This is a genomic window from Chryseobacterium sp. MDT2-18, assembly GCF_030815285.1.
Classification (GTDB): Bacteria; Bacteroidota; Bacteroidia; order Flavobacteriales; family Weeksellaceae; genus Kaistella; species Kaistella salivictor.
In genome coordinates, this window is sequence record NZ_JAUSWQ010000006.1 from 57,672 (window position 1) to 115,342 (window position 57,671).

The 57,671-nt window shown below is 37.4% G+C and carries 45 protein-coding genes and 2 pseudogenes (2 of these 47 cut by a window edge); 32 read left to right on the forward strand and 15 right to left on the reverse strand.

Annotated elements, in window-relative coordinates:
- Window positions 1-820 carry the 5' end (the start) of a SusC/RagA family TonB-linked outer membrane protein gene (locus QF004_RS07930; RefSeq protein WP_307424768.1) on the reverse strand. Its footprint begins 2,192 nt before the window's first position, so the window shows 820 of its 3,012 coding nt (coding positions 1-820); its start codon is at window positions 818-820; its stop codon lies beyond the left edge, outside the window.
- A gap of 1,613 nt (window positions 821-2,433) precedes the next feature.
- Here QF004_RS07930 and QF004_RS07935 point away from each other — a divergent pair.
- From QF004_RS07935 to QF004_RS07960, 6 genes are all read left to right on the forward strand, one after another.
- Entirely contained in the window at window positions 2,434-2,955 is a 522-nt protein-coding gene (locus QF004_RS07935; RefSeq protein ID WP_307424772.1) for a helix-turn-helix domain-containing protein, read from the forward strand.
- A gap of 238 nt (window positions 2,956-3,193) precedes the next feature.
- Window positions 3,194-4,348: an alpha/beta hydrolase-fold protein gene (locus tag QF004_RS07940; protein ID WP_307424775.1), complete on the forward strand. Its 1,155-nt coding sequence runs from the start codon at window positions 3,194-3,196 to the stop codon at window positions 4,346-4,348.
- Window positions 4,349-4,645: 297 nt separating this feature from the next.
- Window positions 4,646-5,317, forward strand: coding sequence for a DUF4145 domain-containing protein (locus QF004_RS07945; RefSeq protein WP_307424778.1), 672 nt, complete (start codon window positions 4,646-4,648; stop codon window positions 5,315-5,317).
- A 215-nt stretch (window positions 5,318-5,532) separates the two neighbouring features.
- Entirely contained in the window at window positions 5,533-6,054 is a 522-nt protein-coding gene (locus tag QF004_RS07950) for an ATP-binding protein (RefSeq protein ID WP_307424781.1), read from the forward strand.
- A 688-nt stretch (window positions 6,055-6,742) separates the two neighbouring features.
- A complete protein-coding gene (locus QF004_RS07955; protein WP_307424784.1) occupies window positions 6,743-8,212 on the forward strand; it encodes a hypothetical protein in 1,470 nt (489 codons plus the stop codon).
- Complete coding sequence (locus tag QF004_RS07960) at window positions 8,175-8,585, forward strand: ASCH domain-containing protein (RefSeq protein ID WP_307424788.1); 411 nt, start codon at window positions 8,175-8,177, stop codon at window positions 8,583-8,585. The genes QF004_RS07955 and QF004_RS07960 overlap by 38 nt, the downstream gene beginning before the upstream one ends.
- Before the next feature lie 129 nt (window positions 8,586-8,714).
- Here the strand turns inward: QF004_RS07960 and QF004_RS07965 are convergent, their stop codons facing one another.
- The 6 genes from QF004_RS07965 to QF004_RS07990 all read right to left on the reverse strand — a co-directional run bounded on the left by QF004_RS07965 (window position 8,715) and on the right by QF004_RS07990 (window position 14,794).
- A complete protein-coding gene (locus QF004_RS07965; protein ID WP_307424790.1) occupies window positions 8,715-9,824 on the reverse strand; it encodes a serine/threonine-protein kinase in 1,110 nt (369 codons plus the stop codon).
- A 3-nt stretch (window positions 9,825-9,827) separates the two neighbouring features.
- Window positions 9,828-10,244: a DUF3010 family protein gene (locus QF004_RS07970; RefSeq protein WP_307424793.1), complete on the reverse strand. Its 417-nt coding sequence runs from the start codon at window positions 10,242-10,244 to the stop codon at window positions 9,828-9,830.
- A gap of 22 nt (window positions 10,245-10,266) precedes the next feature.
- Window positions 10,267-10,821, reverse strand: coding sequence for an SLATT domain-containing protein (locus QF004_RS07975; RefSeq protein WP_307424796.1), 555 nt, complete (start codon window positions 10,819-10,821; stop codon window positions 10,267-10,269).
- Window positions 10,822-10,838: 17 nt separating this feature from the next.
- Window positions 10,839-12,143, reverse strand: a complete 1,305-nt coding sequence (locus QF004_RS07980) for a hypothetical protein (protein WP_307424797.1) — start codon at window positions 12,141-12,143, stop codon at window positions 10,839-10,841.
- Window positions 12,144-12,349: 206 nt separating this feature from the next.
- Window positions 12,350-14,014, reverse strand: coding sequence for a DUF4041 domain-containing protein (locus QF004_RS07985; protein ID WP_307424800.1), 1,665 nt, complete (start codon window positions 14,012-14,014; stop codon window positions 12,350-12,352).
- 180 nt (window positions 14,015-14,194) lie between these two features.
- Window positions 14,195-14,794, reverse strand: a complete 600-nt coding sequence (locus tag QF004_RS07990; RefSeq protein ID WP_307424804.1) for a master DNA invertase Mpi family serine-type recombinase — start codon at window positions 14,792-14,794, stop codon at window positions 14,195-14,197.
- Window positions 14,795-14,875: 81 nt separating this feature from the next.
- Between QF004_RS07990 and QF004_RS07995 the strand changes: the two genes are divergently transcribed.
- The gene (locus QF004_RS07995; RefSeq protein ID WP_307425100.1) at window positions 14,876-15,400 is read left to right on the forward strand and encodes a TaqI-like C-terminal specificity domain-containing protein; all 525 of its coding nucleotides are present in this window, start codon (window positions 14,876-14,878) and stop codon (window positions 15,398-15,400) included.
- A 7-nt stretch (window positions 15,401-15,407) separates the two neighbouring features.
- Here QF004_RS07995 and QF004_RS08000 read toward each other — a convergent pair whose 3' ends face one another.
- From QF004_RS08000 to QF004_RS08025, 6 genes are all read right to left on the reverse strand, one after another.
- Window positions 15,408-19,244 (reverse strand): Eco57I restriction-modification methylase domain-containing protein, encoded by a 3,837-nt coding sequence (locus QF004_RS08000; RefSeq protein WP_307424806.1) that lies wholly within the window; start codon window positions 19,242-19,244, stop codon window positions 15,408-15,410.
- A gap of 637 nt (window positions 19,245-19,881) precedes the next feature.
- On the reverse strand, window positions 19,882-20,559 hold the full coding sequence (locus QF004_RS08005) for a hypothetical protein (protein WP_307424809.1): 678 nt from the start codon (window positions 20,557-20,559) through the stop codon (window positions 19,882-19,884).
- A 380-nt stretch (window positions 20,560-20,939) separates the two neighbouring features.
- On the reverse strand, window positions 20,940-22,511 hold the full coding sequence (locus QF004_RS08010) for a phage tail sheath C-terminal domain-containing protein (RefSeq protein ID WP_307424812.1): 1,572 nt from the start codon (window positions 22,509-22,511) through the stop codon (window positions 20,940-20,942).
- A gap of 1,247 nt (window positions 22,512-23,758) precedes the next feature.
- Window positions 23,759-24,649 (reverse strand): EamA family transporter, encoded by an 891-nt coding sequence (locus QF004_RS08015; RefSeq protein ID WP_307424815.1) that lies wholly within the window; start codon window positions 24,647-24,649, stop codon window positions 23,759-23,761.
- 169 nt (window positions 24,650-24,818) lie between these two features.
- Window positions 24,819-25,823 carry a nucleotidyl transferase AbiEii/AbiGii toxin family protein gene (locus tag QF004_RS08020; RefSeq protein WP_307424818.1) on the reverse strand — a complete coding sequence of 335 codons (1,005 nt, stop codon included), beginning with the start codon at window positions 25,821-25,823 and terminating at the stop codon, window positions 24,819-24,821.
- Entirely contained in the window at window positions 25,816-26,421 is a 606-nt protein-coding gene (locus QF004_RS08025) for a DUF6088 family protein (RefSeq protein ID WP_133440147.1), read from the reverse strand. The genes QF004_RS08020 and QF004_RS08025 overlap by 8 nt, the downstream gene beginning before the upstream one ends.
- A 610-nt stretch (window positions 26,422-27,031) precedes the next feature.
- On the opposite strand from QF004_RS08025, the gene QF004_RS08030 reads away from it, so the two are divergent.
- From QF004_RS08030 to QF004_RS08040, 3 genes are all read left to right on the forward strand, one after another.
- On the forward strand, window positions 27,032-27,511 hold the full coding sequence (locus QF004_RS08030; RefSeq protein WP_307424822.1) for a hypothetical protein: 480 nt from the start codon (window positions 27,032-27,034) through the stop codon (window positions 27,509-27,511).
- 786 nt (window positions 27,512-28,297) lie between these two features.
- Complete coding sequence (locus QF004_RS08035; protein WP_307424825.1) at window positions 28,298-28,756, forward strand: nuclear transport factor 2 family protein; 459 nt, start codon at window positions 28,298-28,300, stop codon at window positions 28,754-28,756.
- A gap of 402 nt (window positions 28,757-29,158) precedes the next feature.
- The gene (locus QF004_RS08040) at window positions 29,159-29,674 is read left to right on the forward strand and encodes a hypothetical protein (protein WP_307424828.1); all 516 of its coding nucleotides are present in this window, start codon (window positions 29,159-29,161) and stop codon (window positions 29,672-29,674) included.
- Window positions 29,675-30,035: 361 nt separating this feature from the next.
- Here the strand turns inward: QF004_RS08040 and QF004_RS08045 are convergent, their stop codons facing one another.
- Entirely contained in the window at window positions 30,036-30,824 is a 789-nt protein-coding gene (locus QF004_RS08045; RefSeq protein WP_307424831.1) for a hypothetical protein, read from the reverse strand.
- Window positions 30,825-31,262: 438 nt separating this feature from the next.
- On the opposite strand from QF004_RS08045, the gene QF004_RS08050 reads away from it, so the two are divergent.
- The 22 genes and pseudogenes from QF004_RS08050 to QF004_RS08155 all read left to right on the forward strand — a co-directional run bounded on the left by QF004_RS08050 (window position 31,263) and on the right by QF004_RS08155 (window position 56,083).
- Entirely contained in the window at window positions 31,263-31,475 is a 213-nt protein-coding gene (locus QF004_RS08050; RefSeq protein ID WP_133440142.1) for a hypothetical protein, read from the forward strand.
- Window positions 31,476-31,559: 84 nt separating this feature from the next.
- A complete protein-coding gene (locus tag QF004_RS08055; RefSeq protein WP_307424834.1) occupies window positions 31,560-33,221 on the forward strand; it encodes an ATP-binding protein in 1,662 nt (553 codons plus the stop codon).
- An 11-nt stretch (window positions 33,222-33,232) separates the two neighbouring features.
- Entirely contained in the window at window positions 33,233-33,898 is a 666-nt protein-coding gene (locus QF004_RS08060; protein ID WP_307424837.1) for a response regulator, read from the forward strand.
- A gap of 1,258 nt (window positions 33,899-35,156) precedes the next feature.
- A complete protein-coding gene (locus tag QF004_RS08065) occupies window positions 35,157-35,324 on the forward strand; it encodes a hypothetical protein (protein WP_307424841.1) in 168 nt (55 codons plus the stop codon).
- A 360-nt stretch (window positions 35,325-35,684) separates the two neighbouring features.
- Window positions 35,685-36,071, forward strand: coding sequence for a hypothetical protein (locus QF004_RS08070; protein WP_307424844.1), 387 nt, complete (start codon window positions 35,685-35,687; stop codon window positions 36,069-36,071).
- A gap of 23 nt (window positions 36,072-36,094) precedes the next feature.
- Window positions 36,095-36,718 carry a DUF3347 domain-containing protein gene (locus tag QF004_RS08075; RefSeq protein WP_307424846.1) on the forward strand — a complete coding sequence of 208 codons (624 nt, stop codon included), beginning with the start codon at window positions 36,095-36,097 and terminating at the stop codon, window positions 36,716-36,718.
- A gap of 14 nt (window positions 36,719-36,732) precedes the next feature.
- Window positions 36,733-38,016, forward strand: a complete 1,284-nt coding sequence (locus QF004_RS08080; RefSeq protein ID WP_307424848.1) for an efflux RND transporter permease subunit — start codon at window positions 36,733-36,735, stop codon at window positions 38,014-38,016.
- A gap of 2 nt (window positions 38,017-38,018) precedes the next feature.
- Window positions 38,019-39,977 carry an efflux RND transporter permease subunit gene (locus tag QF004_RS08085; protein ID WP_307424851.1) on the forward strand — a complete coding sequence of 653 codons (1,959 nt, stop codon included), beginning with the start codon at window positions 38,019-38,021 and terminating at the stop codon, window positions 39,975-39,977.
- A gap of 18 nt (window positions 39,978-39,995) precedes the next feature.
- Window positions 39,996-41,243, forward strand: a complete 1,248-nt coding sequence (locus QF004_RS08090) for a TolC family protein (RefSeq protein ID WP_307424855.1) — start codon at window positions 39,996-39,998, stop codon at window positions 41,241-41,243.
- Complete coding sequence (locus QF004_RS08095; protein WP_307424859.1) at window positions 41,240-42,490, forward strand: efflux RND transporter periplasmic adaptor subunit; 1,251 nt, start codon at window positions 41,240-41,242, stop codon at window positions 42,488-42,490. Before QF004_RS08090 ends, QF004_RS08095 begins: the two co-directional genes overlap by 4 nt.
- 11 nt (window positions 42,491-42,501) lie before the next feature.
- Window positions 42,502-43,707, forward strand: coding sequence for an efflux RND transporter periplasmic adaptor subunit (locus tag QF004_RS08100; protein WP_307424862.1), 1,206 nt, complete (start codon window positions 42,502-42,504; stop codon window positions 43,705-43,707).
- A 1-nt stretch (window position 43,708) separates the two neighbouring features.
- The gene (locus QF004_RS08105; RefSeq protein ID WP_307424865.1) at window positions 43,709-44,179 is read left to right on the forward strand and encodes a heme-binding domain-containing protein; all 471 of its coding nucleotides are present in this window, start codon (window positions 43,709-43,711) and stop codon (window positions 44,177-44,179) included.
- A 37-nt stretch (window positions 44,180-44,216) separates the two neighbouring features.
- Window positions 44,217-44,845 (forward strand): annotated as a pseudogene (gene merTP / locus QF004_RS08110) (mercuric transport protein MerTP).
- 16 nt (window positions 44,846-44,861) lie between these two features.
- Entirely contained in the window at window positions 44,862-45,071 is a 210-nt protein-coding gene (locus tag QF004_RS08115) for a GDCCVxC domain-containing (seleno)protein (protein ID WP_307424868.1), read from the forward strand.
- Window positions 45,072-45,170: 99 nt separating this feature from the next.
- Window positions 45,171-47,297: a heavy metal translocating P-type ATPase gene (locus tag QF004_RS08120; protein WP_307424871.1), complete on the forward strand. Its 2,127-nt coding sequence runs from the start codon at window positions 45,171-45,173 to the stop codon at window positions 47,295-47,297.
- 43 nt (window positions 47,298-47,340) lie between these two features.
- A pseudogene (locus QF004_RS13965) lies at window positions 47,341-47,448 on the forward strand (heavy metal-binding domain-containing protein); the annotation flags it as partial.
- A 219-nt stretch (window positions 47,449-47,667) separates the two neighbouring features.
- A complete protein-coding gene (locus tag QF004_RS08130; RefSeq protein ID WP_373456886.1) occupies window positions 47,668-50,253 on the forward strand; it encodes a multicopper oxidase domain-containing protein in 2,586 nt (861 codons plus the stop codon).
- Between the two features lie 143 nt (window positions 50,254-50,396).
- Complete coding sequence (locus QF004_RS08135) at window positions 50,397-50,705, forward strand: hypothetical protein (RefSeq protein ID WP_307424874.1); 309 nt, start codon at window positions 50,397-50,399, stop codon at window positions 50,703-50,705.
- 556 nt (window positions 50,706-51,261) lie between these two features.
- Complete coding sequence (locus QF004_RS08140) at window positions 51,262-51,828, forward strand: ferritin-like domain-containing protein (protein WP_307424877.1); 567 nt, start codon at window positions 51,262-51,264, stop codon at window positions 51,826-51,828.
- A 27-nt stretch (window positions 51,829-51,855) separates the two neighbouring features.
- On the forward strand, window positions 51,856-53,994 hold the full coding sequence (locus QF004_RS08145; RefSeq protein ID WP_307424880.1) for a catalase: 2,139 nt from the start codon (window positions 51,856-51,858) through the stop codon (window positions 53,992-53,994).
- A 537-nt stretch (window positions 53,995-54,531) separates the two neighbouring features.
- On the forward strand, window positions 54,532-54,855 hold the full coding sequence (locus QF004_RS08150; RefSeq protein ID WP_133440136.1) for a hypothetical protein: 324 nt from the start codon (window positions 54,532-54,534) through the stop codon (window positions 54,853-54,855).
- 748 nt (window positions 54,856-55,603) lie between these two features.
- Complete coding sequence (locus QF004_RS08155; protein ID WP_133440135.1) at window positions 55,604-56,083, forward strand: hypothetical protein; 480 nt, start codon at window positions 55,604-55,606, stop codon at window positions 56,081-56,083.
- 427 nt (window positions 56,084-56,510) lie between these two features.
- Here QF004_RS08155 and QF004_RS08160 read toward each other — a convergent pair whose 3' ends face one another.
- Window positions 56,511-57,671: the 3' portion of a serine hydrolase gene (locus QF004_RS08160; RefSeq protein WP_133440134.1), read on the reverse strand. The gene runs 390 nt beyond the window's last position; 1,161 of the gene's 1,551 nt are visible here — the last part of the coding sequence; the start codon falls outside the window, past its right edge; the stop codon is at window positions 56,511-56,513.

Consider the following 57,671-nt stretch of genomic DNA (forward strand, 5'->3'; position numbering starts at 1 on the left):
AACCTAAGCTCGTCTGGAGACTGAGCGCAGAACGATTTTTATTTCCTTTTTTAGTAGTAATAAGCAGTACACCGTTTGCTCCTCTGCTTCCATAGATAGCAGTAGCATCCGCATCTTTTAAAACCTCAATACTTTCGATATCGTTAGGATTAATGCTGTTAAGTGGGTTGCTGTTGTTCAGAGGAAGGATAAGAGTTGAAAAAGGAGAATTGGGGGTTGGAAGCATCGGTACACCGTCCAATACATACAAGGGTTGATTACCATCGATGGCATTATTGAGCAAAGTACGCAGACTGTTTTTTCCCCGAATCTGCACCTCATATCCGCCGCCCGCAGTTCCGCCTCCCTGAATAATATTCACCCCCGCCATTCTCCCCTGCACTGCAGACAGCACATTGTTCACCGGCTGATTCTCAATATCCTTCGCGGTCACTTTCGAAATACTCCCCGTACTCTCTTTTGCTTTCACATTATAGTATCCCGCATTCAGCACCACTTCTTCAATTGACTTTACTTTCTCGGTGAGGGAAATAATAAAAGAAGTTTTTCCATCGGTGCTTATTTTTCTTTCTCCGTACTCCGGATGTCGGAAAATAAGGATGGGATTTTCTCCTGTGATCTGGAGCGAGAAAGCTCCGGTTTCTGTGGTGGTTGTCATTTGGCTGCTGCCTTCCTGCGTGACCACTACACCGCTGATGGGTTTTTCTCCGTTGTTCACCGTGCCCGTGACGGTACGGGTTTGTGCCTGGACCTGCGAGTGAATCGCAGAAAACGCCAGACAACCGGAAACAAGTCCTATGGTTGATAGGATTTTTTTCATAGTTTTGTTTTTTAATTGTTAGTTCATTTTTGTACTGATAATTGTTATTGCTCTTTCCTGTGGGGTCTGCAAACTTTAGGGAAAGGGCGTTTTTTTTCTGTTAGATGATAGAGAAAAGAGAAAAGATGATAGACCGGATGCTGCATCGTTTAAAAAGCGGATGGCGCATTCAAAAGTTTAATTTATTCTTTTTCTTACTTCTGATTTCCGGTACTCAACTCGTGAAATACTCAAATACTTTTCATGAACTCCTCATGAACTATCCATGAAGTATCTATGAAGCATCTACGGAGCATCCTATTTTCAATCAAGAACTACATTTTACTTGGCTCTTTTTACTTTTTACTTGGCTCTTTAGACCTGCTTTAGGGGAAAGCAAAACACAAATGATGAAGAAAAGAAATACTTCCCCGCTAAAGACAAATCCTTTATTGTTGGATGATGAGTGCTGGGTGCTGGATGATTGTGCAGGGTATTAATCCACAGTTTTTGTTCCAAATCTCCATTCTCACCGAAGCACCAAATCAGCACATTGCCAAATCAGCACATCAGCACATTACCAAATCAGCACATTATCCTTCGGAATGGCTTAGGGGAGGCTTCGACAGGCTCAGCCACCATACGTTTAGAAACTTATGAAGAAAGTTCACTCTCCCGCTAAAGACCAATCCTTTAAAAGAGCTTTGATATGAATGTGAGTGTAGCTCTAAGTATCGTTGAAATAATAAAAATAAATCTTCATGATGAATACATTAAAAGTTTTTTATATAACGTAGTCTTTAAAACAAGACCATTTCCCGAGTAAGCATAATGCCGCAATGGTTGTGCAACCCATTGTAAGTTTCATTCCTAATAGCGAAGACTCTCCTACTCCAGTCATTCCTAGCATCGCGAACAATCTGTCATCCTGAGCCTGTCGAAGGATCTCGAGGCAAAAGCAAAACATCCTACACCCTGCACCCTGCATCAAAAAAACCGACACTACCCTACCAAAACCATCAATTTCTAATTGCATTAACTTCTCCTACATTGCATTTGTTTAATTGAAAGAAAGAACCTATTTTTAACGTGCGAGTTTTTAATAGTTTTTCATCCTACCGCAACCCTCTTTTGGAGTTTTGGTGCGCTTGATGGGCAATTGGATTTTATAGATTTTGTGGCAGCACATGATCTTACCCTTTTATATTGGTGGGTATAGCGTTGGTGATCTTTTATAAAATCTGGGTGAAGCGATGAGATACTTTTTAGTCTCTTGTGGTTTTACGGGGGTAGAAATTTCGTTCTCATAATAATTTTTTGATATTAAAATTATGAGTTCAGAGAAAGGTGCTATAAAATAAATAGCGGAGGATAACCCCTTACCTTCCACTGCCAAACGGGCACGACCAAGCGCCACAGACACAGCTTCCAGCAAGGGACTATCCCCCGCATTTTGCAAATGTACAAAATCAACGGGGAATTAAATTCCCTTGGGTTCCGTGTCTTAAAATTGGTCGTTTAGTTTGGCGGAACTCATTAGTTACTCATAGAGTATCTATAACTAACTGAAACAAAGATACAAATTAAATCGTAATAAGCAAATTTTACTTAAAAGATTTTAATACTTAAAGATTTTGATTACAGAAAACAATAGAATTAGAGCAATAATAAAGAAATATCGTGAACAATATAAGTTTACGCAAAAGGAAATTGCACAACTCTCTGGGTTAACCCAAAGTGCTTATAGCGCAATAGAAATAGCAAAAGGAAACATAGATTTTGATAGGGCAAATTGCATTGCTCAAGCATATGGAATCAAACTTTGGGATTTCATCAATCCTAATAAAACAATGCCAGAAATCAAAGATCTACCCAACGCCACTAGAATAATAGCATTGTTAAATAAAGATAAAATTATTTCAAATGCAAAAACCGATCTTAATCTACCGGAAAGAATTATGACAATTCTAAATTCTAATAAACTTTCTGAGCAATTTACTTCTTCTGACATTTGGAAAATGCTGCCAATAGAAGTTAGGGATTCTATAAAAACAACAAGAGTTACGGACACTATCTCTAGAGATGCATTTAAGGATATCATCGCCTTTACGGGACAAAAGCGAGGTAGGGAGAAAATTTACCAAAAGATTAAATAAATATTTTTATCAGATAAAAAATATTTATGTAATCAGCATTTTTTTGCTTATGGAAAACCATAATTGGAACTGAAAAGTTGTTTGTAATTTTAGACTCCAAAAAAAGCAACTACTTTTGCTATATTTGGTTTAATGATAATGTATTACTATAGTCATACAATTACATGTAGATTAGGGTGACTTTATGATTTTGTCATACATATAAAAAGTTGTGTGTGATTATAAACAAAATACGACAATGAAACTGAAATTTTTTAAGACAATAATTATTGCGTTTTTTTTTAATCAGATGAATGCTCAATCAATAGCAAGAGTCGAGAATATAAAAATTCATTCTAAAACTTTAAATCAAGAAAGAGAAATTTTGATTTATACTCCAGTTGACTATGATTGGAGAGTTAATGAATGTTTTAATGTAATATATGTTTTTGATAGTCAGAATCGTGAATTTTTTGACTATACAAATTCAATAGTCTCCTTTCTACCCAATAATGGAAAGTCATTCATAGTTGTTGGTATTACATCTCCTTTTATAGAAGAAATTGATTATGGCAGAAATAATGACTTTTTACCTGTACTAGCGACTGACGAATCCATTAAGCGATATGGAAAATATTCAGGAAATGCTGGTAATTTTGTTAATTATGTTGAATCCGAAGTTATTCCATACATAAACTCAAATTATAGAACTTTAAACCAAAACATTGCAGTTGGACATTCTTTAGGTGCTTCTTTCATTTTATATTCATTAATTAAGAAACCCAATTTATTTCAAAATTACATTGCGATATCGCCAAATCTTGCGTATGATGACGATAAATTAAGCAAAGAACTTATATATTTGGACTACACAAAAATCAACAACCAAACTTTCATTTATATAAGTAATGCAGATGAAGGCATTGAATATTGGAAAGAGTGGAAACCGGCCAGAGATAGGGTTTATTCATTTTTTAAAGATTCTCTAAAGAACAAAAACATAACAGTTGAAATTGCAGAATTTCCCAATAACAATCATTTGAATACATTTCCACCGAGTTTAAATAATGCGTTGCAGTTTTACTTTAAAAATATTCAGAAAAATCAAGACAGCGAATTGAGCAAAGAAAAGTTTGAAGTCACAATAAGAGTAAAAGTTTCCGAAAAAGGTGATATTGTTTATATAACAGGAAATCAACCCAACTTAGGAGACTGGAATCCTAACAAAAATGAAATGAAAAAAATCTCTGAATTAGAAAGAGAAATAGTTTTAAAAATTCAAAGTCCAGCTCAATTTAAATTCACGAAAGGAAGTTGGGAAACAGAGTTACAAGTCGTTGGAACATACAATAATGTGATAATTAAACCCGAAATGAAGAAAGAGTTTGAATTTGAAATAGCGGTAGATAAATAACCACACACAATAACTAATCTTTCGTTTTGTCTGCAAGACAAGAAATGAAAGCCTGTGGAGCTATCGTTTTTAGAATGGAGATTGATAAAGCTGTTTTTTAGAAGGAGTACATTTTATGAGTTGGATAGTCATTAAAAAATCGAAAAAAAATCTTTAGATTATGGACCATTACCTTGATATTTCTTATCATTAAAGATACTGATATTACTTATTTTATAAAATATTTTAACTATTTTTGAAAGTAATAAACGACGGGTCTTTTAAAGACTGACGGTAGTTGCAATATTTCCAAACCATATGACAGATTACGACAGAGCATTTAAAATTCTTGCTGAAAGACAAAAAATTTACGCATCTCTTTTTGAATATCCCAACGAATGCCCTTATTGTCACAAAACAATAATTCCCGAATTTTTACATGATTATTTGGACACAGAGAATGTTGATATTTATGCATCTCTATTATGCCCAAATTCAGATTGTAATATGCCTTTTATTGCAAAATATGAAGGACAAAGTTCTACTGTTTTTCAATATAAAAAACTCATAAAAATAACTCAAAAAAAAGAAAATTTCAGTAGTGAAATAGATAAGGTATCCCCAAAATTTATTGAAATTTACAACGAAGCTTATTTTGCTGAGCAACATGAATTATATGAAATATGTGGAGTTGCATATCGCAAAGCATTAGAGTTTTTGCTTAAAGATTATCTAATATTAAAAAATCCAGAAAAAAGAGAAAATATAATAAATAGTACAATCGCAAACTGCATTAATACTTACATTGATGATACAAGGTTAAAATCGACTGCAAATCGTGCAATTTGGTTAGGTAATGACCATACACATTACGAAAAAAAATGGGAAACCAAAGACTTATCCGATTTAAAAACATTAATAAGATTGACTGTAAATTGGATTGAAACCGAAATATTAACTTCACAGTATACAGAGGATATGAAAAAATAATACTTCTTCTAATAACTAAGCTTTCGTTTTCTCTGTAAGACAAAAAATGAAAGGATGGTGAACGGAGCTATCGGCAGTAAACCGCCACTGTGCTATATATCGGTATTGAAGTTTTTCTATTAAATTAGTTTTTTTGTAAGTAGAAAGTTTTCGTATTTTTATTCCGCTAGCGGAAATAACTAACCATTAGCGGAAATGCTATAAAAACAGACGACTTGAAAAACATCATATTTATAGGAGGAATTCACGGCAGTGGAAAAGGAAGAATCTGCGAAGATTTAAAAAATGAAATTGATTTGATTCATTTAACTGCTAGTGAAGTGTTGAATTGGAAAGAATTAAGTTCTCAAGAGGAAAAACAGGTAAATGACATTAACCAGACTCAAGACCGTCTTATTTCTAATTTAAATAAAATAGTTAAAGAAGATAAAACATATTTATTAGATGGACATTATTGCTTATTAAATAAAGATGGGTATCCAGAAAAGATTCCCATTCAAACATTTAAGGATATCAATCCAATGAAATTAATTCTTGTAACAGCAGATCCAAAAATAATTAAAGAAAGACTTGAAAATAGAGATGCTAAATCCTATAATATTAGATTAATTGGGGATTTTCAAAATCTAGAAATTAATTATGCCAAAGAATTAAGCCATATTTTGCAATCACCAATTCACATAATAGATAGTGAGCAATTTAATATAGAAACTCTTCTAAACTTTTTGAACAATTAGGGAATTTGATTAAAAAAAATGATAAAAGTATTTTAATTGCGAACTCCATTAGTTTATTCAAAATGTATTTCTTAAGAAGCATTACATTTAAGGATTTCAAAAACTTATTATGATTGATGAAATAGCTAAATTGAAAGTCTTGACGGCAGTCAGTATTTTATTTCTTTTGCGTTTCCAATAATTAAGATTGAAATTTTTCCGTTCTCCGAAGTCTCCTGCCTGGGACTTATTTGACTAAAATAAAGAAATAACGGTTCGATTCCGGCACTAAGTATTTTAAATCTATGTCAGTTTTTGAAGAATGGCTAGGAAAAAATCAATGCCTCAACAAAACTTCAACGCAACGTAGGTATTTATATTAACTTTTAACCTAACGCATAAAACCATTCGTTCCGTTACTCTCCGAAGTCTTCTGCCGCTGGATTTTTTTTAGAAAACTCTGATCGGAGTTGAAGTTTTTAGTTTTCTAAAAGAAGGAAAAGACCCTTATAGTTGGTTTCAGGGGGAAACCATAAGAAAATTAAAAAGTTCTTTGTATTTTAGACGAGAGAAAAATGGTTACAACCTATTTGCGAAATTGAATTATGGTTCAATTTACCCGCACTTTTCCAATATTATTTATTAGCTGACATGTAAAAAAACACCGCTATAATTGAGAATTCTAATTGACACGAACATATTGATTAATTTGGAAGCTAATAAAGTAATCAATAAAAAATTTGCCCACTTTTATAGATTGGCAATCTCTAATAATTGTAAAATTATTTATCATCCCTTAGCAATTCCTTCTGATCTTATTAATGATAAGAATGAAGAACGAAAAAAAATCACTCAATCAAAATTACAGAAATATGAGAAATTAGAAAATTATGCTTCAACTCCAGAATCATTTCATCAAACAATCGGCGCAAAAAAAGAAAATGATAAAATTGATAATTCTCAGTTGTTTCAACTTCATAAAAAATATGTAGATTTTTTTATAACGGAAGATAATGGTATACATCAAAAAGCAAAAGGAATTAATTTACAAAATAAAGTTCTAAAGGTTTCAGAAATATTACTTCGCTTAGAAGAATTATTTACAATAAAAATTCCGACTCATCCTATTTTAAAAGAACATAGTATTAGAGAAATAGAACATAAGTTTGATGATGTATTTTTTGATAGTTTACGTGAAGATTATGGGAAAGAATTTTTTAATTCTTGGCTTACTAAATGTGCAGAAAAGAATAGAAAATGTTATACATTACAAGTTGAAAATGAACTTAGAGCAATTTTAATATACAATATTGAAAACCCAAAAGATCATCAATTAAAAGGCGTTTATAATGATGTGGTAAAAATTTGCACGCTTAAAGTTGCAGACACAGTATTTGGAATCAAACTTGGTGAGTTATTTATCAACAAAATGTTTGAATATTGTATTGAGCAAAGAATAAATCATCTTTATTTAACCGTCTATGAAAAGCAAATTCACTTAATAGATTTGCTGATTAAATTTGGATTTTATAAAGAAGTCTTTATTAATAAACAAGGTCTTGAAGAAATACAAATGATTAAATCATTAGACAAAACAAAAATTACTTCAAACGAAAACTCTACCACAATTCATCCTTTTTATTTTGATGAAAAAGCAATTTCCAAATTTGTAATTCCAATTAGACCTGAATATTATTCAAATCTTTTTAAAGATGGAAAATTAAGACAGCCAACGCTTTTTGACGATAGCTTTGAAAGTGTTAATGAAATACAGGGAAATACAATTATTAAAGCATATATCTCCAGTTCTCGAATGGTAAATTTAAAAAAAGGAGATATTTTATTTTTTTATGCATCACAAAAAGATAAAGTTATTGAGCCTATTGGTATTTTGGAAGATATTAAAATTATTGATAATTTTGAAGACCTTTGGAAACTGGTTAACAAAAAAACTGTCTTCTCTCAGTCTGAACTTGAAAACATGATAAATGAGAAGAAAAAGCTGAATGTGATTACATTTAGACTTGTAAATTATTTAAAAAAGAAAGTAACTTTACGCAAAATTAATCAATTAAATAGTTTCAAAAATAAAATTCAAACAATCACAAGAATTAAAGAAACTGATTATCAACAATTAAAAAATGAAGAATACTTTGATAGACGCTATATTATCGATTAAACCAATTTATGCAGAAGCTATTATTAACGGAACTAAAACTGTTGAATTTAGAAAAAAAGTATTTAAAAAAGATGTTGAGCGAATCTTTATTTATTCGTCTTCACCAACAAAGATGATAATAGGTTATTTTACATTTAAAAATATTGTAGAAGACACCCCGAAAAATTTATGGAAGCAATTTCATAAAATTGGTGGAATCAATGAACAAGATTTTTTTAAATACTACAAGGAAGCTGAAAAAGGATTTTGCATGATTATAGATAAAGTTGTAAAACTTGAAAATGAAATTGACCCAATTGATTTCATTGAAAATTTTAAAGCTCCACAATCTTATATATATCTTGAAAATAAAAAAATACGTCAGCTAACATAGAACTATGGTAAATAGGAAGAAGATTATTTTATAAGTAAATTCTGATGGAGTGTTGGTGTTTTCGGAAAACGCAAAGTATTTATAACATTTTCTTTATGCAATGATATTGCAATTAAATTTTATAAGTAATCACATTCTTTTTGCAATTTTATATGCTGCATCTATACAGCCTTTATGAGAATTGTCTTTGCGCCATTCTTTTTTTTTATTTGCTCTTTTTTCCATAATCACTTCTTTTTTAGAACTCTTAGAAATTCGAAACTCCTTACCTGATTGATGCGAAATATATAAAAAATCCTCTGTGACGTTATAATCAGGTTGTGATCGTAGTAATTTATGAATGTCTTTTAAAAATAAAGATGGATTTGAATATCTTTTTTCATAATGAAAATTTGTAGCTTTATTAATAACTCTTTTAAAATTTAGATCTAAATGTTCAGGTAATGTGGAAGAATCTATAAGTTTTCCGCTTCTAATTTTATTAGCAATTATTTCATCAAGCTTTTCTTGTTTTTTTGAAGGATTAAATATTTGATCTAGCTCCTTTTTTTCTTTCTTATTACACCACATAATTGGATTTTCCAAATGAAAAGATCCCCTTAACAATTGAAATAATATTATACCAACTTGATAAATATCTGATTCATAATAATATTCATTTTTGATAACCGATTCTGGAGGTAAATAAAAGAAAGTCGATTTTGATGCTGTTACGGGATCATTAGCATTTTTAATTTTTTTTACTGCTCCTAAATCTGCTATTATAGGTGTTAAGTTATCAGAACTAATTAATATGTTTCCAGGTTTCAAATCTCTATGTACAAGGTGATGTTTCGAATGGAATTCTGTCAATCCCATTAAAATTCCTTCAATAATTTTCAATGCCCTTCTGGTAGAAACTCCTTTTGAATCTATAACGCTTTGTAAATCACCACCCATTATTTTAGGGCTTAAAAAATAGGCAAAAAACGGCGGGAAAAATTTTAAATCATAAATTTTCAAAATATTTGGATGATCAATTTGATTGAGTATTACAGCTTCCTCCTTATCATCATAATTATCATTTGAAAAATAAAATTTTAAAACCACTTCATCGTTTAATTTTATTCTTTTACCAAAATATACATTTCCATTATTTCCTCGATTTACAAACTCATATATTAAAATATCTCTATTTTCTCTAACAAATTTTTTTACCGAATCTGAAGCAATATCGTCATTAATGCCTTCATCTATCATAACCTAATTTTTAATTAAATAATACGCTAAATCGAACGAGTCGTTTTGCAGAATTTTTTCTGCTGTAATTTCTTTCTCATTTTTCTTGAGGTAGGCATCGATAGTTTTTTTTGAAACTAATTCTATTTCCGTTTTCTCATAAAGTTGGATTATACCTTCGAGCTTAAAAGATACTGGAGATGGTGACATTAAACCTTTACCTTTCGCATTTCTCGCAACTATGCCAATTTTATTGGCATCAACTGAATCAAAAAAGGAATTTACTTGATTTTTAAACTGTTTTATTTGCTCTTGTTGATTATGGTCATCGACTTTAAATTTTGAAGATTCCTTTGTCTGAGTGATAATCCCGCTTTCATCTTTACGAAGTACAACTAAGATTATTTCATTACTTTTAATTTGAATACCTATTGTTTTCATGTTGCTTTTTATTTTTTAATATTTAAATTCTTCTTAAACTTTCAGGTAGAAACTTGTCAATCTCTTGATCCGTAAATGTAAACTCTTCATTCTCTTGTAATGCTTTCGAGGCAATTTTATAAGCTTTGTTTATTGTCTTTGGAGCTCCTCTATATGTATTTACTAATTGCTCATTTAATTCGTTTCTTGTTTCCTGCAGAGTAATAATGTCAATATTTCCGATTTTGATATCTACTAATAGTGACAATAGTTTTTCTCTTATTTCAAGAATATCTAGAGCTGCTTGTTTATGCCTTTCTGCTAAAGCTAATAAATTATAATCTTTTGAATATAATGTCAATCCAAGTAAGGCTGTAGAAAATAGTGCTGCCAAAAATTGGAATACTTTTCCATCTCCAAAAATCACTGCCAAAATACTTGTTGTTGTTAATATTGATAAAATTATTTCAGTTATTTTTAAACAATCATTCCTGTTTTTTAGAACATCTGCACACTTTTCGTGCGTTTTATGAGTATAGACCACTCTTCCGTAAATTTCTCGTATTTGAGATTCGAGTAAAACTTTTTCTTCAGTCATAATATTTTTATTGATAATTAACCTGAAATTGGAACATCAATTGAATCTTTTGCAACTACAACATTGTCTTTAATGATATAGCATTCAACAAAATGTCCACCTTTAAAACTTGAACTTTCAATTCTTTGTTGATGACCACTATCCGTAGTTATTTGGCCTCTTATACAATTCTTCTTAATTGCTTCATTTCCTCTATTGGTAACCTTCCACTTCACAATAAAAGGATGTGGGATGTTAATTTCGGAAATAAAAAATGTTAACGATTTACCTGGTAATAAATGAAAGCGTTTTGCTAAAAACTCCCGCAATAAGCCATCTCTATAACCATTTTGCTTGACCTCACAGTCGATTTCAAGACCATATTGTATCACAACAGGATATGAATCTTCTATAAACTCTTCGGTATTTTCATAATTTAAATTAATGGCTTTTGCCTCATTTTCTTCATTTTGATACTTAGGAAAATCGTTTCCGTATATATCTCGCCATTTATTATGTTTAGTTTGTTCTGATGAAGCTTCAATAGCTTCACAAGCTAAGTCATACGCTTTTTTTGATTTTCGTCTAAAGGATTTTTTAACTTTTACACGTTGCTTACTTCCTAAAGCGCCATATTCTTTTTGGTCTTTTGGTTGATCGTAAAGGTATTTAAAAAAATTCCTGCTCATTTCATCAAAGTATAGATAGCTTTTACTATCAAAATATTCTGAGGAATTTAAAAAATTATAAGCCAACGTGTCAATAAGCAAGCCTCCCATACAAACACCGTGTTTGTTTTTCCAAGATCTTGCCATTTTGCATAATCTCCTTAGATTTTTATTCTTATTTGGTTCAGCCTCCACCATTGCATCCATTTCTTTTCTTGGTTTTGTGGTTTTCCAAGATCCATCGCCATACGTGTCTGGATATCTATAATCTTGATCTTCGATTTCGAAAGTAGGCTGTACGTCGATGTGGGTTCCATCTGAAAATTTTACAGTTACTACACATCTGTCAACTTTAATATCTGATGTAGAATAAGTGTTAGAAATTGCAGTTTTTGTGTCTTGTAATAATTTCGACTGTCCTCCTTTTTTATTATAATCATCCCATTTTGAGGAAGGAATGATATACAGCATATCTAAATCTGAAATGCCTTTGATACCACTGTATCTTCCATAAGAACCTACTTGTAAACTATTTGCGGTTGTTGATTCTGTATCACGAATATATATATTTAAAGATTTTGTTATTCTACCGTATCTACCAGAAATTGTTGAAGCTTTCTCATCGCTAATTTTTATATTACCAAGAAATTCTTGAAAGGTTAAAGATGTATTCATTTTTTAATGTGACAGTTAATGGTTTTCATACTTTTTTACTTGCTTGTTACTAGTTTTACGCCGTTCGGGAAATAGTTCTGGTTGGTTACAATCTTCATATTTTATATCAAATATTGTGTCGTCTTCTTTTATTTATGGTATTCCAATTCTTCTTCAGATTATAAGCAATGTGGAGTGCATTTTTGCAAACATTTTTTTATAGAATCTTATTCAATCGCTTCGACTTCCATTTCCTGTATTTCAATTTCTGCTTCTTCCTGAAAGTGTTCCCATTCCCGCTCAAGGCTTTTATTGTTCTTCATTGCTTCAGTAATCGCAATACTTTCACGATAATGCTTGGCTTCCGCAATAAGGGTCCATTTTGCCGTAATCCCTAAATTATTCACCGCGTCTTTAATATCAGCAATTCCAACCTTAAAAAATTCTTTTCTCGGATTTACTTTATTCATCTGAAGTTTGAGAAACCTTCTGTGCAATTGCCTTTCAAGACCGGGCGCATTATCACTGTAGATTAATGCATGCACATCAAATTCGAAAGGCACACTGGCATCGCCCAATTCTCTTATTCGATCTAAGGGTTCCAACCTTCTGGTCATCCCAATTTTATAGACATCTTCTCCAAATGAACCGATATTCGAAATAATATAAACATTCCCGGCTTTGGTTTGTTGCGCCATTGAAATCGCTCTTTTGTTTTTTTCTTCTGCAGTTTTCAACTTTCCTTCGAGATCATTTAATTGCTCAATGAATTTTGCTTTCTCTTCCTCACTTGCTTTCTGCACTTCATTTTGCGCTTTTTCAATTAATTTTTTCAGCAATTGCTCTTCTCTTTCAGCATCTTTAATAGCCTTCTCATATTCTCGTCTGGCTTTTTCTTCCTCTCTTATTTGCTCACGGATGAGTCGTTGCTCCTCTTTTTCCTGCCATTTTAATTCTTGTACAATGACCGCCCATTTCAGCTCATCTAATCTGGAATTCAAGTAATCACTGGTAATTTCAGCATTTCTAAATGCTTTACCATTATGGTTTACCATATAAAAAGAATCCTTAATTTTTTGTTCGAGAATACCGTAATTGTCTTTCTTGACTTTAGATAAAATAGAATCCACTTTGCCGTTAAAGGCATCCAACACAAAATTAACCGCTGTTTTTTTGCGGTTCGATTCTACGTATTCACATTGCGCAGCCTTATCCGTTCTGGCTAAACTGTTATTTCTATCTCGTGCAATTTTTAATTGCTGTCCGGCTTCGGTATGTCCAAACTCTTCTGCCAGATCATCAAGAAGACTAAAGGTTGGTTTCAGATACTCATCACCATAGCCTTTGATGATATTCTTCATTGCTGCTGCGGTCTTTTGATATTCGTCTGCATTTTTCATTGCTTCATAAGCACTCCCCGCAATTTCAACCGCTTTTACTTCTGCTTGTTGAATAATATTAGCAGACTCATTCACCGAAGAATCCAGCTTTACCTGCGCTTGCTCAATTAGTAATTTTGATTGATTTTTGGCTGCATTCAAGGTGTCTTGCGCTTCTGATCTTATTTTTGATTCATCATTAAGAATATTTAGTTTGTAATCTTCTGCTGCGCTGATAATCAATTGGGCATTATGGTCTGCCTGCTCAAGCATTTCGCCGACTTTCTTTTCAGTATCAACAATTCCCTGATATTTGCTTAGCGAAGACACCTGTAAATTCAGGTCTGTTACACTTTGATTTAAATTCTGATTTGTGGCGGTTAAATTAACATTGCTTGCTGTTAACTCTTGGTTTTTTGTTTTAAGCGCCGCAATCTCCTTCTTCTTCGCATTGATTTGGCTTACAAAAATGATAATGACTAATAAAATAACAAATAATAGAAATACGGTCATACGCTTGTTGTCTTAAAGATAATTAAACGGGTTATAAATTTTTATAAAACTATGACAATTTAATTAAACATAATTACGGTTTTCCGTAATTAGGAATAAAATAAGTTTAAAATCTCCATAAATATAAGTTTTGTAATAATGAAAATCAAAATGCCCAAATTAAATTTGGGCATTTTGATTTTAAGCTACTTTTTGATTCTTCACAAAACTGCTAACTGTTAATCGATGTACTCCTAAAATTCTGCCAATCGCCGAATAGGACACTTTCCTATCTAGCAGTTCCCTAATTTTCTTTTCTTGTCCTGTCAGTTTTGTTTTGGCAGACTTGCTGCCTTTAGGTCGACCGAGAATGACTCCTTCTGCTTTCTTCCGTGCTAAAGCTTCTTTCGTTCTTTGAGAAATAAGATTTCTTTCTATTTCCGCTGATAAACCAAAGGCAAATGCTAAAACTTTTGAACTGATATCGCTTCCCAGGCGATAATTGTCTTTGATCGTCCAAACTTCTATATCTCGGTTCATACACTCGTTAAGGATGCCCATAATCATTAAAAGATTCCTACCTAATCTTGAAAGTTCTGAACAGATAAGAACATCACCTTTTTTCATTTTTTTAAGGAGTTTGCCCAATTTTCTGTCATCCACACTTTTAGCTCCGGAAATGGTTTCTTCAATCCATTTGTTAACCAGTGTTTCCCGATTGTTGCAGAAATTGTTAATCTCAAACCTTTGGTTTTCTACTGTTTGTTTGTCCGTACTTACCCTTATGTATCCGTAAATCATTTTTATTTTATTTATTTTATAATTGTTCATGTTAATAGTACAATTAATATAACAAAACATTAGAAATTAACAGGTTTTATTATCCAATGGGACTTTAGATATTTTTATTTTAAAGGGAGGTTAAAAAACGACAAATACTGGTATAAATATATATATCCTAAAAATTTGACATTATTTGAAAATGTTAAACTTGTTGCACCTGAAATTTCGCTTGGCGGAAACTTTTCGTATGACGAAAAGGGTGATTTTTATTCGACAACTAAGATCTATGGTTACATCAAAAAAAGTTCAATTAAAGAGAGCTATTTATTCTGGTTAGGCTTATTTAATTCTGAATTATTTTGGTTCTTTATAAAGAAAACTGGCTATGTTTTACGAGGCGGATATTTCACATTTAAGACAAATTACATCAATCCTTTCCCAGTTCCTTTAGATTTTAAACAAGAAGATATCGGTGCAATTGAAGCGTTAGTTAGTCAAATATTACAAATTAAAAAATTAGATACTACTCCCGATACATCTTCTCTAGAAAGTGAAATCAATAGAATTGTCTATAAAATTTACGAACTATCTGATGAGGAAATATTTACTTTAGGAGGTTATTAATTAATAGTTATAAATTATTGTAAATCAATATCTTCTCATCTTTTGTTATATCATATAAACTAAATATAATTTCATCTATTTCATCTGTCAAATGATTAATATTATCTGTATCATTCTCCTTTTTTGCAAGCATTAATTGGTAAACATGTAAGTCTATTTGTTTAGATATTTCAATATCAATGTCAGGAACTGGGAAGTGCTGTAAGTAATTAGGCTTGTACCTAAAGTATCCATTTGCTAAAACTGTTCCTGTCTTTGACAAGAACCACCAAAGAAGCTTGGAATTCATCAAAGCCATTAATGTAATATATGTTTCTTTGACACCTTCCTTTTTTATATATCCGTAGATAGTTGTTGTCGAATAAAAATCACCGTTTTTATCGAATGAGAAATTTCCTCCCAAAGAAATCTCGGGTGCTACTAATTTTTCTCGTTCTGCAAAAGCTATACCTTGCTTTCTTCCATATTGAAACCATTCGTTGTCAATATTAAACCTCCCTTTTTCTCTGTCTCTTAGTGTTTGTTCACAAAGTTTTAAATATTGATATCCGTATGGAAATAGTGCTTCAATCTCATTCTCATTATATAAAAATGCTTTTTCATCAACTATCTTATAAGGGAAAATGACATATTTGTCTGTAGTAATATTTTCGTAACGATGAACATCGTCGCCTTTTAGTAGTGGTTTGACTAATTTTTTTTCAATGATAATTCTTTTACCAATCTCTTTGGAGAAACCGCTAACCATATCATCGTTAACCTCACAATTATAGAGGAAATAGACATCGTCTTTACTCGTTGCAATACCTTGAAATATTTTATCAAAAACATCTGAAATTCTTCTGGGCTGTTGATTTAGCTTATCAATAATTTGCATTACTGAATTATTAGTTAAAACCCATGCATCCGAGGACAGCTTATCTACCGGAATAACAGTACCCTTATCATTAGTTAGATTATTTAAAAATTCCCCTAACGCTAGTATATCATTATATTCTTTGTCTAATTCAAAATATGCCAGCCCATCAGAATTATTATCAAACCACTGTAATCCAGTATATGTTGATGCATCAAATGCCTGAAAATCACCAAAATTAATAATTTTACTAATCGATTTATTCTTTAAAATAACATCCCTTAAACCTTTGCCGAAAGCTGCATTAGTCCATTTTACTGGCATAATATAGTTTATAGTCCCAGAATCCTTAATTAGTTGAAGACCCTTTTCGACAAACAACGCATAAATATCAAAAGATCCAGAAGCAGCTGCGTATCTTTCTAAATATCCGTCAGCTAATTTAGAATCAATTTCTCTGATTCCTTGAATTCTAATATAAGGAGGATTACCTATTATGACATTGAAGCCTATAAAATTTCCCTCCTCATCTAAGACTTCCGGAAATTCAAACCTCCATTCAAATGCGTTTCTATAAATAACGTTATTTAGAATTTCTTCCTTTTCTTTTTGAGCAAGTTCTGCTTTCTGTTTCAGTTTTTTGAGATTATCTTTTTCTGTCTTCTTTATTGATTGCCCGAAAATAAGTAGATTTTGCTGTCTTTGTTCTTCATTTACGTAATCTCCAACTGCCTTATTAACTTTATCTTTACTCCTATTATCTAAAGATGATTTAAAATTGTTTTTAATGATATTTATAATTTCTTCAATTTCTTTTTTCTTGGTTTTAGAGTTTGTGGTCTTGTAGTCTTTAACCGCTTGTTTGTAGTCAGCAACAGAAAAATTAACCTCTTTATTTTTAAATGCAGCTTTTAAACTGTCATCCAAAGCAAACCTGTTGATTAATGAATTTCCATTTTTAATATTAATATCAATATTAGGTAGTGTCTGCAATTCACCTTCGTCAGTATAGTATGCATTTTTAAGAAGTTCTATCCAGAGTCTCAGTCGGCAGATATTAACTGAATTAGGATTAATGTCAACTCCAAATAAACAGTTTTCAATCACAGTTTCCTTCTCGTGAAAAATCGCTTTTTGAATAAGCAAACTTTGTGGATCTTTTCTATTGTAAGAAAATAAATCATTGTTGGCATCTAAAATGTAGATTTCGTCATTTTCAACCTTTATAGAACATGGTAAAGCATTACAATTTTCATCCGCCAGTATTCCAAGTTCACTTTTGATGGCAATCATTTCATTAAGAGCAGAAACCAAAAAGTGTCCTGAACCTACAGCCGGATCACAAATTCTGATTGAATTCACCGCCTCATTAAATCTCTTACGGTACTCTTTTTTAAAATATTGTTTGCTATAATCGACCACATCTTCAAAGGTTTCAATACTTGCCTCAAATTCTTCTTTAAATTTTTGAGTTACTGATTTTCGTAGAGTTTCTTTACACATAAACATCGTAATCATTCCTGGTGTGTAGAAAGAACCATCCTTGTACCCATTAATTTTTTCGAAGATTAAACCTAAAACGGACGCGTTAATCAGGGTTTTATTCTCCTTTTTCTCTCCTGCTTCCTCTCCCGATTCTGTCGAAAAATCGTAGGCATCCAGAAATTGAAAAAAGTAATCTAAAGTATTGAGTTTTCCATTCTGTCTCTTACCATTGGCATCTTTTAAAATGGAAGAAGAATACACTTCCATTTTTTCATCCATCAAAGCCGTAATATCAAAGGTGAGATCCTCTAATTCGTTCCGTTCAAAAAGGCTGCTGTTGAGGTACGGAATATTTTTATATTTTTCTGAATACTTCTGATGACGTTCGTTCATGGGTTTGGCCAATGCGGAGAAAAACAGGTCATTAAGAGCATCAAAACCATTGAGGAAATCAAAATTCAGAAATTTGTATTCAGATGAGTTTCTGTTATAGCTAAGCAACTGCGATTCCAAAAGTTTCAAAAAAAGAATCCTGTTGACCCACGTTAAGCAAAGCTCCAAACCTACGGTAAAGGATTTATTCTCATCATTGGGAATATTTTTAACTTTCAAAAGAAAGTCCTTATCCTCCAAAGTAAAAATTGTATTTTCCAGAAGAGAGCCATAATCTCTGGCTTTATCTGTTTTTCGTTGAATGAGTTTCTTGCCGCTTTCTTTTATTTCCTCCAACCCGATGATATGCAGAAGTTCATTATAGAAGGCTTTATTTAACTGGTTACTGTCATTTCCGAAACTTTTACCCAATAAGTGAACATCAGAAAATAATTTGTAAATATTTTCAATTTCTTTTGGTTTTAAATCTGCGATATTCTTGTTTCTGAAATCAAGATGCACAAAAGGAATTTTATCTTCTGCCATCGCAATGTACTTTTTTGCTATTTCATCGTAAAACAAAGGTCTGCCGGAACTGTCTTTTAGTTTATCCCGAAATTGTCCATATTCCTTTACCAGTTCCTTATTTTTATAAAAAATATTATAAAAATCTTCTGCCTTGAAAAAATACCATTCGTAGCCGTTGGTAATGACGAGATGTTTGATATTATTGTTTTTATAATCAATCCTCTCTTTCAGATAATACAGCAGTAATTCCTGAAATGCTTTACAGTTGAGTTGCCCGTTTTTGGGAAATTCCGACTTATTGCTGGGTTTTTTGGCTTCGAGCAGAACGCCCACCTCCGAAGTAGCATCTTTTCCCAGATAAATAGCCAGATCGATATTTTCTCTGGTGTTGATCTCATGGTCGCCGTAAAAAGTGGAAGACAGAAATGTTTTTATAGGCCCTTTTAAATGTTCTTCGCTTTCTCCTCTGTTGTCAAGTGAAATAATAGCCGCAATACATGCTGCAAGTTTTGTTGCAAACTCATCAACATCTTTTTTTAACGGAGTAAATTTCTTATAGGCGGGATTTAATGCTTTTTGAGGATCGAGGAGATTTGTTTTCATAGTTTTTCTGCCTAATAAAATAGGGTCTTAAATTTAGACAAAAAAAAACAAATCATTTTTTTTCATCTTATATAAAATTTAATGGTTTCTCAATTTACAATAGTAAAAATGGGGGTTTATTTTCACCGTTTAATATTTTTTGAAATTATAACATTTTAATTAAACATAATTACGGTTTTCCGTAATGCAGTAAAATATTTATAAAATAACTTGGTCTCCATTAAAAAAAATAAATAAAATGCTAAAAAGACTATTTTCCGTTTCCGCAATTATTTTGATCACCACCCTTTCCTATGGACAGGAGGTAAAAAAAAGAATCAGAAACCGTAAAAACCAAAATGGATGTCTTCGCTTCAAAAACGGGAAGTATTACCAAGTTTGTCGATAATAAACTACTGGATGTACTAATTTAGCGTCCAGTAAAAGTTAAGCATAAAACCTTAATTTTAACATATGAAACGAGAGCGAAAAATTGATGATCCAAATATTCATTTCACTTTTTTAAGTACAGTAAGCAACTAGCAGATAATCAAGACTCTTTTCCAGGTGTAATCTTCTCCACAAAAATTAAATATTCCGCTTTTAGATTTGATATTTTCTATCGATGACAACTTCAGATAAACAGCACCTCCAAAAACTACCCGAACTCCACCGCCGTTTTTCCCGCCAACAGTAAGCCGCTTCCGTCAAAAAAACGAATCAAAGCAAATTTCAACAGACCTTCGTGAACATCCACAAATCCCCCACTCTCAGGAATAAAAAACGCAGAACAGGGAAGCGGAACCTCAAAAACAACATCTACAAATTCTAACGAATCCTGTCCCTCGTCAGGATCGATGAACCGCAGTGTCACCTCCGCTTTCGTACTTTTCGCAGGAATACGGTCGAAAAAGAGCGTCCGCTGGTCATAATCATAGCGGCATCTTTTTCCGTCTTTAAGGTTCCACACAAAACCGCCAAGGATTTTTGTGCTTTCAGCGTTTTGCAGCCCCAGTTGCACCGTCCGCTCCCCCTTTCCGGATAGCGCATCCATCTTCATGAGGTCGTGCAGCATCTTCGCCATTCTCCCATGAAGAACAGGATCGTTCAGATCCTTTACAAAGGGCTGAAGAGCCCGCCGCAGTTTTGCGCCAAATTTTGAACAGCGCCCAAATTCAGACGCATTATTTCTTACGTTCACATATTTCTCATCCTTCCGGATCTTTTCTCCGTCAAAACCGCCCGGATTTCGCACGATGATCTTGCCGTTCATTTTATAAAACGAAAGCCCGCCCAGCTTTCCGGTAATTTTAAGGACACCTTTTAGTTCTGCCATCTTATTTAATTATAGGATATCTCAAAGATAATGAATTTTAATATATAGTATGAATATAGAATAGATATAGTATGCTTACAGTATGAAAAAGCACCTACAAACCGTAGTTTGGCGAACTGCATATTGAAGGATAAAGGCATAATCCCCCCATATCCAGATTTGCAGTCCGTGATCAGTGACCAAGCATAAAAAGCCAAATTCTTACTTTGCATAAAAACGCAATGACCCACATTACGAACGGTGAACCCAATGGCGATACCATTGAAACAGCATTGACCGATGCAAAAAGTAAAATTGATGAATTGAAGAAGTAAAATTTTGGTAAAGACCACGCATCGTCTTGTTTTGCTCCTGTCATGACTGTTTTAATTTTTCTTCGTTTAACTTTTTTGCATTTGTTGTTGGAATGTGATCTCAATGAATTCGGCAGGTCTGACAATAGCGACCAGCACTGTAATTCTCATGATGCCTTCCAGAATATCTTCCGGTGTCATGGTTTCCCCTAATCCTACAGAAACAGTGAAGGCATCTTCGGGGACGGCTCCTGCAAGACCTCCCCGTTTCCATATCCCGTTAAGGAAATTTCCTACCATGCTGCGGACAGTTACCCATGTATTTGCGGTGTTGGGTTCGAACACAAAAGATCTGGTTGCGTATTTTATAGATTCTTCCAGCATGATCACCGTTCTGCGGACATTAATATACCTCCAGTCTAAGGAATTGCCATCCAGTGTGCGGGCACCCCATACTTTTATTCCTTCTCCTGTAAAGTAGCGGATCGCATTAATTGCTTTTCCATCCGGCGGCAGGTTTAAGTCTTCCTGATCGGCGTGCGAAATAGTAACTGACGGGCTTATAACACTCGATAGCCCAATATTTGCAGGTGCTTTCCACACTCCCCTCATGCTGTCAACCAAGGTGTAAATCCCAGCCATTGCAGAAGAAGGAGGTAACAGATTGATATCATGGGCTATTTTCTTCATAATTGTTGCATACGCAACGCTCTGTTGTAATAGAATTTTGTGGATCTCTTCCTTTTCAGATGGGCTTTCAGGTCCTTCTTTGGTGATCCTTCCCGCTAAGTTTAATAATTGTTGTGTCCTTTTTTCATCTTTTTGAAAAACGGCTTCGGATTTCAGAATATTTTGTAAGTCTTCTATGTTTGAAACAGAATGAATTCCTAAATTCTTCTCTGATATAATAGCAGTATTCAGCCAGGGATAATAAGCCGCTGCATAATTTAGAAATTCAGTTCCTATCTTTTCGCGGAAAGTGGTGATCACGTCGCCTGCTTCCGGATCTTTTCTTGATTGATCACCATTATAGATATCCAGAATTGCAATTCTGTTCCCCATAGTTGCGCAGTGACGCAGCATCGCCGTCTGCAGGTCATAGCATTCCTGTTCTTCAAGGTAAACTGCTTCGGGGATGACAACCATTGTGGGTTCCTGTTCCTTCAAAAGAGGTTCAATACCTCCAACCAAAGCATCGTAAGAAAACGAATCCTGCTTATAGCCTTCATTAACTGAAACAATGTAACACGGGCCGCCACCGTTTGCAAAGAAAAAGTGCAACTGATAGTAAAGATTGAATTGGTAGTTTCTGGTCAGGCCATAGTATTGCATATCGTCCGGCTCACTTAGTTTAAAGATGGCCTCAGTGCAATTTTTTACGGCGTCAAATTTACCGGGATCTTTAAGGGCAGACAGGCCTAAACTGTTAACATCAGTTTTTACCAGCCTAAAGTCTTTGCGGGGAGCTTTCCCAAAATACTGTTCGTATTCGGCTAAGAAACTGATTCTGAAGGGTAGGTTAATTAAAGACTTGGACCCATTTTTCGCCTTTTCCGTATAGCCTATAAAAGCGGGTACTGCGGTTGCCACTTCTACAACGGAGTTTGGGAATGCATTTTTTTCAATGATATAGACGCCCGGAGTTTTAAGTGTATTCATTTAATTGATGTTTTGGTTTTAGATTTTTGTAAATGCTACATTTTCGTATGATTCTTCATCGCTGTTTATAATTGTTTACCTACTAAACTACAATCAAATATAATATTTCTACCAGCAGTATGAAGTTTTCATCGAATAATTTTTCGATGAATTAAGTTTCATAACAGTGGGTATTTCTGCAGGCTTGATAAAAACACGAAGACTTTCCCAGCCCTCAAAGGAGTGAATTTAATTCCTCACCAAAACTCCGATCTAAAAATGAACTGAAAACGACTTAGGAGATTTTTGCGTTAAGAAAAACCTTGAAGAGGTTCGCAGACTCAAATAAAAAAATAAAAAAAAGGAAGCAAATTGAAATTTCTTCACAACCAAATCTTCAATTAACAACACCTTTAAATCCCCATTGTTTGAGTGGCGGCAAAAAATGAGGTACACAAAAACCTGTTAACTTTCCGCCCGAGTTTTGGGGATTTTCTTGAAGAAATTTCAATTTTTTAGCAAACCGACGAAGGAGGTTCGCCGATTCCATCAAAAACATAAAAAGGAATGAGGCAAAAAGATCCAGTCTTGACTTTTTTGTTACTTTTTGTGTTAAGACAAAAAGTAAAAGAATAAAGAAAACCAAATTTATTTTCCCCAACCCTTACTTCGATAAGCTCAGCATAAAAAAAGGAGTGAATTTAATTGCTCACCAAAACTTCGATCTAAAAATAACCTAACAACTGACTTAGGAGATTTTTGCGTTAAGAAAAATTTAAATTTCTTCACAACCAAATCTTCTAAATGATTACCGCATAAAAATCCCCACTGTTTGAGTGGCGGCAGAAATCTACATACTTATAAACCCATCTTCTTTCCGCCCGAGTTTGGGGATTTTCTTGAAGAAATTTCAATTTTTTAGCAAACCGACGAAGGAGGTTCGCCGATTCCATTAAAAATAGGAAAAGGAATGAGGCAAAAAGATCCAGTCTTGAACTTTTGGTTCTTTTGTTTCAAGACAAAAGAACAAGAAACATTTTAGCAAACTAACAAAAGAGGTTCGTCGATTCCATTAAAAAATATAAATAAGGATGAAGCAAAAAATTCAAGAATTAAAAAAAATCAAATGCATTTGACCCAGCCCTCAAAGGAGTGAATTTGATTCCCGCTCTCCGAAATCTCCAGACTTTGGAGTTTTTTTATTCATAGCATGAAAACATGACGAGAATTGTCATAAAATGCGCAGCGGGAGCGAGATTACAGAGGCTTTAATTGTTTTTTACTTTGAACAGATGGCATCCATTGAATACAAGTACCGCAATAAAAATAAGGACATAAGCACAGATTTGCAGCGTTCCTAAGGGTTCGAGATACACCACTCCTGCCAATATAAAGGCAATAATAGGATTTATATTCAGCATCATGCCGACCTTTGATGAAGAGATGCCTGATAATGCATACAAATTGAGAAATAAAGGGATGATGGTGTAAAACAGAGCGATGATTTCAATATAGAAGTAAAATTTAAAGTCTGTAGGGATGCTCCCGGAAAACGTAGGAAAAAAGGGTAACAAAATCACAGCGGATAAAAGAATATGAAAATTGAGGATCAGGAATTTATCTAAGTTTTTATTAATATGCTGGCTGATCAGATAGCAAGCATAAGTTAAACCAATCAGACTGCTGTAAAACATATCAATCATACTGGTGTAAGAAAGCAATAAACAGCCAGCCAAACTCAAAAATACAGACAGCCACTGAAATTTGTTCAGTCGGTCTTTAAGAATAAAATAAGCGAGCACCGTAGTGATAATGGGGCAAACCAAATAAGCCACCGAAGTTGCCCGTACGCTCACATGATTCATCACATAAATAAAAGAAAACCAATTCGCCGTCAGCAGGACGCTACTCCCTATATTTAAACCTGCAATGTGCCATTGGTCCTTTCTTTTTAAAGACTTGAAATAACTGATCATACTTCTCAGTTTAGCCCGTTTAAAAAGGAGTGAAATAACAGTCATGATCAATGCACAACTGAAGACTCTGTAAAAAAGAATATCTAGCGATGGATAGGCATGTAAAGGTTTTAAGACCAGACTGAAAGTTCCCCAAAGGGTGAATGCGAAGAGGGCCGCGAGATAATATTTGAGTTTATTCAAGTTGTTTTTGGAGGTATTAAATTTTCGCTAAATAGGATGCAAAAATAGGAATTGATTGCTTAATATCCATCATCCATGAGCAATGAAAATCTCTTCCGTTACCTCAATTAACAGCCTTATTGAAGACTCTCATGCAAGTTGTGAATCTGTTTCGTTATTTTATGACGAGTCAATTTGAATTACCTTTAAATTTTTGCTGAATAATCTGCATTTTTTCAATAAGTTCATTAAAAGGTAAACTGTCACCTACAATCATATTTTCCTGCATTTGTCTATAATCTGCTTCCCAAAGATCAATCACTTCCACAGGAGGAATGATGTTGAGTCGATCCCTTTTATGATGTTCAAAAGAAATCCCTCTCCCATTATTCATCAGTTCTCTAAATTCGGCAATTTTCTTGAAAAAATCTTTGTCGGCAATTGCTTTTTCACCGTATTCAGAATTCATGAGCCGATCTAAATCATACAAATGACGGCTCAATTTATGGTGTCGAATTTTTTCGATCGGTTTTGAAAATTCTTCATGCAGAAGAAAAACTTTTTCCAGAAATGTTTTGGTTGGAATGGTAACTTCAACATCAAATTCAGGAAAAACAAAATCATCGTCTTTAAAACACTGATCGATGTACGAACTTATTTTTCTTTTCTCAGAGGGCTCTGATAAAGCTCTTGCACCCATCTCAATAATCACTTTCTTTCGAATGTGGGTTTCACTTGGAACAACTGATTGATATGATAATTCCAAAGTATTTGGGTCGCTGGTATCATCAATTCTGGAGTCGAATTCTATGCTGAACATTTCTTCCGGAATCCCTAATCTTTTAAGTTGATCAATTAATTCCACTCGGAAGTCGCCAATAACAAAATGCCCGGAAGCTTTGCGAAGTTTTTTGATCTGCGATTTCGATTTAAAATCATCAAAACCGAGAAAATGATAATCAACAATTAAATCAACATCTTCGGAAAACCTTTCAATAACAGCATACGCCTTGCTTAATGAGGTCCCTCCCTTAAAAACGATGTGTTTTTCATATTTCGATTGAAATACGGCTCGTAAAACCATACAAACCCACCAATCTTTTTCGATAACCACTTCGGAAAACCCAAGTTGAGCAGAAGTCTCATTGATTATTTCGAATTGTTCCTCTCCTGTTAATGTAAACCAATTATTCATTATGGAGTGATTTTAAAAGGATTTCTCTGATCCACGCTGGAGCAAGTTTAGCATCATGAAGAATATTATTTTGGTCTTCATTTTTCAATTGTTCAGAAATTTTATTCAAAATAATCTCATCTACATGGTCTTTTTTTATTTGTTTCAAAGCTTGAATAACCAAAGTAGAAATTTTCCCTTTTGTAGCTAGGTTTTTAGGAACGGTAGATTTGAAATTGATTGTTCGGTTGCCAACTTTAATCATTCTGGCAGCTCCGTCCGTAAGAAAGGTAAACTTCATAGGAACTTGGGTAGTTAATCCCAATATGTTTTCTGCAAAAGCACCAGTAGGGATAATTCTGGCGTGATCTCTTCTTGCAATAGCGTTTGCAATATCTTCTATCGAAGGAATGAGTTCTCCAATAATTTTACTGACTTTTGGCTTATAATAAATACCGTGAGATAGTCTTTTAATTTTTTGTTTTTCTTCAAGCCTGAGCAATGCTTTTTTCACACTTTCTGAATTTCCAAAATCTAAAAAATCATCCACAAAAAAAATCGCCCCATTTTCTAGGGTATCTATTTGATCTGAAATATATTGTTCCACTTTTGGTCTCATAATAGTCCCAAATATAATGAAAATTTGGGACGAAATAAGAAAACCCGTAGATTTAAAGTGCTGAATTGTTTTATTTAAAAAAATAGAGCATATTGTTATATTCCAGCACTCCGAAGTGAGGACATCCCTGCTCTCCTAAGTGTCCTCTCCTTTCGAAGTTTTTATATCAGCAATATGGATGGGAATTGGGGTTTAATTAACCCTATCTCTTCTCTATTAACATTTCAATAACCAGTCGTTTCACCTTCTCTTTCAATTACTTTCTTCTTTTTTCAAAGTGACCCTGCATTAGTGAATCCCTGATTCGTTATGATTAAAGTAGCCTTCCAGTAAACATGAAGAAGCATACGACGCTGAATACTTCATCGATATCGATAGGATTTAAAAATCGTGTGGTACAAAATAACTGCAAAATTCGAACGATGACTTCTTATCATTTCCGCTGACAACAATCAATACCGTGGAAACCTCAATCAAAAAAAATAAAAAATTCGGGTATCGTAATATTTGTAAATTTGTAACTTCAACTCACTGATTAACAGCTATAAAAGATTTTCTGATGAAACCTTTTAAAAACAAGGTGTTTTGTTATGACTGCGGACGGCAAAAAATGCTCTTCGAAACAGAAGTAAAAGCACAGACATTTATGAGATTCAATAATGAAGAAATTGAATCTGTAAACGGCTATGCTCCTATAAGAAGTTATTTCTGTAACGTATGTTGCGGCTGGCATCTGACTTCAAAAATGGGAGAAGCATATATCAGCCCGAAAACAGAGAAAGTACTGGAAGAATATGAGACTGCAAAGAGATTGAAAGCAGAAAGAAAGGCACTAAAACTGGTACAGGAAAAAGAAAAAAAAGAAATCCTGCTAAAGATCATTTGCATCGCAGAAAATAACATCAAAATTATGGAATTTTCCTCAGGCAGTAAATATGCAGCGTTATTTGACGAAACAGTAACGCTGCTTGAGAAAATAAAAAGCATTAAAGCTAATTTTAAAGGCAGCAACCAAAGAAAAAGGCAGATCGGGATTAAACTTTCCCTTTTAGCTGAAAAATTCAGAAATTCCAGAGAATCATTAATGTAATCAGCAAGCAAAGAGTCTTGATGTGGTAACTATTGAATGAAATAACAACTGATCATCATAAGGCACCATTAACAAATCTTCCTTCTTTTATAAAGTCTGAAAGCCAGTCAGTAAAATCCAAAAGCTCCGGATCATTTTTCGAATAAACCAAATTCTCAGCAATAATAGGAGTTTCCCAGTTAGAAATTTCAGAAATAGAAAGGTCATTATTCTCAATCTCTAAAAAAGCAGAATGATATAGGCATTTGAAGAATACGTTTTCAAAATTTGATCTTCAGCATTTTTAATCTTTCCCATTTTAAAAAGAGTGATTGCCCTCTCCAACAGAAAAACAGGATAACCAGAATCCTCAGGAAAATTTTTACTGAACCAGTTGAAATACCTTGAAGCTCCCTGATAATCCTGAATGTTCAAGTAGAGTTCAGGAGGCAGATACCGCAGTCCCCGATTCTAAGGGCTGCAAACCTGTTTTTTACCGGTTTTCTGAGTTTCAAATTCCCAGACAAAAGAAAACGGGTGCTCAGCAGAATTTTTAAACTGATAATAAAAATCTGCATCAAACTTCCTCGCTCATGCTTAAATCTTTCGCTTGGTTTTTGTTTTTAATCTCCATGCCTGTCGTTTTAGAATATGTTCCGGAGGAAACAATTAAAAACAAATGTATATATTTGAATGGTCTACGGAACATTTGGAAACAATTACGAATGGATAAAACCCGTATTTTTTACGTTAGCCAAAAAGTGATCAGAAAATGATCTAAATTGCAGAAAACTAATCAATTATGCTATGAGAACAATATTATCCTTATTTATTCTGACTTTTATACTAATCGGCTGTAACAATCAAACAAAAGAAAAAACGATGGAGACCTCAACAAATGAAAAATTGGTTCAGCAATATTTTGAACATTTCAACAATCACGAATGGATAAAAATGGCTGATATGTATGCTGAAACTGCCGATTTTAAAGATCCGTCACTGGGACAGGGAATTGTAAAACAAACAAGACAACAAATTGCAGACAAATATGCAGAGCTCCATAAAGTTTTCCCAGACCTTCATGATCAGGTTATTCAAACTTATCCTTCGGGGGACCAACATATCATTGTAGAATTCGTATCCACTGGAACGGGACCGGACAATGTGAAATTTGAATTACCTATTTGCGTTATTTTCACCATTGAAAACGGACTGATAACAAAAGATTTTTCCTATTTTGATAATTTTGACGAAGAAGAACAATAGATACATCATACCAAGCCCGAACCGCTAATGACTGAACATGAGCTGTACCTCATTCTTTTACGTGTTGGGGCGTTTGGCCGGAAAGGCAAAGAATGAAAGCCTGTTGAACGGAACCTTCGGCGGCCTTTCAACAGCATTTTGGCAGTCTATGGAGTTGTCATTTTTAAAATAGAGATTATCAAAGCTGTTTTTTTAGAAAGACTGCTTTTTTTGTGATTAAAGCCTTTTACAGAAAACTTAAAAAAAACATTTAACTTTTCATGCTTCCATTCCTATTTTACATCATTAAATATCATGTTTTCGCTTCTTTTATTAAAATATATAGCTATTTTTGAAAATAATAAACGGAATTTTTTTTCACAGACTGCCACTCGCTGAAATGATATTAATAAAAACCAACCAATGAAATCTTTTTTCCCTATTCTTTTTATATTTTGTTCCTGTTTCATTTTTTCACAAAAATTTGGGGAATATTATGTAACAAATAATAACGATACAATAAAGTGTGACATTTTAAAACATTCGTATGAAAGAGTAATTGTTTTAGAAAATGGGCAAAAGAAGAAATATAAGCCACACGAAATTAAATTATTTTCAGTTTTTGTTGGTGCACCAGTCAAATATGTTTCTCTTTTGAATAATAAAAATCAATTCTATGTAGAAAGAATTAATGGAAAATTGAGCTTGTATCATATTGATGACTGGGATCTTTATACAAAATCAATAGTACTGGCAAACGTACTGGTAAAAGATAATAAAATTATAAAATTACGCAGTAATACCTCCAATAGAAATACCATTTCAAAACTAATTTCAGATTGTCCGACGGTACTGGAAGATTGGAATAATAAAGAAAAATATCCCACTGAAAATATAGAAAGAGTTATTGAATCTTATAACAATTGTTCAAAGAACTAATGTATCACTTGGCGCTCTGTTCGGCTGGGCCTCAGGTCGTTTTGTCTGCAAGACAGGAAACCGAACAGTTCCTGATTTCCATTATGAACAAATGAAAGGCGGTTATTTATAGGTAACAAAATCCTGACGGGAGTTGGGATTTTTTTTGTGGAACACTGATAAAGTTTTATTTAAGTGATTATGCATAACGGTGAAAACAACATGCTTTCTTTTCCTAATTTGATTCATGAAATGATCTTCCTAGAAGATGGAACAACACCTTTTTACATAAGAATAGTAACTGGATTCTTTTTGGGGATTTTGTAGCGGATCAACAAGATCGCAAATTAATTTCTTAATTCGGTATCTTTTTTTATTTAATTCACTTTTCAGTGGTTTTTTTTCCTGCATATTTCTCCAAAATCCCTTCAGATACGGGTTTGAGTTCCTTATGATTATCCGGATTCGTCCCATCCATCGTAAAGAATTCGACCTTATTCCGATATTTAGAGTACCAAACCTTATTCAATCCATTGTCGAGATCTAAGGTGTCCGGACGGGTAATCTTCTTAAAATATTTAAACTGTACCGTATCCAGCGGAATAACTGCATGCTTAGGATTACGGTCTTGCGCCGTAGTCAATTTGTACTCCACTCCATTCCAGTACATATGATCATTTTTCTGAAAAGAGCCGTTAAAATGAGCAAAAGAACCACTTGCGAGGAGTGCACCCGTTATCCCTAAACTCATTCCTTTATTATTTTTGATAAAATCAGGGAGTCTTATCATATTATGGATGTTGATGTGCAACCCTCCTTCTACCACTTTTGTCAAGTCCTGGTAAACCCCGATCGGACGATGGACATTCGCGGCTTCTACCCCATCAAGAACAAACTCATTTGGATTAACAAAGTGCTCAAAACAGCGGTAGCTTAAATACTGACTGAGCTTATCCAAAGTATTGGAGTCAATTTCTATTTCATTTTTTTTTGTACTGTTGATGACATAGGTATCATAATAACGAATAAGCGTTCGCTCCGAGATGCTGAGACTCACTTTTTCTTCTAACGTTATCACAAGATATTCAGATAAACCGTTTTTCGTACTCTTTCCTGATTCCCTTTTAGCCTTATCAAAAACCTCTTCCACCAATTGTTTTTTCGTAAACATGACTGATTATTAAATTATTACAAAAAAAGCGATTTTTTTTAACATAACGCTACGGGATCCCGTAAAAACGCCTGATAATATACTGGAGGTTCTTATCGCAGGCCATTGCTCTTTTTTTAATAACCTAAAAAACCAAATCACCATTAATGTCAGAATGATGTCAGCCGCTGTCAGAAATCTGTCAGTGTTTTTGGCCCTTTCCCGACGTTACTTTGCCATAGAAATCAGTGAGAAACTAAACAACAAACCAACTGATTTCTGAATACCTGAGAAAACGGAGGATAAATCTCTGGGTTGGGAAGCGGTGCTTTCTCTTCTGTTTTCAAAGGGTTCACTTCCCAAAATTTAAGAAGCGCTTCTTTTTTAAAAACATGTAACACCGCCTGCAATCAGTTTTGCGGGGAAGAACATCAATGTCAATTTTTAAATTTTAAAACGATGATACAATTCTTATTAATGCTATTGGGATTAGCATGGGGAAACCATAATGGAAACACTACTTATTACAAAAATTCAAACAATGTAGGAATCCAAACCAGCACTCATACAGAAGGCCTTGACCCGGGAACAGAAACCGACGGTGGCGATGGTACTGGTGGGCCTCATGGACCAATTGGCGGGAATACAGGACAGACTCCACCTACTCCATAACCATAATAACACATTTATGAAGAGGCAGATACCGGATATCTGCCTTTTTTCATTATTTTGCATGAAAAATTGAATATGTTCAGAATGATATTAATTCTAATCTTTTTTACTTTCTATTCCTGTAAAAAACAGGATCCTGTAAATAAAAATCCTGCAGTCAACAGTAAGAATCACGACAAAGCTAATTTATTTAGAGGGGAGAAGCTTTCCGATTCTGCATTTTATTATTACAGTATTGCAAAAGATGAATATTTACTGAATAACGATTCAATAAAAGCCGCGCAGGCTTCTATCAATATGGCAATAATACAGTGTGATAACGGAGATTATTTTGGAAGTATTGAAACATCACTGGAAGCCGACACGCTGTTGGTTAATAAAAATGACAGTATTTCTAATGGCTTTTTAGCGGCAAATTATAATAATCTTGCCATTGCATCAACTAAACTTAGAAACTTTGATCATGCTGAGAATTTTTATAAACTGGCTTTAAAAAAGGTCACCGATCCCGAAAATAAATATGTGTATTATAATAATATTGGGGATGTACTAATAATGAGAGGGGACTTTAAAAATGCCCTTCGGAATTTGGAAGTTGCACTTCAGGTTAAAGACAGCATCAATTATGCAAGAGCTTTAAACAATTGGGCTTATGCAAAACATTTTAGTGACAACACTTTTAATCCTGTACCCTATTACCATAAGGCCTTAAAAATCAGACTGAAAGACGGTAATAAACATGGTTTAAATTCAAGCTATATCAATCTGTGTGATTACTATGCCGATAAAGATCCTGCAGTCTCCTTACAGTTTGCAAAACAAATGAAACAGGCGGCGGTAGAAGCCAATAGTACTCCGGATGTTCTGGAGGCCATTAAGAGAATCATTATTTTGGATAAAAATAATTACCTGGACAATTTTCAGACATACAATACCCTCAGTGCCGAAATTCAATTAAAAAGCAGCAAAGCCAAAAATCAATTTGCGCTGATCCGGTATGGGGTAGAAAAAAGCAAAGCCGAAAACAGTATTCTGAAAGTTGAAAAACTGGAATCTCAAAAGAAACTGATGTATCTGGCGATGATCGCGGCAGGACTGATAATTACAATGATAACTGTGATAATGTCTTCTAAGAAAAGAAGGAAAAGACTGCAGCAGGAAAAAGACCTGGAAGTAAAAAAAACGGAGTTAAAATACTCGAAAAAAGTGCATGACGTGGTGGCCAACGGGATTTATCAGCTGATGACCAAATTAGAAAACAATCTGGAGATCAGCAGAGATGAAACCCTTGATGATTTGGAATACGTCTACGATAGATCCCGGAATATATCGTATGAAGGTATTGAGGTACACGACAGCCCGGAAATTTTCAGTGAAAAAATCAGAAAATTAATAGGGTATTTTAATACCCACAACGTACAGACAGTTATTGCAGGAAATGACCCATCGATTTGGGAAGGGGTCAGTCACATCAAAAAAGGGGAAGTCTATCAAATATTGAGAGAACTGCTTGTTAACATGAAAAAACACAGTCATGCAGATCGGGTAACGTTACGATTTGAAAGAATGGAAGACAGGATTACGGTAGCCTACAGAGATACAGGAATAGGAATAAAAAAAGAAACTATTTTTAAAAATGGAATGCGGAATGTGGAATCCCGTATTGTAAATCTGCAGGGAGTGATTATTTTTGACACTGAAACAGAAAAAGGATTAAAAATAGATTTCTCCTTTTCTGGCTTATAAATAAAAATGCTATGTTTAAAAAAGTTTTAATCGCCGAAGATCACGAAATCCAAAACCTTTCCGTACAGAGAACACTTCATGATCTGAATATCCCTACAGTAGACTACGTACACTATTGTGATGATGCCATGGCCAAGGTCGGGAAAAGCATCAGGGACCATTCACCCTACGATCTTGTGATTACAGATCTCCATTTTGATACCGATCATAGGGAACAGAAATTAAAAGACGGTAAAGAAATGGTCAGCGCAATTCGTGCGGTTCTTCCCTCCATTAAAATAATTGTCTTTTCTGCAGAACAGAAATCAGGGATTATTGATGCTTTATTCAAAGAGAATGGCATTAACGGTTATGTGCGAAAAGCCAGAAACGATGCTAAAGAACTCAAAAAGGCAATCGATGCAGTATTTGCCGGTAAAAATTATCTTGCCCTGGACATAAAACATGAAGTAAAAAAACTAAACAGCTATGAATTTACTTCCTATGACATTACTTTGGTCTCACTTCTTTCCAAAGGGGTGATACAGAAGAACATCCCTACCTATCTCGTGACTAATGATATCAAACCTAACAGCCTTAGCAGTGTTGAAAAAAGACTGAGTATTCTAAAAGAGGAATTGAAAATTAATAATAATGAACAGCTGATTGCATTCTGTAAAGATTTAGGGGTAATTTAAAACAGAATGGGGTACATCAAATCACAGCCACTTTCAATTTTTCATAGAAAGTGGCTTTTTTACGGATATTTTCAATATTCTTTATCGAAAATCTCTTAAAATAATTTTGATGAAAAAGATGGGCTAAAATAATTGTAGCAATAAGGACACTATCTGAATTGATATTCCGTTAATCTCCTATCTTTTCTGAAATAGAGGCAATTAACGCTAAAATATTTTCAGTGATGGTATAAGGTGGTTTCATCCGTTATTTACTATTTTTATAATACGGTCGGGTGCAATCTCGTAAACTCGAATTCATTCGTAATATTATCATTTGATAGTATCAAAGATAGTAATTGATGGTATTAAATCAATACAGCTTTCAAACGTCGCTTTGATCAACAGTATCATTTAAAATTACTTGAAGCAGTCGATCAGTTTTATTTTTGTATCAGAAGGTTCACTTTGTTGGTTATGTTGTTTTTGTTATTAAAATTAATAAATTTATTATTTTGTAAAGTTAAAGGATGTCGCAGATTTGCGATCTGTACATATATCAAATCTCCTTCGCGGGCAGTGGTTAAAATGAAATACCCGAACTAATTTTATTCAACATTCAACCAGATTGATCCTCCTTTAGTAATAGATTTCCAATTATCATTCTCGACTAGTCATCTAAACTAATATTATCAAATATTCCATTTATATGTATCGGACTAGAACAATAAATCTTTAATCCCGCTGATCTTTTTAAGCTCCATGATTTATAATATCTACTTAGTTTGAGAGTAGCTTTTGTCATATCTTTCTCCGTTAAGGTATCGGATACGTTAATTTTTTTCGGCAGCCTTTACTTCCCTTCGCCCCATCCGATAATGTTGGTTCCCGCTATTTTTTCATCGCAGAAAACCGCTTCATAGTGGTCTTCTTGCCAATACATGCACTCTTTTTTGCCGTTCCGGTGTTGCGATGATAATGGTAGCGGGTTTATATTCAGTAGTCTTGGCCATCGGTATTACTGTTTGACCGCTAAACCGCTGTCCCCGGCGTCGGAAGGAAGGAAGGAAGGAAGGAAGGAAGGAAGGTTAATTCGGTAATCATTCAGAAGAGAAAATAAAACTTCAAAAATAATTTCCTACATTTGTACTGTTTTACTTTATAATGCACGTTAATTTAAAAATACTGTTCCTTTCCTTTACACTCGCGTTATTTCTAGTGCCAGGAATTTCATTGGCTTGCAGCAAAAAGGACAAGCAGATTTTGAAATCAGAGGCTCATGCCGAAACTTTCATTAAACAGTCATTCGCGAAATTTCATCCGTCTTGCGACAGCGGCGATTGCAAAGAAGAATGCTGTCACCCAAAATCACACAATTGTCAAACCGAAGGATGCTCAGGAAACTGCAGCGGGAACCTTTGTGGATCATTTCACTACACCATTTTAGCGGACAGTAAATTTTTAGAAGATTCAAGAAATCAAGCGCCTGCTTACGATAGCAATAATTCTAATTTCTACTATCAGAATCCCAGCTATTCTGGTGGATTCCATACCATTTGGCAACCGCCAAAAATAGGTTAATACTTTCTTTTTACAGCCTGAATTATGTCTTATCGTGAAGTGCTTTTGTCACTTTATCCTTGATCATATAGCGGCGATGTATATTCCTTTGAACTTCAACTTTTCCCTTAAAAGTAAATCTTTCAGAAAAGATTTTGCTTTTGGAGCAAGGACACCTTGAAGATCAGCATGCTCATAATCAGTTCTACACACGGAGGCTCATAATTAACCTAAAATTTAAAATTTAATGAAGAATATTCTTTTGGGAATACTCGCTTTTGCAGCGGTATTCCTCGTTTCCTGCAACAATTCAAAAGCCGAAAACACTCAAATTGCGGTCGCACACTTAACCATCGGCGACATTGTTCCGCATGACCAGGTATGTATGGTCAATAATGCCTATATGGGCAAAAAACAACTCGAAGTACAGCACGACGGTAAAACCTATTACGGCTGCTGCGAAAACTGCAAACTGAGAATCCCACAGGAAGAAAATGCACGCATGGCATATGATCCGATATCAAAAAAACTCATCGATAAAGCAACCGCAATTATCGCCATATCCGATAAAAATGACAATGTCATGTACTTCGAAAATAAAAAAAACTACGAAGCCTTTTTTAATAAAAAATAAATAACCTTTAAACTTATATAATAATGAAAACAATAGCATTCAGCCTTTTAGCAATTGGAACATTGGCACTCACTTCTTGTAAAGAAAACAAAGAACAGAAAAGCACCACTGAGACATCCATGCAGCATGATAGGAGCATGATGTCGGACAGTGCAGCGATGGGCAATATGCCTATGGATGCAAAGGTAACCGTGACCGACTCCAAAAAAACTTCCGCAAATCTTACAGAACTCTATTCCCATTACACCCACCTTACATTCGCGTTGTCGGGTGATGATGATAAAGAAGCGGTAAGTGCAGCAAAAGGAATCTTGGCTTCCTTTCCTAAAATAGACAAAAACGGATTTTCCGCCGAACAGAAGAAAGAATTTGCGGAACTGGAATCCAGCATCCGGGAACACGCCCAGCATATTGCGGATAATGCCGGAAAGATCGATCATCAGCGCGAACACCTGGATTTAATGAGTGCAGATTTTTACGACCTGCTCAAAGATTTCGGAACTCCAAAACCGGTGTACAAAGTATTCTGCCCTATGTATAATGACAACAAAGGAGCCTTCTGGCTCAGCGATTCACGCGAGGTGAAGAATCCTTATTACGGCAAAGAAATGCTGTCCTGTGGCGAGGTTCAGGAAGAAATTAAGTAAAACCATACAGAACCATGATTCAAAATTTAATCAAACTGTCCCTCCGCAACAGGTACTTCGTTTTGCTGATAGCAATCGGCCTTTTTATCTGGGGTATTTTTGCGGTAAGGGACAATCCCATCGATGCCATTCCGGATCTGAGTGAAAACCAGGTCATCGTTTTTACGGAGTGGATGGGCAGAAGTCCCCAGATTATAGAAGATCAGGTGACTTTCCCGCTGGTCAGCAACCTTCAGGGCATTCCGAAAATCAAAAATATCCGGGCTTCCTCTATGTTTGGGATGAGTTTCGTGTATGTCATTTTTGAAGATAACGTGGACATTTACTGGGCCAGAACCCGGGTTATGGAACGCCTCAATTATGCGCAGCGCTTACTCCCGCAGGATGTTACCCCTACGCTCGGACCCGATGGCACCGGTGTTGGTCACGTCTTCTGGTACCATTTCGATGCACCCAAAATGGATTTGGGAGACCAGCGTGCACTCCAGGACTGGTACGTCAAGTTTGCCCTGCAGACGGTTCCCGGTGTCGCGGAAGTAGCTTCCTTCGGGGGGTTCGAAAAACAGTACCAACTCGTCGTAGATCCTGTAAAACTGCAGTACTATAACGTTTCCTTGATGGATGTGATGAACAAAGTGAAAGCCAACAATAATGATGTGGGCGGACGTAAATTTGAGATGGCCGATATGGCTTATATCATTCGCGGTCTGGGTTACATCAAGAACGTTGCCGATATTGAGGAAATTGCTTTGGGAAATTTCAACGGAATTCCTGTGCGGGTCAAAGATATTGGCTCTGTACAGATGGGTGGTGATCTGCGGCTGGGTATTTTCGATGCAGACGGTGAAGGCGAAGTTGTGGGCGGTATCGTGGTGGCCCGGTATGGCGAAAATGCGGATAAGGTCATCAAGGATGTGAAAGAGAAAATGAAGGATGTAGAAAAAGGCCTGCCCGAAGGTGTTACCTTCAAAACATCTTACGACCGCAGTACGCTGATTGAAGGGGCAATAGACAATATTAAAACCAAGCTGATTGAAGAAATTATCGTGGTAGCAATCATTGTTATTCTGTTCCTCTTCCACTGGCGAAGTGCCTTCAGCATCATTATCCAGATTCCGGTCACCATTGCCATCAGCTTTATTCTGCTCAATGCGTTTGGACTATCCTCCAACATCATGTCACTTACCGGAATTGCGCTTGCAATCGGGGTGATCGTAGATAACGGAATTATCATGTCTGAAAATGCGTATAAAAATCTCTCCGATTGGCAGAACCATCAACAAAATAAAAACCCATAACAATGAAGACCAACTGGTTTAAAAATATATTCAGAAAGAAAGATAAGGAGAAAGACCGTTACGTTAAAATTCCCGAAGATATTCGGATGAAGATTATTGAAAAATCGTCCTTACAGGTATCCCGAGGCGTCTTTTTTTCAACAGTGATCATCGTGGTTTCTTTTCTCCCGGTATTTATGTTGACGGGCCAGGAAGGCAAACTTTTTCACCCGCTGGCGTACACCAAAACCTTCATCCTGATTGTTGATGCGATCCTGGTGCTTACCCTTGCACCGGTGCTCATCTCTTTTTTCATGAAAGGAAAATTTAAGGACGATAATAAAAACCCAATAAACAGGGGCTTGGAACGGGTGTACGAACCACTGATAAGATGGTGTATGAAATGGAAAAAAACGACGCTTGGCATTAATATTTTAGCTCTGCTCATCAGTATTCCAATGATTATGAACCTCGGGCGCGAATTTATGCCGCCGTTGGATGAGGGATCCCTGCTGTTTATGCCGGTTACCCTGCCCGATATTTCGAACTCTGAGGCCAAAAGATTACTGCAGGTGCAGGATAAAATCATTAAAGGAGTTCCGGAAGTGGATCATGTCCTTGGAAAAGCCGGAAGAGCCAACACGGCGACGGATAATTCACCCATCTCCATGATTGAAACCATTATTCTGTTGAAACCGCAAAGCGAATGGCGCGAGGGCAAAACAAAAGAAGATCTCATCGATGAACTGAATGCAAAACTCCAGATTCCGGGCGTAACCAACGGCTGGACCATGCCGATTTCCAACCGGATCAATATGCTTTCAACAGGGATCAGAACGGATGTGGGCGTAAAAGTATACGGACAGAACCTGGACAGTATTGCCGTTCTCTCCGAAAAAATAAAAAAAGAACTCACAGGCATTGAAGGAATCAAGGACATGTATGTAGAACCGATCACCGGCGGAAAATATGTCGATATTGAAGTTAAACGTGAAGAAATTGGAAGATACGGCTTAAGTGTGGATGATGTTAATGCCGTCGTGGAAAGTGCCCTAGGCGGAATGAAACTCACCACCACCGTGGAAGGCAGACAGCGATTCTCTGTAAACGCCAGATACGGCCAGGATTTCAGAAATAATTTGGAGTCACTGCGAAGACTGCCCATGCAGACCATGGAATTTGGTTCCATCCCGCTCAGTGCAGTGGCAGAAATTCGCCTTACAGAAGGTCCTCCAATGATCAATTCTGAAAACGCAATGTTGCGTGGTACTGTTCTGTTCAACGTGCGCGACCGGGATTTGGGCAGCACCGTGGAAGAAGCACAGAAAAAACTAAACAGCATGGTCACCAAAATGCCCAAAGGCTATTTCGTGGAATGGAGCGGCCAGTACGAAAACCTGATTCGCGGCGAGCAGACTTTAAAAATGATTATGCCACTGGTATTGGTCGTGATCTTCCTTTCCATGTATTTTGCGTTCAACTCTTACCGCGAAGCTTTCTTTAATCTCATCAGTATTCCTTTTGCCTTAATTGGCGGCGTATTCATGATTTCAATTTGGGGCGTGAATCTCTCCGTAGCAGTAGCAGTCGGTTTTATTGCCCTGTTCGGACTTGCCGTGGAAACCGGAATCGTCATGGTCATTTACCTGAACGACGCCATGGTTCAGCTTATTACAAAAAACGGAAACTCACGGGAGACCATTACAAATGAAGAACTCCGCGAGTATGTTATTAATGGTGCAGCCAAAAGATTAAGACCTAAAATTATGACGGTTTGTGTGACCCTCTTCGGACTCGTTCCCATCCTCTGGAGCCACGGTGTGGGAAGTGACATGATGAAACCAATTGTATTGCCGATGGTTGGTGGCGTTTTCACTTCGGCCATTCACATCCTTTTGGTAACACCCATTATCTTTTATATGCAGAAGGAATGGGAACTGAACAAACTGGGGAAAATTGATGTGCTCGACGCTTCCCATTAATCCTTTAATGATTACAAAATGAAAAAATTAATAATAACAGCAATACTTGCATTGCTTTACACCACCATTGATGCGCAGCAGATGTCCCTGCCCGCAGTAATAGACAGTATCGCAGCCAACCACCCGGTGGTAAAAATGTACAATGCCGAAGTCCGGTCAATGGATGCTGCCGCCAAAGGAGCAAGAAGCTGGATGCCCCCAACCGTAGGAGCTGGTTTCTTCATGACTCCCTATAATGCAAAACTATGGCAGCGTGATGGCGACATGCTCGGTATGGGTTCCGTAGCAGTTTCGGTGGAACAGATGTTTCCGAACAGAAAGAAACTCGACGCCAACGAAAATCTGATGAAGGCAATGTCTTCAGTAGAAAAGGAAAAGCTTTATGCCGCCCTCAATGAAAACTTTCAGGATGCGAAAAAACTGTATTACAGTTCCATCGTCCTGGATAAAAAACTGAAAGTCGTGAAGGAAAACGAAAAGATGCTAGACTTTATGATTAAAAATGCCGAGATCAGATATAAAAATGGGCTCGGTAAAATATCGGCTTATTACAAAGCCAAAGCTGCCCTCGGAAGTTCCAAAAACATGCAGCTCATGTATGAGAATGACCTCCGCGTCAACCGCATCCGTTTGAATGCCCTCATGGGAAGAGACGCGCTTTCCCCTCTGGAAATCCTGCCTGAGTACAACCTGAACGATTATTCCCTGGAGACTTTTGGTAAGGATCTTTTTGAGCAGAACAGAAGTGATCTCCGCGGCATAGACCGGGAAATCAATATTGCAAAACTGAAACAGGATCTCGAACAACAGAATCTGAAGCCGGAATTTGGAGTGAAGTTCGAAAACATGTTCGGTTTTGGGGGCCAGCCCATGCAGTTTTCGCTCATGCTGATGGCAAAACTGCCTTTCGTTTCCTGGGCTTCAGGCATGAACAAAGCCAATATTGAAAGCCTCAAACTGAAAGAAGAAGCCCTGCAGGCTCAGAAAGAAATGATGGTGAACGAATACAGTGGAATGGCCTACGGAATGCGCAATGAACTGGACCTGAATAAAAATCAGCTGAAACTCTATGAAGACACCATTATTCCGGCCTTAAAAAACAACTACAAATCTATGCAGTTGGGTTATGAGCAGAATACGGAAGAACTCTTCATGTTGTATGATGCCTGGGAACAGCTGAATATGACCCAGTTGGAATATTTCGAGATCCTGACCAAAGCACTGCAGACACAAACTGAAATTGACCGCTTAATTGAAAGAAGATGAGAAAACTAATAATGTACACCATGCTTTTGTTGGGTTTAACGGCCTGTGACAAACTGAAGTTCTGGGAAGATAAGCACACAGCAGAGGCGGCAATGCACACCTACACTTGTCCCATGCATCCGGAAGTAATCTCAGACAAACCCGGAAAATGCCCCAAATGTGGGATGGATTTGGTCCTGAAAGACGCCCAGAAAAAAAAGGAAGAAGGGATTGAACTTGACGATCTGCTGAAACCTACCAATGAATTTGTGGTCTCAGAATTGCCGGTAATAAAGTTAAAAAGAGAAAACATCCCGACAACGGTTGATGCCCTGGGAACAGTAGAATATGACACCCGGCAGATTGGCAGTATTTCATCCCGCGTAGCCGGACGGATCGAGAAACTCTATGTGCGGTACAAATACCAGAAAGTGACAAAAGGCCAGCGCATTTTAGATATATACAGTCCGGAACTTTTAACCGCACAGCAAAATCTGCTCTTTGTTCTGAAAAACGACCGCTCAAACAAAACGATGATGGATGCCTCACGGCAAAAACTTCTTCTTTTGGGAATGCCGGCTTCACAGATTCAGAAAGTCATCCAAAAAGGAAAACCTGATCTCACAGTTCCGGTTTTCAGCAATTACAGCGGACACATTCAGCAGGCAGGAGCGGCAGGATCCATGGGTTCAGCACAGCAACCCGCTCCCGAAATGGCTTCAAATACAGCAGTCACAGCAGAATTACCCCTGAAAGAAGGCATGTATCTCCAGAAAGGGCAGAATATTTTCAGTGTCTACAATCCCAACAGAACCTGGGCCCTGATCAATATTTTTTCTGAAGACATTGCACTGGTCAGCAAGGGACAGTCTGTCATGGTCATCCCGGAATCCAATCCGGAGAGCCGTTTCAAAGGAACCATCGGTTTTATTGAACCGTTTTTCAGGCAGGGCAGCAAAACCGTAACGGCGCGCGTCTATTTTGATAACAGTACCGCAAAAATTCCTGTCGGAAGTCAGGTTAAAGCAGAGATTATGAGCCACAACAGAATAGCAGACTGGCTGCCGAAATCAGCGGTGGTTTCATTGGGGATGGATAAAATCGCGTTCAAAAAAGTAGAAGGCGGTTTTATTGCCCATAAAGTTGTTACCGGAGCTGTGGTAGGCGATAAAATCCAGATCGTCAGTGGTTTGCTTCCGGAAGATGGTGTTGCTGAAAACGCACAGTACCTGATGGACAGCGAAAGTTTCATAAAAATTAACAGATAAAAATTGATAAGATGAAATTCAATATTTTAATGCTGGCCTTGCTGGTTTTTCTTTACTCCTGTAAAAAGGAGGAAGATCCTCATGCCGGCCACGATATCTACTACACCTGTTCCATGCATCCACAGGTAGTCTCCGATAAACCGGGAAAATGTCCCATTTGCCACATGGATTTGGTGCCTGTCGAGAAGAAAAAGAATGCTGATCCTAACGAAATTATCTTGAATGACGAGCAGGTTAAATTGGGAAATATCAAAACAGTCGCGCTTTCTGACGGCGCTATGGCTGATAAACTCACCCTGACCGGAACACTCAATTTTAACCAGTACCAGATGCAGTCAGTCAGTTCCAGAGTGATGGGCAGAGTCGAACGCCTGTATTATAAAAATATTGGCGATTTTGTTCCGAAGGGGGCGCCACTTGTGGATATTTACAGTGAAGAACTCAATAATGCCAAACAGGAATATCTGCTGGCGCTTGAAAGACGCAAGCTGTTTGTCGGCAATACTTCCATTGATTTTGATCAGTTGCTCCAAAGTTCCCGAAACAAGCTTTATTTATGGGGAATGTCCGAAAGCCAGATCAAACAGCTGGAAAGATCAGGAAAAGCCACACCAACTACTACCGTATTCAGCAATGCAGGCGGATACATCACCGATCTCAGCATTGCCGAAGGGGATTATCTTGCCGAAGGCGGCACCATCGTCAGTCTGGCAGATCTCTCGTCGCTGTGGGCAGAGGCACAGGTCTATTCCTCTCAAATGGCACTCCTTCAGAAAGACAGCAAGGTCACCGTATATATTCCCGATCTGGATAATTTGAAAATTAACGGAAAGATTGATTTTACAAACCCTGAAATCAGTCCATCAAGTAGAATAAACTTAGTCCGCGTTTCCGTGCCCAACAAAGGAAATTTGCTGAAACCCGGAATGCCGGTATATGTTCTGGTGGAAAACAAATCCCGCGATGGCCTTTCTATACCCGTTGATGCAGTAATCAGGGATGGTAAATCCTCCACGGTCTGGGTGAAAACGGCGAAGAACACCTTCGTCAACAGAATGGTGGAAACGGGTCTGGAATATGATGACAGAATTGAAATCACCTCCGGTATTAAGGCAGGTGACGAAGTAGTGGTTTCCGGCGCATACCTGCTGAACAGTGAATACATATTCAAGAAAGGAGTCGATCCCATGGCGGGTCACGATATGAGCACCATGTAAGATGAGAAAATTGAACAGCATAAGTTGGTTGTCGGTGACAGTGGTTTCGGTTCTTTTAGCCATTCAGTTCATACCGGTGGAGCGTAATGTTTCAACCGTTCCGGCGGGGCAAAGTTTTGAAATCACCGAAAAGGTGCCTGCCAGCGTGGCTGCAATCCTTAAAGTTTCCTGTTATGACTGTCATTCCAATAACACCCGCTATCCCTGGTATTCGGAAGTTCAGCCCGGAGCCTGGTTTATGGCTCAGCATATTAAAAAAGGCAAAGAAGAGCTCAATTTTGATCAGTTCAATGTCTATTCAAAAAGACGGAAAAAAGCAAAAATAAAAAGCATAATCAGCCAGATTGAAAAAGAAGAAATGCCTTTAAAATCTTATCTTTTACTTCATCATGATGCAGACTTAACCCCAGACAAACAAAAAATCCTGATGCAGTTTTTTCAGTCAGAACTTGAACTTCAAAACATGAAATGAAAATCGTCAAAAGTGAAAACAAAATCTTAAAAACAGTATGAAAACAGACAAAAAATTAATCAGTACCGGTCTGCTGGCTGCCTTCACCGCCTCATTATGTTGCATTACACCATTATTAGCCTTCATTGCAGGAACAAGCGGCCTTGCTGCAACTTTTTCCTGGCTCGAACCTTTACGGCCTTATTTAATCGCGTTAACAGTTTTTGTTCTTGGTTTTGCCTGGTATCTTAAATTAAAACCTAAACAACAATTGGACTGTAGCTGTGAGAAAGATGAGAAAATACCGTTCACGCAGTCGAAAATGTTTTTGGGGATGGTAACCCTATTTGCTGTCGTGATGCTTGCCTTCTCATACTATTCAGCTGTTTTCTATCCAAAAACAGAAAAGCAAAATATAGTCGTGAACCAGTCTGATATCCGGGAAATAGAATTTACAATCAGTGGAATGACCTGCGCAAGTTGTGGGGAACATGTCAATAGCGAAGTACATAAACTGACGGGAATTATAAGTTCAGACGCTTCGTACGAAAACAAAAATGCAGTGGTGAAATTTGATGATTCAAAACAAACAGTGATGAAATCGAAAAGGCCATAAACGCTACCGGATATTTAGTAACCAACAAAAAAAAATATAAATTGGACACTACTGATCATGAAAATAGATAATAAAATCATTAAACAAATGAGTACAATCAAATTACAGTCGATCATCACCTGCCCCAATTGTGGGCACAGGAAAGAGGAAACAATGCCTACAGATTCTTGCCAGTATTTCTACGAATGCGAAAAATGTAAGACCGTTTTAACACCAAAACAAGGCGATTGCTGTGTGTATTGCAGTTACGGAACAGTGCCGTGTCCCCCTGTTCAGCAGGACAGGAAATGTTGTTGATGGACTTTCAAAACCGAAGCTAACAAAAATTGAGTTATTAACAACGGAGGAATTCGAATTATAAAAGTGAAGTAAATCTTTTTGTAAATAAAATTAATTATGAAAAAATTCACCTGTCCCATGCATCCCCAGATATTGAAGGACGAACCGGGGAAATGTCCGCTTTGCGGGATGAACTTAATTCCATTAGGAGGAATGGCCCAACTTGAAAAAGACGAACCCAGCCATCATCATCAGAATCATGGTCATCACTCAGAATCTGACGAGTCTGTAGCGGGATTTGACAAACATGCCGGTCATCATACGCCGGATTTCCTGAAAAGATTCTGGATTACACTGATGCTTTCGGTTCCAGTCCTGTTGCTTTCCCACATGATTCAGCAGTGGCTCGGTTTTACGATTGCTTTTACTGGGGATAAATACGTGCTGTTGGTGTTGGGAAGTATTATTTATTTCTATGGCGGAATGCCCTTCTTTAAAGGTTTTTTGGGCGAAGTGAGAGCAGGAGCTATTGGGATGATGACCCTCGTTGCCTTGGCGATTACCGTAGCGTATGTCTATTCCGTTGCCGTCGTATTCGGACTTCCGGGTATGGATTTCTTTTGGGAACTCGCCACCTTAATTGTCATTATGCTTTTGGGTCATTGGCTCGAAATGCGCTCCCAGATGGCTGCATCAAAAGCGTTACAATCCTTAGTGGCTCTGCTTCCTAATGAGGTAACAGTAGAACAGAATGGCAGCCCCGTTAAAATAAAACTGGAACAGCTCAAAAACGGAGACACCGTAATGATAAGACCGGGTGAAAAAGTTGCCGCCGATGGTCTGATTGTCGAGGGCAGTTCATATTTAAATGAAAGTATGCTGACCGGTGAAAGCGTTCCTGTAAAAAAAGAGTCCGGAGGAAAGGTGATAGCAGGGTCTATTAATGGAGACGGTGTCTTGAAGATTAAAGCAACAGGGGTTGGAAAAGATTCCTATCTCAATAAGGTCATTAATTTGGTGCAGGATGCGCAGGCAGCGAAGTCCAACACCCAGAATCTGGCGGATAAAGTAGCCAAATGGCTTACTATAGTAGCAATCGTAGTGGGCGTAAGCACTTTTGCGTATTGGTACATCACCATGGGCGATTTGGCTTTTGCCCTGGAACGCATGGTAACCGTAATGGTAACAGCCTGTCCTCATGCGTTGGGAGTGGCAATTCCTTTGGTGGTGGCTATATCCACTACACTCTCAGCCACCAATGGTTTGCTCATCAGAAACCGAACGGCTTTTGAAACAACCAGGAAATTATCCACCATTATTTTTGATAAGACCGGAACCCTTACCAAAGGTTCCCATACCGTGCAGAAAATCATTCCTTTAACGGAGCGCTATTCCGAAAACGATTTACTCCAGTATGCAGCAGCAGTGCAGCAGAATTCCGAACACCATATTGCGAAAGGAATCATGCAGACGCTCACCGAAAAGAAACTGGATTTATGGAAGTCAGAAAGTTTCCGCTACATGCAGGGAATCGGAGTGACAGGGATGGTAAACGGTAAATCGGTTGTCGCAGCAGGTCCTAATTATTTTGTTCAAAACAATAAACAGGTTCCTCCCATTCCCGAAGAAATTAACCAGGATGCAGAAACCGTAAACTTTATTCTCATTGATGGCGAGACTGTGGGAATTGTTTCTTTGGCAGATACCATTCGGGACGGCGCCAAAGAAGCCATTGACCAATTACGCAGCATGAACATTAAATCATTCCTGCTTACAGGCGATAACGAAAAGGTCGCAGCAGCAGTGTCGAAGCAGTTAGGGATGGACGGATATCTGGCCAATGTACTTCCGCATCACAAACAGGAAAAAGTAAAAGAATTCCAGGACAAAGGGGAAATCGTTGCAATGACTGGAGACGGCGTAAATGATGCGCCCGCCTTAGCACAGGCTGATGTCGGTATTGCGGTAGGTTCGGGAACAGATGTTGCTGCTGAAACAGCAGACATTATTCTGGTGAACAGTGATCCCCGTGACGTCGTAAAAATGATTGATTTCGGAAAGAAAACCTACAGCAAAATGATTCAGAACCTGGTGTGGGCAGTGGGTTACAACGTTGTGGCAATTCCACTGGCGGCTGGTGTTCTCTATCCGTCATTTGTTCTAAGCCCAGCGATGGGCGCAGTGTTGATGAGCGTAAGTACCATCGTGGTCGCATTGAACGCAAGTTTGTTAAAAATTAAATAATCACAAAATGAAATACCTACTATCGCTCTTGATGTTGATGGCAATGTCCATAAACACGTATTCACAGAGCACTAAAACGTATTATACCCGCCCCATGCATCCCCAGGTCGTGAAATCAGCACCCGGTAACTGCCCCATTTGCGGCATGACGCTGGTAAAAAAAACCATTACCATTAAAAAACCTACAGTGAAACCTTTATCGGCTCAAAATTCGCAGCCTGCAGCGGCACCTAAAAACGCAGTACCGGTTAAAAAAACTGAAGTGCAGAAACCGAAAAATATACCTAAAGCGGTCTCAAAAACCTTGCCTGCTGTTAAAAAACCGAAACCGACTAAGCCGACAGCGGCGTCAGAAGAACCGATGCCTGCTATGGTTAAAACTACGGAACATAAAACAGCAGATGAGCACCAGCATGAAGCTGTGCAAGAACGTTATACCTGTCCGATGCACCCCGAGGTAGTATCAGACAACCCCGGAAAGTGTCCAAAGTGCGGTATGAATCTGGTTCCTCAAAAGGAAAGCGGCCAGCATCAGGCTACCGGCAAAACCCCGGAACATCAAACTTCAGATCCGCATCAGCATGAAGCAGCGCAAAAGATGTACACCTGTCCGATGCATCCCGAGGTTGTTTCGGACAAACCCGGAAAGTGTCCTAAGTGCGGTATGAATCTGGTCCCTCAAAAAGGAAAGAAGGAAGATCATGATACACACGGAAACATGCAGATGCATGGTGAACACAAAATGGTCATGCCGATGCCCGAAAAGCACCTGAAAGGTGGACGCAAAGTGACCTACCATCTTTATGTGAAAGATACCCTGGTAAATTTTGCGGGAAAACAGAAACGCGCCATTGCCGTAAACGGGCAGATTCCGATGCCAAAGTTGGAGTTTTATGAGGGCGATACGGCGGAAGTTATTGTCCATAATTTAATGGATGAAGAAACTTCTCTTCACTGGCACGGTCTTCATCTGCCAAATAAAGAAGATGGGGTTCCCTGGCTCACCCAGAAACCAATTCCACCACATTCAACCTACACGTATTCGTTTCCGATCATCCAAAACGGAACCCACTGGTATCATTCGCACACTGGCCTGCAGGAGCAAATTGGAATGTATGGCATGTTGATACTGAAAAAACGTCCCGAAGATCCTACTTTTCGAACGGGCATTGATGATTTGCCCACAGAGCACCTTATCCTGAGCGAGTGGACAAACCTGAATCCTAATAATGTTCAGCGGATGCTCCATAATGCCAACGACTGGTTTGCCATAAAAAAAGGCACCACCCAAAGTTATGCGGAAGCCATCAAAGAAGGCCACTTTAAAACAAAACTCACCAATGAATGGAAGCGGATGCTGGCCATGGACGTGAGCGATATTTATTATGATGCATTCCTGATAAACGGTAAAATCGAAAGCCAACTCTCGGGATACAAAGCCGGGGACAAAGTAAGACTTCAAATTGCCAACGGTGGTGCTTCCTCCTACTTTTGGCTCAACTATGCAGGAGGAAAATTTAAAGTGGTAGCAAGTGATGGACTGGATATTGAGCCGGTCGAAGTTGACCGCCTTATCCTCGCGGTTTCCGAAACGGTGGATGTCGTAGTGGAAATTCCTGAAAAAAACACCTCCTATGAATTCCTCATTACGCCCGAAGACCGCACAAAATCGGCTTCGGTCTACATTGGCGGAGGAATTAAAAAAGCGCACGCACCATTACCCAAACTTAAATATTTTGAAGGGATGAAAATGATGAATGACATGATGAAGATGAACGGTGACATGAAGGATATGGGTATGGAGATGAGTTACCAGACCATGGATATGAATCAGGTGATGTATCCAGAAATTACCGCAGAAAACAATGACGCAATAAAAATGGATAACATGAACACCAGTGAGGCGCAAATGGATCACTCAAAGCACCAGATGCCAACTTCTGGAATTACCACTTTGAATTACGGCATGATGAAATCCCCCTATGACACCTCGCTCCCAAAAGACAGGCCTGTGCGCGATCTCAAGTTCACCCTCACCGGAAATATGAACCGCTACGTTTGGAGCATGGACAATAAAGTCCTGGCAGAATCCGACAAAATAGTGGTCAAAAAAGGCGAGATCCTCCGCATTACCCTTTTTAATAATTCTATGATGCGTCACCCCATGCACCTGCACGGATTTGATTTTCGGGTACTCAACAAAAATGGCGCGCAGGCACCTCTCAAAAATGTGTTGGATATGATGCCCATGGAAACCGATGTTATAGAATTTACAGCAAAAACGGATGGTGACTGGTTCTTCCACTGTCACATCCTCTATCACATGATGGCAGGGATGAACCGTGTTTTCGCTGTGGGCGATGATCAGAATCCTTTGCTGCCCGATAAAGCTTCGGCCTATAAAAAGCTTCAGCGCGAAAGTAACATGTGGCACCTGATGGCTGAAAACGATTTTGCTACTAATGGTAATGATGGTAGGGCCAGAATCTCAAATACCCGCTGGGAATTGGGAACAGAATGGCGCTTAGGTTACAGTCCCCGGCACGGCTACGAAGTGGAAACCCAGCTCGGAAGATATGTGGACCGGATGCAGTGGCTGAAACCATTTATCGGATTCAATTACCATTACAGAAAGATTGACAGGAACAATATTGAAAAAAACCTTTTTGGACAAGCCAACACAAAAGACGAACGAAAAACTTTCAGCGCCGGTATCACGTACAGACTTCCGATGCTGGTAGATCTGCAGGCAGAAATATTTACAGACGGTATTGTAAGATTTCAGCTGAAGCGTGAAGACATTCCGCTTTCACCACGTTTGCGCGGGGCATTCATGATCAATACTGACAAAGAATATAGCGCAGGTCTTAAATATATCGTTACAAAGAATTTTGGGATCTCCACACACTATGACAGCGACATGAGCTGGGGTGCAGGACTCACTTTGAATTACTAGGATATCTTCTTTACAAAAAACAATAAAAGAGTGCAGCCTGTCATTGGGGCTGCACTCTTTTTTTATGTTTAAAGGAGAGCGAAAAACAGGTGACCATCTATTTTTAACTGAAGCCGTTCGCCTTCTCCTTTGGTAATAATGAAATGTACCCCATAGAGCAGCTGGAACACATCATAGAATTCCAGCCTTCACCGGGACTCAGTTCAAAACCTAATCATTACAGTACCGCAAAAGAGCATGAGGCAGAAGATTTAATTCTGGACGAAGCCTCACCGATCCGTGACTCATCCTCTGTGACCAAAGGAACCCTGAAAGTGATCCGTACCAAGAAGACGGCCGCAATGACGCAGCTTTCTATTGAAAAACTGTTTACTTGGAGGGTCGACTTAAGAGTCCACGCGATCATCTTTCCCATCACTTTATATCACAAAGCCCGCGCGGCCTTCCGGTAATTTTAAGAACCCCTTTGAGTTACGCCATCTTATTAGCAGTTATCAATACTACCCCAAGATACCGAATCCAATAGATATGGAATGAATACAGTATGGATATAGTATGGTTATAGTATGCCCCACTGCCTAAAGACCGCAGGTTCGCTCACCGCATATTAATGGGTAAAGCCTTCATTTTCCAATATCGTGGATATTAACCGTGACCAACAGTACAAAGCCAACTTCTAGATTGTACAAAACCCTGTTGTCCTGCTTTACCACCATTGAACCTCAACCCATTGCGTTAAAAAAAGGAGCACCCCGATGCCAAATACTCAATCGCGCAAGAACCCATTCATCATTCACCAATCTCCATTCTTCCAATTTACCATTCACCTCAATTCACCTCAATTCACCTCAATTGACCCATGACCCCCTGCGTTCCTGCAAATCAATCCTAAAAAAGCCTTTATCTTACATAATCATTAAATAAATATTCTTCTTTTTACATATACATTAACATAAATGGAATTTTATTTGCATACAGGAAATGGTAACAACTCTAAATTTTAAACCTATGGCAAAAAAGAAAAGTGCGAACGAAGCACAAAACGCAAGTAAACCCATCACCAATCTTAGAGATTTTTTTATTGATGGTTTGAAAGACATTTACTGGGCCGAAAATGCACTGGTAAAAACAATACCTAAAATGTTGGAGCAGGCCACAGATCAGAAATTAAAGACAGCGTTTAAAGACCATCTGGCCCAAACCAAAATGCAGGTGGAAAGACTGGAAAAAGTTTTTGAGTCCATGGGAGTGAAACCGGAAGGTAAAAAATGTTTAGCCATGGAGGGAATTATTAAAGAAGGGGAAGAAATTATGGAAGAGACCGCACCGGGTCCTGTCCGGGATGCAGGAATTATTGCAAGTGCGCAAAAAGTAGAGCATTATGAGATCGCCACATACGGAACCCTTGCCGCATTTGCTAAAACGCTGAATGAAAGAGCCGCACTTGATCTCTTGCTCAAGACTTTAGGCGAAGAAAAAAAATCTGATTCCTTATTGAGTTCCATTGCAGACACCAACTTAAATTCACAGGCTGTGGACGGAAAGCTTCAGTCCAAAGATTTAAATGCCGTTTAATTAACCCTTCAACATTAGAACTACATTATGAAAATAAATGAAAGTGAACCATTTGAAAATGGGGCAAATCCTAAACAGGAACAGCTTGGTAAATTCACCACCGATAACCAGGGTGAATTCCTGACCACTGATCAGGGACTGAAAATTAATGATGATCAAAACTCCCTGAAAACAGGCGAAAGAGGCGCAACGCTTCTGGAGGATTTTATCCTCCGCGAAAAAATCACCCACTTCGATCATGAGCGTATTCCGGAAAGGATTGTTCATGCAAGAGGTTCGGGAGCTCACGGCGTGTTCGAACTGTATCAACCGATGGGAAAATATACGAAAGCAAAATTCTTAAATGACACTTCAATAAAAACACCCGTTTTTGTAAGGTTTTCTACAGTGGCAGGATTCAGAGGATCTACTGATGTACCAAGAGACGTCCGCGGATTTGCCGTAAAATTCTATACCCAGGAGGGAAACTATGATCTGGTAGGAAATAATATGCCTGTATTTTTTATTCAGGATGCCACTAAATTTCCGGACCTCGTGCATGCGGTAAAACCAGAACCGCATAACGAAATTCCGCAGGCAGCTTCCGCCCATGATACCTTCTGGGACTTTATATCGCTGATGCCGGAAGCAATGCACAATGTGATGTGGCTGATGAGCGACCGTGCGATTCCGAGAAGTTTACGCACGATGGAAGGGTTTGGAATCCATACCTTCCGCTTTATCAACGCGGAAGGGAAATCTCATTTCGTAAAATTCCACTGGAAACCGAAACAGGGCGTTCTGGGATTAGCCTGGGACGAGGCGCAAAGAATTGCCGGGAAAGACACCGACTTTCACCGGAGAGATTTGTGGGAGGCGATTGATGAAGGCCATTACCCGGAGTGGGAACTGGGCGTGCAGATTGTAGCGCAGGAAGACGAGCATCGGTATCCGTTCGATCTTCTGGACCCCACCAAATTAATTCCCGAAGAAATGGTGCCGGTGGAGATTATCGGAAAAATGACCTTAAACAGGAATCCGGATAATTTCTTTGCAGAGACCGAACAGGTCGCTTTTCATCCCGGTCACCTGGTTCCGGGAATTGATTTTACCAATGATCCGTTGCTGCAGGGGCGATTATTCTCTTACACCGATACGCAGATTTCAAGATTGGGAGGACCGAATTTTCATGAAATTCCCATTAACAAATCCATTCCGGAGGTGACCAATAATCAGCGGGATGGAATGCACAGAATGCAGATTAATAAAGGGAAAGTAGCGTACAATCCTAATTCCCTCGGAGGAGGCTGCCCTTTTCAGGCCATGATTGCCGAAGGAGGATTTTCCTCTTTTGAAGAACGCATAGATTCCAATAAAATAAGACGGAGAAGTAAAAGTTTTTTTGATCATTTCAGTCAGCCCGCGCTTTTTTACAACAGCATGTCGGCCGATGAAAAACGCCACATTCAAAACGCCTTTGCCTTCGAACTGGGAAAGGTTAAAACAGTTCCGATCCGCCAGAGAATGGTGAATATGCTCTTAGAAATTGATGGGGAACTTTCAAAAACGGTTGGAGACCATCTAGGTTTGATTCCCCAGAAACTGCCGCAGCCGATCACCGGCAGCATACCGGCAGACGGAAATCCTGAGCATTACCACTCTTTCAAAGAAAAATTACCGATTGATAAGGCCCCATCGCTCAGCATGGCGAAAAAGCTCCCGACAGATATTCGGGCCAGAAGAATCGCCATTTTAACTGCAGATGGCGTTAATGATAAAGCCTTTACCGAGGTAAAAAAAGAACTGGGCGACCGGGGAGCCATGGTTGCCGTGATTGCACCGGGACATGGATTCGTAACTACGCAGTCGGGCGAAAAGTATCCAATTGATGACAGTCTGTTAACCGCCGCATCTGTGGTGTTTGATGCAGTATATGTGCCGGGAGGCGACAGTGTGGAAATCCTTTCCGCAAATGCAGATGCTGTTCATTTTATTGCGGAAGCCTTTAAACACTGCAAACCCATTTCAACGGACGGAAATGGCCGGTTATTGCTGGAAAAAGCATTGCCAAAATCAGCGTTGAAAAATAAAGGGATCACTACTTCCGGCGTTTTAAATGATTTCGTAGAAAACATCAGACTGCACCGTTTTTGGGACAGGGAAAAAGACAACGGAGTTCCTGCATAATACCGCGCAGCGCGTTTATTTTTTCATTTTTAAAATTTAAAGCAGGAAGCTCTCAAACTTTTAAAGGTTCTGTCCGAGAGGTTTGCGTAAAAATCTGTGGGTACGCAGCGCACTGATATATTTCATTACCATTCTATGAAGCGGCTCCTGAGCCGCTTTTTTAATACGGGGTAATAAAGGGCAGGAAAAAATCTAGAACCTCATCACAAGGACTATTGATATTTTTACATTATTATAAACGGATATCCATAATTAATAAAACAAATTCCAGAGCCTGTTTACCATTCATCAAAATTAATTTCCTCCATCCCTAAAGCGTGTAATTTTCATCGCTCTTGTCCCTTTTATAATTGTTAAAACAGATTCAAACAGCCTCCTAAAGGTATCATCAAATTTTTTGGTAGTGAGCATTTGATCTGGCATTTTAAAAATTTTATAATCTTCATCTGGGTTAATGCTGTGACGCAGTCGTGTTCCCGCGAGGCATCTGGGAATAATGGCAAGAATTTTGTCTATTGATTCTCAAATAATAAAAATATGAAGACCCCTGTAAAAATCGCCATAGGACTGGCAGCTACAGCAATAGGAACACTTGCAATGGCTTTTTTAAGAAAAAGAAAAGCAACCGTACAACGGCAATATACTGCTCCCGATGGAACGCTTTATGACGAGGGACAAATCTACCGCAGTGCTGATCATAAGACCTATCAGAACGGCAGAGAAATCAGAAATGCAAAACCGGAGGATCATTTTGTAACAGATGCTTCTCATTCATCCCATCCTAATGCTTCAACCCCCAATCATTATAAAGAGACGGTAAAAAATGTACAGTACCATCAGAAAGGGGTAAGACACCGCTAATTTAAATGAAGTATTTTCACATCAACTGCGGGTTTCGGATTCTATGAATCAGGAAGGTGCACTGATTTAGCTTGTGGTTTTTTAAAAGCCCAATCCCTTCCGACAGCGGTTGGAAAGCAAAAAAGCGGTCTCTTGAACTGGACAAAAGAAAAATAGAAATCATCAGATTGATATTGAAAATAATAAGTGATACATCTTCAAATTTCTGACAAAAGAAACGAGTTTATAACAGAGACGATGAAATTGTGTTTCAACTAAAAACACCTGCATAGAATTGACAAAATCCGGCGTTGAGTGCAACGTTGAATGATGCTATTCCTTTGCCTCCAATATTTGAAGTCTGCTTAAAATTCATCAAAATTAATTTTCCCCAATCCTTAAGGGTGTAATTTTGATGAATTTTTAAGAAATCTTCCACCCTTTAGCGTCGCGAAAAAGAAAATTTCTTTTTTAAGCAAATGCAGCACTCATTTATATTTTCTTTAAAGAAGTCGGAGAATTTCCGATATTCCATTTCCACATTTTTAATTATCTTAGCTCCATTGAAAAAACATGGGGCTCCGTTTGGTCTGAACTGAATTTTTTTTCCATAGGCCGCTTCGGTAGGTTTCAGTTAAATTTTACCGGACTTACATTCGCTGAATCTTTGACTGGGGAGCGGCGGCTCGTGAATTTGCTGGTACTTTTCCGTACTACCAAGGCCACTTGAAAAGAAGAAATAGCTACAACGATCCATTGCAATACATCAATGAAAAATTTAATTGAAGAGGTAAAAAATATCAACTTTAGTGAAGAAATTAACAAATCAGACAAACAGGATAAAAAACGGTATGTCGTACTTACAGTATGGGAATTAATTCTTATCTCATGGGTAGTTTATATTCAGTACTTCCTGCGTCCCAAAAATATTGAATTATCATCTGCCAATGAATTTCTCTTAGGTACATTACCCAGTTTATTTGGGGCTGCCGCATTTGTTGCAATACTATTTGCTTTTCATAGAATTCTAAAGATGTACTATGGAAAATACAGTCTTTACAACAGTATTATTTTTTCGGTTCTGTTCACTTTTATTGGTTTCACTGTTTGGGAAACGGTACGGACAATTTTATATCCTTTCGATATTCATGATGTCATTATGACGTTGATAGGCTGCATGATGTCAGGAGTTTTAATTATAATTCTGTTCCTGGATGACCTTAAAACTAAAAAAGACAGGCCTTTTTAACTCCATCTTCAATAAACCGCCAGGCTCCGCGGCTAAACCGTTGCACAAAGTAGTCTGCGACATTAGTTCTCAAAATCCTAAAAAATAATCTTTTTTAAAGTTGTGTAGGAGCAGTTTTACTTTTTCCAAAACGGTAATATTTCTGTAGATTTAACTGAATCCCCTTTCTCCCGAACGAATCTTTTCGTGCGGCCATCTGCCCACCCATAGCCATAGTGCAGAAGGTGACCGGTCGGCTGATGATGACGGTATTTTACGAGAACCACCAATCAGTGGAAGAATGGAAAAGAACGTCCTAAGGCTTATTATCCGGAAGGTGGGGCAGGTAGTTTTTGTTTTTACATCCTCACTTCTGCCCTACCTTGGATTAATGAAAATTGAACTTTGTTTTTATCATTTATCGGTGAGGATTGATAAAAATAAAGACTTATTTCACTTTCTGCAGATCAAGATCTTCAAAATCGAAACTGAAATCGGTCACATCTGAAATCGGCTTTAGCTTCATACCCTGCGCTTTTCCATTTTCATTTAAATTAAAATTAACGAAAGCATCGGCATCGTAACTTCTGTCATCCCATTTTGCAATCATTACATTGGAAGAATAAGGCAACAGTTCCCCTTTCAGTCTCGGAGAATTCTTACAGTAAATACGGAAAGTCTTGCCTTCATTAGCTATTGTCACCTCACCAAACCATGGATCAATGTAGGTTCCAACGATTTGATCCGCTTTAATCTGTGCGTTTTTATCTTTTCTAAACGCCTCAGATTTCGCGAATATTTCTTTCTTTCCTTTATCGTAATCTGCATTTACTTTGGCCATTCTGTCGCCATAAGTTTTGAGCCAGTCTTTTTCAGGCATTCCCAAATAAGAATCTTTTATGGTGTTGGTAATCGTGCTGAAAGCTGCGCCACTTTGCTGGTTGGTCAATACGATAATTCCGAGTTTCATATCCGGAATTAAGGTAAACTGAGTTACCGTTCCAATTAATCCGCCGGTGTGGTAAACCTGCTTATGCCCTTTCACATCGGTGATGAACCATCCTAATCCGTACCCCGCGAAATTAGAATCGTAAGGATTTTTCAAAGCAACCGGCGTAGAAATCTGTAAATTCCAAAGCTGCTGAATCTGTTTATCAGAGACCAATTTTTTCCCTTCTTTGGTCGTAAAACCATTCATCAGGAATTCTGCCCAGACAGACATATCTTTAATATTGCTGATAATTCCGCCGGCAGCATTTCCGGTTTCATTCCAGTCGTGAGGGACGGCAACAACTTTGCCATCTACCGGTGCGTGGGCATCGATAATATTCGGAACACGGGCTGCCTTTGCGCGGTTGTAACTTCCGTAGCTGGAAGACATGCCGACAGGTTTTAAAATTCTCTGTTCAATAAATTCCGCCCAGGAAAGTCCGGAAACTCTGTGAATAACCTCTCCTGCCACGATGAACATTACATTATTATATTCCAAAGTGGTACGGAATGAATGATCCGGTTTGAGATATCTTACATTGTGGATGATATCATTTACAGTCAAACTGCCGCCTTCCGGGAAAAACATCAGATCCCCCTGTCCCAGACCAAGACCGGC

Excerpts from the sequence above, each read along its gene's own strand:
- QF004_RS08150 (WP_133440136.1), top strand. The coding sequence starts at position 54,532 with ATGAAGACCCCTGTAAAAATCGCCATAGGACTGGCAGCTACAGCAATA.
- QF004_RS08020 (WP_307424818.1), bottom strand. The coding sequence starts at position 25,823 with ATGAATAATTGGTTTACATTAACAGGAGAGGAACAATTCGAAATAATC.
- QF004_RS08045 (WP_307424831.1), bottom strand. The coding sequence starts at position 30,824 with ATGTTTACGAAAAAACAATTGGTGGAAGAGGTTTTTGATAAGGCTAAA.
- QF004_RS08055 (WP_307424834.1), top strand. The coding sequence starts at position 31,560 with ATGATATTAATTCTAATCTTTTTTACTTTCTATTCCTGTAAAAAACAG.
- QF004_RS07960 (WP_307424788.1), top strand. The coding sequence starts at position 8,175 with ATGAAGAATACTTTGATAGACGCTATATTATCGATTAAACCAATTTAT.
- QF004_RS08035 (WP_307424825.1), top strand. The coding sequence starts at position 28,298 with ATGAGAACAATATTATCCTTATTTATTCTGACTTTTATACTAATCGGC.
- QF004_RS08010 (WP_307424812.1), bottom strand. The coding sequence starts at position 22,511 with ATGAATACACTTAAAACTCCGGGCGTCTATATCATTGAAAAAAATGCA.
- QF004_RS08040 (WP_307424828.1), top strand. The coding sequence starts at position 29,159 with ATGAAATCTTTTTTCCCTATTCTTTTTATATTTTGTTCCTGTTTCATT.
- QF004_RS07975 (WP_307424796.1), bottom strand. The coding sequence starts at position 10,821 with ATGACTGAAGAAAAAGTTTTACTCGAATCTCAAATACGAGAAATTTAC.
- QF004_RS08030 (WP_307424822.1), top strand. The coding sequence starts at position 27,032 with ATGCTCTTCGAAACAGAAGTAAAAGCACAGACATTTATGAGATTCAAT.
- QF004_RS07970 (WP_307424793.1), bottom strand. The coding sequence starts at position 10,244 with ATGAAAACAATAGGTATTCAAATTAAAAGTAATGAAATAATCTTAGTT.
- QF004_RS08080 (WP_307424848.1), top strand. The coding sequence starts at position 36,733 with ATGATTCAAAATTTAATCAAACTGTCCCTCCGCAACAGGTACTTCGTT.
- QF004_RS07985 (WP_307424800.1), bottom strand. The coding sequence starts at position 14,014 with ATGACCGTATTTCTATTATTTGTTATTTTATTAGTCATTATCATTTTT.
- QF004_RS08085 (WP_307424851.1), top strand. The coding sequence starts at position 38,019 with ATGAAGACCAACTGGTTTAAAAATATATTCAGAAAGAAAGATAAGGAG.
- QF004_RS08140 (WP_307424877.1), top strand. The coding sequence starts at position 51,262 with ATGGCAAAAAAGAAAAGTGCGAACGAAGCACAAAACGCAAGTAAACCC.
- QF004_RS08090 (WP_307424855.1), top strand. The coding sequence starts at position 39,996 with ATGAAAAAATTAATAATAACAGCAATACTTGCATTGCTTTACACCACC.
- QF004_RS08120 (WP_307424871.1), top strand. The coding sequence starts at position 45,171 with ATGAAAAAATTCACCTGTCCCATGCATCCCCAGATATTGAAGGACGAA.
- QF004_RS08060 (WP_307424837.1), top strand. The coding sequence starts at position 33,233 with ATGTTTAAAAAAGTTTTAATCGCCGAAGATCACGAAATCCAAAACCTT.
- QF004_RS07965 (WP_307424790.1), bottom strand. The coding sequence starts at position 9,824 with ATGATAGATGAAGGCATTAATGACGATATTGCTTCAGATTCGGTAAAA.
- QF004_RS08005 (WP_307424809.1), bottom strand. The coding sequence starts at position 20,559 with ATGGCAGAACTAAAAGGTGTCCTTAAAATTACCGGAAAGCTGGGCGGG.
- QF004_RS08095 (WP_307424859.1), top strand. The coding sequence starts at position 41,240 with ATGAGAAAACTAATAATGTACACCATGCTTTTGTTGGGTTTAACGGCC.
- QF004_RS08155 (WP_133440135.1), top strand. The coding sequence starts at position 55,604 with ATGAAAAATTTAATTGAAGAGGTAAAAAATATCAACTTTAGTGAAGAA.
- QF004_RS08070 (WP_307424844.1), top strand. The coding sequence starts at position 35,685 with ATGAAGAATATTCTTTTGGGAATACTCGCTTTTGCAGCGGTATTCCTC.
- QF004_RS08075 (WP_307424846.1), top strand. The coding sequence starts at position 36,095 with ATGAAAACAATAGCATTCAGCCTTTTAGCAATTGGAACATTGGCACTC.
- QF004_RS07980 (WP_307424797.1), bottom strand. The coding sequence starts at position 12,143 with ATGAATACATCTTTAACCTTTCAAGAATTTCTTGGTAATATAAAAATT.
- QF004_RS08115 (WP_307424868.1), top strand. The coding sequence starts at position 44,862 with ATGAGTACAATCAAATTACAGTCGATCATCACCTGCCCCAATTGTGGG.
- QF004_RS07990 (WP_307424804.1), bottom strand. The coding sequence starts at position 14,794 with ATGATTTACGGATACATAAGGGTAAGTACGGACAAACAAACAGTAGAA.
- QF004_RS08105 (WP_307424865.1), top strand. The coding sequence starts at position 43,709 with ATGAGAAAATTGAACAGCATAAGTTGGTTGTCGGTGACAGTGGTTTCG.
- QF004_RS08000 (WP_307424806.1), bottom strand. The coding sequence starts at position 19,244 with ATGAAAACAAATCTCCTCGATCCTCAAAAAGCATTAAATCCCGCCTAT.
- QF004_RS07945 (WP_307424778.1), top strand. The coding sequence starts at position 4,646 with ATGACAGATTACGACAGAGCATTTAAAATTCTTGCTGAAAGACAAAAA.
- QF004_RS08135 (WP_307424874.1), top strand. The coding sequence starts at position 50,397 with ATGTACCCCATAGAGCAGCTGGAACACATCATAGAATTCCAGCCTTCA.
- QF004_RS08130 (WP_373456886.1), top strand. The coding sequence starts at position 47,668 with ATGGTTAAAACTACGGAACATAAAACAGCAGATGAGCACCAGCATGAA.
- QF004_RS07940 (WP_307424775.1), top strand. The coding sequence starts at position 3,194 with ATGAAACTGAAATTTTTTAAGACAATAATTATTGCGTTTTTTTTTAAT.
- QF004_RS08145 (WP_307424880.1), top strand. The coding sequence starts at position 51,856 with ATGAAAATAAATGAAAGTGAACCATTTGAAAATGGGGCAAATCCTAAA.
- QF004_RS08025 (WP_133440147.1), bottom strand. The coding sequence starts at position 26,421 with ATGAGACCAAAAGTGGAACAATATATTTCAGATCAAATAGATACCCTA.
- QF004_RS08050 (WP_133440142.1), top strand. The coding sequence starts at position 31,263 with ATGATACAATTCTTATTAATGCTATTGGGATTAGCATGGGGAAACCAT.
- QF004_RS08100 (WP_307424862.1), top strand. The coding sequence starts at position 42,502 with ATGAAATTCAATATTTTAATGCTGGCCTTGCTGGTTTTTCTTTACTCC.
- QF004_RS08065 (WP_307424841.1), top strand. The coding sequence starts at position 35,157 with ATGCCGAAACTTTCATTAAACAGTCATTCGCGAAATTTCATCCGTCTT.